Annotated in this window: 39 protein-coding genes, 2 tRNA genes and 1 pseudogene (1 of these 42 running past the window's edge); 22 read left to right on the top strand and 20 right to left on the bottom strand. The window is 73.7% G+C overall.

Annotated elements, in window-relative coordinates; translation table 11 throughout:
- Positions 1 to 107: pseudogene (locus AC07D6_RS20235) on the top strand (IS5/IS1182 family transposase); the annotation flags it as partial.
- Between the two features lie 25 nt (positions 108 to 132).
- A complete protein-coding gene (locus AC07D6_RS20230; RefSeq protein WP_479046183.1) occupies positions 133 to 696 on the top strand; it encodes a hypothetical protein in 564 nt (187 codons plus the stop codon).
- A gap of 107 nt (positions 697 to 803) precedes the next feature.
- Here the strand turns inward: AC07D6_RS20230 and AC07D6_RS20225 are convergent.
- The 4 genes from AC07D6_RS20225 to AC07D6_RS20210 all read right to left on the bottom strand — a co-directional run bounded on the left by AC07D6_RS20225 (position 804) and on the right by AC07D6_RS20210 (position 4,931).
- Positions 804 to 876 (bottom strand) — tRNA-Arg (locus AC07D6_RS20225).
- Between the two features lie 52 nt (positions 877 to 928).
- The gene (locus AC07D6_RS20220; RefSeq protein WP_479046180.1) at positions 929 to 2,293 is read right to left on the bottom strand and encodes an FAD-binding oxidoreductase; all 1,365 of its coding nucleotides are present in this window, start codon (positions 2,291 to 2,293) and stop codon (positions 929 to 931) included.
- 145 nt (positions 2,294 to 2,438) lie between these two features.
- The gene (locus AC07D6_RS20215) at positions 2,439 to 3,350 is read right to left on the bottom strand and encodes a LysR family transcriptional regulator (protein ID WP_479046178.1); all 912 of its coding nucleotides are present in this window, start codon (positions 3,348 to 3,350) and stop codon (positions 2,439 to 2,441) included.
- A gap of 270 nt (positions 3,351 to 3,620) precedes the next feature.
- Positions 3,621 to 4,931 (bottom strand): M6 family metalloprotease domain-containing protein, encoded by a 1,311-nt coding sequence (locus tag AC07D6_RS20210; RefSeq protein ID WP_479046175.1) that lies wholly within the window; start codon positions 4,929 to 4,931, stop codon positions 3,621 to 3,623.
- 200 nt (positions 4,932 to 5,131) lie between these two features.
- Between AC07D6_RS20210 and AC07D6_RS20205 the strand changes: the two genes are divergently transcribed.
- Both AC07D6_RS20205 and AC07D6_RS20200 read left to right on the top strand, forming a co-directional pair.
- Positions 5,132 to 5,863 carry a TetR/AcrR family transcriptional regulator gene (locus AC07D6_RS20205; RefSeq protein WP_479046172.1) on the top strand — a complete coding sequence of 244 codons (732 nt, stop codon included), beginning with the start codon at positions 5,132 to 5,134 and terminating at the stop codon, positions 5,861 to 5,863.
- 245 nt (positions 5,864 to 6,108) lie between these two features.
- Positions 6,109 to 7,641, top strand: coding sequence for an MFS transporter (locus AC07D6_RS20200; RefSeq protein WP_479046170.1), 1,533 nt, complete (start codon positions 6,109 to 6,111; stop codon positions 7,639 to 7,641).
- A gap of 43 nt (positions 7,642 to 7,684) precedes the next feature.
- Here the strand turns inward: AC07D6_RS20200 and AC07D6_RS20195 are convergent, their stop codons facing one another.
- Positions 7,685 to 8,227 (bottom strand): MarR family winged helix-turn-helix transcriptional regulator, encoded by a 543-nt coding sequence (locus AC07D6_RS20195; protein WP_315880375.1) that lies wholly within the window; start codon positions 8,225 to 8,227, stop codon positions 7,685 to 7,687.
- Positions 8,228 to 8,335: 108 nt separating this feature from the next.
- On the opposite strand from AC07D6_RS20195, the gene AC07D6_RS20190 reads away from it, so the two are divergent.
- A complete protein-coding gene (locus tag AC07D6_RS20190; protein ID WP_479046167.1) occupies positions 8,336 to 9,118 on the top strand; it encodes a dioxygenase family protein in 783 nt (260 codons plus the stop codon).
- A 151-nt stretch (positions 9,119 to 9,269) separates the two neighbouring features.
- On the opposite strand, the gene AC07D6_RS20185 is transcribed toward AC07D6_RS20190, so the two are convergent.
- Positions 9,270 to 10,361, bottom strand: a complete 1,092-nt coding sequence (locus AC07D6_RS20185; RefSeq protein ID WP_479046165.1) for a questin oxidase family protein — start codon at positions 10,359 to 10,361, stop codon at positions 9,270 to 9,272.
- Positions 10,362 to 10,905: 544 nt separating this feature from the next.
- Here AC07D6_RS20185 and AC07D6_RS20180 point away from each other — a divergent pair.
- Positions 10,906 to 11,904, top strand: coding sequence for a sigma-70 family RNA polymerase sigma factor (locus AC07D6_RS20180; protein WP_315880378.1), 999 nt, complete (start codon positions 10,906 to 10,908; stop codon positions 11,902 to 11,904).
- Positions 11,905 to 12,297: 393 nt separating this feature from the next.
- Here AC07D6_RS20180 and AC07D6_RS20175 read toward each other — a convergent pair whose 3' ends face one another.
- The gene (locus tag AC07D6_RS20175; RefSeq protein ID WP_479046162.1) at positions 12,298 to 13,293 is read right to left on the bottom strand and encodes a helix-turn-helix transcriptional regulator; all 996 of its coding nucleotides are present in this window, start codon (positions 13,291 to 13,293) and stop codon (positions 12,298 to 12,300) included.
- A gap of 63 nt (positions 13,294 to 13,356) precedes the next feature.
- Here AC07D6_RS20175 and AC07D6_RS20170 point away from each other — a divergent pair, with 63 nt between their 5' ends.
- The 4 genes from AC07D6_RS20170 to AC07D6_RS20155 all read left to right on the top strand — a co-directional run bounded on the left by AC07D6_RS20170 (position 13,357) and on the right by AC07D6_RS20155 (position 19,242).
- On the top strand, positions 13,357 to 14,889 hold the full coding sequence (locus AC07D6_RS20170; RefSeq protein WP_479046159.1) for an MFS transporter: 1,533 nt from the start codon (positions 13,357 to 13,359) through the stop codon (positions 14,887 to 14,889).
- Positions 14,890 to 15,221: 332 nt separating this feature from the next.
- Positions 15,222 to 15,983 carry a DeoR/GlpR family DNA-binding transcription regulator gene (locus AC07D6_RS20165; protein WP_315880381.1) on the top strand — a complete coding sequence of 254 codons (762 nt, stop codon included), beginning with the start codon at positions 15,222 to 15,224 and terminating at the stop codon, positions 15,981 to 15,983.
- Entirely contained in the window at positions 15,980 to 16,918 is a 939-nt protein-coding gene (pfkB, locus tag AC07D6_RS20160; protein ID WP_479046155.1) for a 1-phosphofructokinase, read from the top strand. The genes AC07D6_RS20165 and pfkB overlap by 4 nt, the downstream gene beginning before the upstream one ends.
- 20 nt (positions 16,919 to 16,938) lie before the next feature.
- Positions 16,939 to 19,242: a PTS fructose transporter subunit IIABC gene (locus tag AC07D6_RS20155; RefSeq protein ID WP_479046152.1), complete on the top strand. Its 2,304-nt coding sequence runs from the start codon at positions 16,939 to 16,941 to the stop codon at positions 19,240 to 19,242.
- A gap of 265 nt (positions 19,243 to 19,507) precedes the next feature.
- Here the strand turns inward: AC07D6_RS20155 and AC07D6_RS20150 are convergent, their stop codons facing one another.
- Both AC07D6_RS20150 and AC07D6_RS20145 read right to left on the bottom strand, forming a co-directional pair.
- The gene (locus AC07D6_RS20150; protein ID WP_479046149.1) at positions 19,508 to 20,287 is read right to left on the bottom strand and encodes a DUF6227 family protein; all 780 of its coding nucleotides are present in this window, start codon (positions 20,285 to 20,287) and stop codon (positions 19,508 to 19,510) included.
- Between the two features lie 280 nt (positions 20,288 to 20,567).
- Positions 20,568 to 21,056, bottom strand: a complete 489-nt coding sequence (locus AC07D6_RS20145) for a hypothetical protein (protein WP_479046147.1) — start codon at positions 21,054 to 21,056, stop codon at positions 20,568 to 20,570.
- Positions 21,057 to 22,047: 991 nt separating this feature from the next.
- Between AC07D6_RS20145 and AC07D6_RS20140 the strand changes: the two genes are divergently transcribed.
- Positions 22,048 to 22,257, top strand: a complete 210-nt coding sequence (locus AC07D6_RS20140; protein ID WP_479046144.1) for a hypothetical protein — start codon at positions 22,048 to 22,050, stop codon at positions 22,255 to 22,257.
- A 19-nt stretch (positions 22,258 to 22,276) separates the two neighbouring features.
- On the opposite strand, the gene mscL is transcribed toward AC07D6_RS20140, so the two are convergent.
- The 6 genes from mscL to AC07D6_RS20110 form a co-directional block, all read right to left on the bottom strand.
- Positions 22,277 to 22,765 (bottom strand): large conductance mechanosensitive channel protein MscL, encoded by a 489-nt coding sequence (mscL, locus tag AC07D6_RS20135; protein ID WP_479046142.1) that lies wholly within the window; start codon positions 22,763 to 22,765, stop codon positions 22,277 to 22,279.
- 111 nt (positions 22,766 to 22,876) lie between these two features.
- Positions 22,877 to 23,455 (bottom strand): RcpC/CpaB family pilus assembly protein, encoded by a 579-nt coding sequence (locus tag AC07D6_RS20130; RefSeq protein WP_479046140.1) that lies wholly within the window; start codon positions 23,453 to 23,455, stop codon positions 22,877 to 22,879.
- A gap of 346 nt (positions 23,456 to 23,801) precedes the next feature.
- Entirely contained in the window at positions 23,802 to 24,638 is an 837-nt protein-coding gene (locus AC07D6_RS20125; RefSeq protein WP_315880775.1) for an S-methyl-5'-thioadenosine phosphorylase, read from the bottom strand.
- Between the two features lie 307 nt (positions 24,639 to 24,945).
- Entirely contained in the window at positions 24,946 to 25,275 is a 330-nt protein-coding gene (locus AC07D6_RS20120; RefSeq protein ID WP_315880774.1) for an FmdB family zinc ribbon protein, read from the bottom strand.
- A 68-nt stretch (positions 25,276 to 25,343) separates the two neighbouring features.
- Entirely contained in the window at positions 25,344 to 26,624 is a 1,281-nt protein-coding gene (locus tag AC07D6_RS20115; protein WP_479046137.1) for an MFS transporter, read from the bottom strand.
- 485 nt (positions 26,625 to 27,109) lie between these two features.
- Positions 27,110 to 28,642 carry a potassium/proton antiporter gene (locus tag AC07D6_RS20110; protein ID WP_479046215.1) on the bottom strand — a complete coding sequence of 511 codons (1,533 nt, stop codon included), beginning with the start codon at positions 28,640 to 28,642 and terminating at the stop codon, positions 27,110 to 27,112.
- Positions 28,643 to 28,955: 313 nt separating this feature from the next.
- Between AC07D6_RS20110 and AC07D6_RS20105 the strand changes: the two genes are divergently transcribed.
- Positions 28,956 to 31,754, top strand: a complete 2,799-nt coding sequence (locus AC07D6_RS20105) for a penicillin acylase family protein (protein ID WP_315880772.1) — start codon at positions 28,956 to 28,958, stop codon at positions 31,752 to 31,754.
- On the opposite strand, the gene AC07D6_RS20100 is transcribed toward AC07D6_RS20105, so the two are convergent.
- On the bottom strand, positions 31,755 to 32,348 hold the full coding sequence (locus AC07D6_RS20100) for a 5-formyltetrahydrofolate cyclo-ligase (protein ID WP_315880771.1): 594 nt from the start codon (positions 32,346 to 32,348) through the stop codon (positions 31,755 to 31,757).
- Between the two features lie 200 nt (positions 32,349 to 32,548).
- Between AC07D6_RS20100 and galU the strand changes: the two genes are divergently transcribed.
- The 8 genes from galU (at position 32,549) to AC07D6_RS20060 (ending at position 38,753) form a co-directional block, all read left to right on the top strand.
- Positions 32,549 to 33,451 carry a UTP--glucose-1-phosphate uridylyltransferase GalU gene (gene galU / locus AC07D6_RS20095; RefSeq protein ID WP_315880770.1) on the top strand — a complete coding sequence of 301 codons (903 nt, stop codon included), beginning with the start codon at positions 32,549 to 32,551 and terminating at the stop codon, positions 33,449 to 33,451.
- 14 nt (positions 33,452 to 33,465) lie between these two features.
- A complete protein-coding gene (gene glp, locus AC07D6_RS20090) occupies positions 33,466 to 34,773 on the top strand; it encodes a molybdotransferase-like divisome protein Glp (protein ID WP_479046213.1) in 1,308 nt (435 codons plus the stop codon).
- Positions 34,774 to 34,864: 91 nt separating this feature from the next.
- Complete coding sequence (gene moaC / locus AC07D6_RS20085; RefSeq protein ID WP_479046134.1) at positions 34,865 to 35,344, top strand: cyclic pyranopterin monophosphate synthase MoaC; 480 nt, start codon at positions 34,865 to 34,867, stop codon at positions 35,342 to 35,344.
- Complete coding sequence (locus AC07D6_RS20080) at positions 35,341 to 35,829, top strand: MogA/MoaB family molybdenum cofactor biosynthesis protein (RefSeq protein WP_315880768.1); 489 nt, start codon at positions 35,341 to 35,343, stop codon at positions 35,827 to 35,829. Before moaC ends, AC07D6_RS20080 begins: the two co-directional genes overlap by 4 nt.
- Positions 35,826 to 36,449, top strand: a complete 624-nt coding sequence (locus AC07D6_RS20075; RefSeq protein ID WP_479046130.1) for a GNAT family N-acetyltransferase — start codon at positions 35,826 to 35,828, stop codon at positions 36,447 to 36,449. Before AC07D6_RS20080 ends, AC07D6_RS20075 begins: the two co-directional genes overlap by 4 nt.
- A gap of 140 nt (positions 36,450 to 36,589) precedes the next feature.
- Complete coding sequence (gene sepX, locus AC07D6_RS20070) at positions 36,590 to 37,699, top strand: divisome protein SepX/GlpR (RefSeq protein ID WP_479046127.1); 1,110 nt, start codon at positions 36,590 to 36,592, stop codon at positions 37,697 to 37,699.
- Positions 37,700 to 37,783: 84 nt separating this feature from the next.
- A tRNA-Ala gene (locus AC07D6_RS20065) sits at positions 37,784 to 37,857 on the top strand.
- A gap of 539 nt (positions 37,858 to 38,396) precedes the next feature.
- Positions 38,397 to 38,753: a hypothetical protein gene (locus tag AC07D6_RS20060; protein ID WP_479046125.1), complete on the top strand. Its 357-nt coding sequence runs from the start codon at positions 38,397 to 38,399 to the stop codon at positions 38,751 to 38,753.
- Between the two features lie 3 nt (positions 38,754 to 38,756).
- Here the strand turns inward: AC07D6_RS20060 and AC07D6_RS20055 are convergent, their stop codons facing one another.
- Entirely contained in the window at positions 38,757 to 39,212 is a 456-nt protein-coding gene (locus tag AC07D6_RS20055; protein WP_315880764.1) for an Lrp/AsnC family transcriptional regulator, read from the bottom strand.
- A 124-nt stretch (positions 39,213 to 39,336) separates the two neighbouring features.
- Between AC07D6_RS20055 and AC07D6_RS20050 the strand changes: the two genes are divergently transcribed.
- Entirely contained in the window at positions 39,337 to 40,344 is a 1,008-nt protein-coding gene (locus tag AC07D6_RS20050; RefSeq protein ID WP_479046122.1) for an asparaginase, read from the top strand.
- 367 nt (positions 40,345 to 40,711) lie between these two features.
- On the opposite strand, the gene AC07D6_RS20045 is transcribed toward AC07D6_RS20050, so the two are convergent.
- The gene (locus AC07D6_RS20045) at positions 40,712 to 41,755 is read right to left on the bottom strand and encodes a trypsin-like serine peptidase (protein ID WP_479046119.1); all 1,044 of its coding nucleotides are present in this window, start codon (positions 41,753 to 41,755) and stop codon (positions 40,712 to 40,714) included.
- A gap of 160 nt (positions 41,756 to 41,915) precedes the next feature.
- Positions 41,916 to 42,401: a GNAT family N-acetyltransferase gene (locus AC07D6_RS20040; RefSeq protein WP_315880761.1), complete on the bottom strand. Its 486-nt coding sequence runs from the start codon at positions 42,399 to 42,401 to the stop codon at positions 41,916 to 41,918.
- Between the two features lie 69 nt (positions 42,402 to 42,470).
- On the opposite strand from AC07D6_RS20040, the gene AC07D6_RS20035 reads away from it, so the two are divergent.
- The gene (locus tag AC07D6_RS20035; RefSeq protein WP_315880760.1) at positions 42,471 to 43,268 is read left to right on the top strand and encodes an exodeoxyribonuclease III; all 798 of its coding nucleotides are present in this window, start codon (positions 42,471 to 42,473) and stop codon (positions 43,266 to 43,268) included.
- Between the two features lie 452 nt (positions 43,269 to 43,720).
- On the opposite strand, the gene AC07D6_RS20030 is transcribed toward AC07D6_RS20035, so the two are convergent.
- Positions 43,721 to 44,410 carry the 3' portion of a helix-turn-helix domain-containing protein gene (locus tag AC07D6_RS20030; protein WP_479046114.1) on the bottom strand. Its footprint extends 525 nt past the window's final position, so only the last 690 of its 1,215 coding nucleotides appear in the window; its start codon lies off the right edge, out of view; its stop codon occupies positions 43,721 to 43,723.

Raw genomic sequence — 44,410 nt, 5'->3', positions numbered from 1 at the left:
GCATGAAGAGCTGGAAGATCCTGCGCGACTGCCGACTCAGAGGCGACGGCGTCCACCACACCATGCTCGGCGTCGCCCGCCTGTACAACCTCACCTTCGCCGGATGACAGGTGAATGAGCAGGTCATCCGGCATGTCCAAGAGAATTTACGGGACACCGTCTAGCTGGTTCGGAAGCGTCGCCGGTGCGGCAGCGCTTGGTTTTACAGCCTTCACTGTGCGTCAACAGACCAAGCAGCTGAGGGCTCAGCAGGAGCTCAACGAGGAACAGCTCAAGAATCTGCGGCTGGAGCAGAAAACCCTCGCTGCTGAAGTTCATGACCGGCACACCGCCCAAGCACGAAGAGTGCGGTTCAGTCTTCAGGTAACACCAGGTCAGGACTTTCCTGATGGGCCGGAGAGCTGCTGGTATTCCACCGAAGTCACGAACCAGTCGGACGAAGCCGTCACCGATGTGACCGTTGACTACGGAGGCTTGGAAGAGTTGATGGCGGCTCGACTACAACCTGATCACATCCTCATGGATCAGCCATGTGTCGTGGGTCCAGGGCATGTGGTCGCCTTCCCTTCCCAGCCGACTCACATCGACCGCTTGGAGGAAATCTCACCAACGTGCAAGTTCAGGGACGCCACCGGCACCAAGTGGATCTTGGATGCCGATCATCGGTTGACCGAAGATACGAGCACAGGCCCCTGATACTGCTCGGAGCGCTGGCAGACGTAGTGGCACGCGTGTGGCACGGCGCCTGGAACGACCAAGGGCCAGCCCGGGAGGAAACCCTCCTGAGCTGGCCCTTCTGTCTGTGCCCCCGGCAGGATTCGAACCTGCGACACCCGCTTTAGGAGAGCGGTGCTCTATCCCCTGAGCTACGGAGGCGGGGTGGTCCCAGACAGGGTAGCGGATCGGGGGCGGGGGTGGCGGTGAGGGGCTACCGGGGGCCGCGGAAGATGCCGGACGGGTCGTACGCGGACCTCAGGGCGGTCAGGCGACGCAGGGTCTCCGGGGTGTGCCGGCCGGTGGGGAGGTCGGTGGGCCGCCGTTCGCCGTAGACGAAGTTCAGGGACCTGCCCAGGGTCCACGGGGCGACCGCCTCGTCGAGGCGGGCGTGGGCGGCGCGGACCGCTCGCAGGCCGGGGCCCTCCGGGGAGGACAGGACGCGCAGGATGTAGCGGGCGTCGCGGAAGGAGAGCGCGTTCGGGACCTCGGGGGGACGCGACAGGGCGCCGCCGAGGTGGCGCAGGTCGACGACGCACCGGACGGGGGCGTCCCGCCCGGCCAGTTCCCGGACCGCCGTCAGGATTCGCGGGTCCAGTTCGCTCAGCAGGACGCCGTCGCCGTCGTACGCGTGGGGGAAGTCCGGCTCCCGGTAGATCGAGCCCGAGGCGCTGTACGGCAGTTCGCCCAGGTGTTCCAGGAGTGAGGGCGCCAGGTTCCGCCACGGGCGCACGAGGTCCGGGCCCGCCGCCAGGTCCGTCGTGGCGAAGCGGACGTGCACCACGTGCCTGCCGCGCAGCGGCTCCGGGAGGGCCGGGAGCGGCGGGTAGTCGACCATGCCGAGGGACGAGGTCATCGTGTCCGGTACCTCCGCCGTCCACGCGCGGAAGAAGTCGAGCACCGCCTCGGCGTGCTCGTAGGCGAAGAAGATCCCGCCGCCGTAGACGCGCTCGACCGGCTGGAGGGCGATTTCCAGGGCGGTCACCACCCCGAAGCCGTCCCGGCCGCCGCGCAGCGCCCAGAACAGGTCGGGGTCGCTTCCGGCCGTCACGTGGCGCGGTTCGCCGTCCGCGGTGACGACGTCCACCGCCCGTACGTGGTCGGCGGCGTACCCGAACTCGCGGGCCAGTAGGCCCAGCCCGCCCGCCAGTGCGTAGCCGACGACGCCCACGTGCCCCGCCGATCCGCTGGGCGGGGCGAGGCCGTACGGTTCGGCCGCCGCGACCACCTGCTCCCAGCGCACGCCCGCCTCCACCCGCGCCGACCGGGACACGGGGTCCACCGCCACGCCCCGCATCCGCCGCGTCGACACGAGCAGGCCGCCCTCGTTCCGTACGGTCACGCCGTGGCCGGTGGAGTGGACGGCGACCGCCAGGCCGCGCGCCGCGGCGAAGCGCACCGCCGCCCGCACGTCCGCGGCCGTCTCCGCGCCGACGATCACCGACGGGGCGTGGCGGTACCCGGTCTGGAAACCGCTCAGTTCCTCCTCGTAGCCCTCCTGGCCCGGGAGAAGGACGGGGCCCGCCACCTCGTCCGTCAGCTGGCGGAGCCGGCCGTGCGCGTCGTGGTCGATCGTCATCGTGGAGTCCTCGCGGTCTTCGCGGTCTTCGTGGTCCGCGGCCCTCGTGGTGCTTGCGGGGCGGTCGTCGCTTGCGCGTCCCATCCTGGGCGCGGGCGGGGCCGGAGGTCCAAGACCTGAGGGTGATGGCTGCGAGAAGCGGCGGTTATCCGTCGCCCGTTCCCGCTGTGGTTCCCGCTGCCGGCAGCGCGGTCCTGGCGTGCGCGACGAACGCACGGGCCGCCGGGCCGGCCGGGCCGTCCGACCGCCACGCGAGCGCCATGCGGCCGCGGAACCGCGGGGAGGTGACCGTGACGGCGTGGAGCTCCCCGGCGAGGGCGGCGGCGAGTGACGCGGGCACGACGGCCGGGCCGAGGCCGCGGGCCGCGAGTCGGGCGAGCACGTGCGGGTCGCTCGCCTCGAACGCGACGCGCGGCGCGAACCCGGCGTCGGCGCACGCCTGGTCGAGGCACGCCCGCATGCCCGTGCCGCGCGGCAGGCTGACCAGTGGCCGCTCGCGCAGCGCCTCGACGGGCACGGCGGTGCGGCCGGCCAGCGGGTCACCGGGGCGGACGACGACCAGCGACTCGTCGGTGATGACGTGGAGGCCGACGTCCGGCGGGGTCACGGTCGTCAGGGCGACGACCGCCGCGTCGAGTACGCCGCGGTGGAGGTCCTCCAGGAGCCGGTCGGTGTTGTCCTCGGCCAGGGTGATCTCCACGGCCGGGTGGTCCTCGTGGAAGGACGCGAGCAGTTCGGGCAGGTCGACCGACGAGCAGGAGCGGACCATCCCCACGGACACCCGGCCGCGCAGCAGCCCGGTGAACTCGTCCACGGCCAGCCGCATCCCGGTGACCCCGGCGAGCGCCCTGCGCGCGTGGGCCAGGACCTCGGCGCCCACCTCGGTGAGGCGCACGGTACGCCCCGACCGGTCCAGCAGTTGCTCCCCGAGCTCCTGCTCCAGGCGCCGGATCTGCGCGCTCACACCGGGCTGCGCCACGTACAGCCGCGCGGCGGCCCTGGTGAAGCTCCCCTCCTCGGCCACGGCGACGAAGTACTCCAACTGGCGCAGCTCCATGGCCGTCGAGGCTAGCAACGCCGCCGGTCGCGCCGGGCCGCCCCCGGCCCTGTGTCCCCGGCCCCGGTCTCGTACGCCTTCCGTACCCGCACGGCCTCCCGCGCGGTCCTCCGGAGGCCGCACCGGCCCCGGACACTCGTGCCGCCTCCTGGTGCCCGAGCCGCCTCCCTGGACCCGCACTACCTTCCCGGCGCCCCCGCCGTCTCCCGTGCCCGGTCGTCTCAGCGGCAGGCCACCCGCGCCCGCACCGCCTCCCGTGCCCGCACCGTCTCAGTGGCGGGTCACCCGTACCCGGTACGCGCCGTTCCGTTCCCGGGACAGGATCGTCACCCGCACCCCGGCCGCCTCGTCGTGGAACGTCTCGCCGGGGCCGTACGGCGCGTCGGACAGTTCGGCGTGCACGTTCGGGCGGCGGGTGCAGCCGCCGCTGTCGCGGTCGCCGTCCTCGATGGTCACGGGGCCCTGGCCCGTGTCCACGTCGGCCCGCACCCGGTAGATCAGCACGCCCGGATCGCACACCGCCTCGTCGTTGCCCTCGCGGGTGCGGACCTCCAGCACGTACCCGGCCAGCTCGCCCAACGGGACGACCGCCAGCTTCACGCCGCGCCCCGCCCGGGCCAGCGGCGTCAGCGTGTACTCGCGGGTGCCGCGCTTCGACGCGCAGCGCACCTGGTGGCCGTCGAGCCAGCCCAGCTTCCACTTGTGCCAGCCCAGCAGGTCGTTGTTGGCGCCCCAGTCCTCGGACATGATGTCCCAGTGGCCGACCGCCGCCCCGCCCTCGGCGGTGTACAGGTCGGGCAGGCCGAAGACGTGGCCGTTCTCGTGCGGCAGCACGCGGTAGCCGGTCTCGTGGAAGGAGCCGGAGCCGTCGTCCTGGCGGCTGTACACGAACGACGTGTTGGCCAGCGTCACCCCGTCCGCGCTGGGCGCCTCGCCGTTCCCGGAGAACGTGACGGACAGGACCGTGTCCAGGGCCGACGGGCCCGCGTTCGGCGTGACCAGGATGTTGACCAGGTCGTACGTGCTGAAGTCGACGTGTTCGTCGGCCGCCTCGACGATGTGCTCGACCAGTTTCCGGTACCCCGGCTCGTACGGCGCGCCGCGGTCGATGCCGTACGCGGGGAACGGCAGCGGCATCCGCAGCCAGGTCGGCACGGGCGCGTACGGGACGTACCGCAGCCGCCCGTACGAGCTGACGCGGAACCAGTCGGTGGTCTGCGGGAAGAACTCCGCGAACCGGTGCATCGCCGGGCCCTCGCCGGGCGCGTCCGGGAAGTCGATCATCAGGTTGAGGGCGCGGACCACACCGGTGGAGCGGGCGTAACCGGGCGGGGTGGGGATGCCCTCGGACATCTGCACGCCGGTCTCCGCCCGTATGCGGCACGCGGCGAGGTTCCCGGCGTCGGCGGCCTCCGCGAGCGCCCGCGCGTCCGGGTCGGAGGCACCCGCCCCCGTGGTGCCGGGGGCGGGGGAGTGGAGCGTGGAGCTCGCCGTGGCGAGGGCGGCCACGGCGAGGGCCGTGACGGTTCCGATCGCGGCCGTCCTGCGTATTCGCCTTCTCCGGCTGGTCGGCTGCTGCATGCCCACAGCCTCTTCCGGGTGGTGCGGGGGCGCTCGCCGGGTGGCCCGATCGTGGGAACGCGCCGGGAGGGTGACGCAGGTCACGTGGGGGTGGGAAATAAGCGGGGACGATCTCCCCGTTTGCAAGGGTGCCGCCGGTAAGCGGGGAGGGTTTCCCCGGTTGACGGCGGCTCCATTCGAACGGAGTGAGGAGCGCAGCCGTGACCGCCACGACCACCGCGGGTACCGCCGTCCGGGCGACGTGCGCGGCGCCCGGTGCGCCCGACGGGTCCGCGGCGGCCACCGGGTGCGGTGCCGGCGCGCGCCGCGCCGCCCGGCCCCGGGCGGACGCGCTGCGCAACCGGGAGCGGATCGTCGCGGCCGCGCGGGAGACGTTCGTCGAGTCCGGGGCGGAGGCCGCGCTCGACGAGATCGCCCGCCGCGCCGGCGTCGGCAACGCCACGCTGTACCGGCACTTCCCGGACCGCGCTGCCCTCGTCCACGAGGTCGTCGTCTGCGTCATGGCCCGCGTCACGGAGAGCGCCGAGCGGGCCGCCGCCGAGGAGGCCGACCCGTTCGCCGGGGTACGGCGCTTCGCGCACGAGGCGGCCGACGAGCGGATCGGCGCCCTGTGCCCGATGCTCTCCGGCACCTTCGACCCCGACGAGCCCGGCATCGCCGCCGCGCGCGACCGGATGGAGGGCGCCGTGCAGGGGCTGTTCGAGCGGGCCCAGGCGGCGGGGCGACTGCGTCCCGACGTCGCCGTGGGGGACCTGCTGGTCGCCCTGTCGCAGCTCACCCGGCCGCTGCCGGGCACCGCGTGTCCGGTCAACGACCAGTTCGTCCACCGTCATCTCCAGCTCCTGCTCGACGGCTTGGAGGCCCCCGGCCGCTCCGAGCTGCCCGGCGCCCCGGCGACCCTGGAGGGCCTCCGGCAGCAGAGCCGCCCCTGACCCCCACCGGCCGCCGCCCCGACGCGGGACCCTGACGCGAGGCCCCGGCGCGCGACCCCCGGCACCACCGGGTCCGGGGCCGCGCCCCCGCTCCGGTGCCGGCCGCCGCCGGCCCCCCAACCCACCGACCGCCTACCGCCTGCCGTCCGCTGTTTGCCGTCCGCCGTACGGCATCCCTTTGCCTTCCTGACCTCCACTTTTCGTGCCCTCGTACTTTTCTGACGACCTATTAGGTGGCTACGCCCATGTCGAAAACGCCCGAAGCAGCCGGAGTGCTGCCCGATCCGAACCGCTGGAAAGCGCTCGTCTTCATCGCCCTGGCCCAGCTCATGGTGGTCCTCGACGCGACCATCGTGAACATCGCGCTGCCCTCCGCCCAGCAGGACCTGGGCATCTCGGACGGCAACCGCCAGTGGGTCATCACCGCGTACGCCCTCGCCTTCGGCGGGCTGCTGCTGTTCGGCGGGCGGATAGCCGACCTGTGGGGCCGCAAGCGGACGTTCACCGTCGGCCTGCTCGGCTTCGCCGCCGCGTCCGCGCTGGGCGGGGCCGCGACCGGTGAGGCGATGCTGCTCGGCTCCCGTGCCCTGCAGGGCGTGTTCGGCGCGCTCCTGGCGCCCGCCGCGCTCTCCCTGCTCGCCGTGACGTTCACCGAGGGCCGCGAGCGCGCCAAGGCGTTCGGCATCTACGGCGCCATCGCGGGCGGCGGCGGCGCGGTCGGCCTGATCCTGGGCGGCCTCCTCACCGAGTACCTGGACTGGCGCTGGACGTTCTACGTCAACATCCCGTTCGCGATCGTCGCCGCGGCCGGCGCGTACTTCGTGATCCGCGAGCCCGCCGGCGGCCGGAACCGCTCGCCGCTCGACCTCCCCGGCGTCGTCCTGTCCACGCTGGGCCTGGTCGCGCTCGTGTACGGCTTCACGCGCGCGGAGTCGGAGGGCTGGACCGAGGCCGGGACGCTGGGGGTCTTCGTCGCCTCCGCGGTGCTGCTGGCCTCGTTCGTCGCCGTCGAGTCGCGGGTGAAGCACCCGCTGCTGCCGCTGCGCGTGATGACCGAGCGCAACCGCGGCGGCGTCTACCTCTCCCTGGGACTCGCGGTCATCGCGATGTTCGGCCTGTTCCTCTTCCTCACCTACTACCTCCAGGTGGTGAAGGGCTACTCGCCGCTGAAGACCGGCTTCGCGTTCCTGCCGATGGTCGTCGGCATGATCACCGGTTCCACCCAGATCGGCACGCGGCTGATGACCCGCGTCCCGCCGCGGCTGCTGATGGGCCCCGGCTTCCTGACGGCCGCCGTCGGCATGCTGCTGCTGACCCGGCTGGAGATCGACACCTCGTACGCGGGCCTGATCCTGCCCGCGCAGCTCCTGCTCGGCCTGGGCATGGGCACGGCGTTCATGCCGGCGATGTCCCTGTCGACGCACGGCGTCCAGCCGCGTGACGCGGGGGTGGCCTCCGCGATGGTGAACACCTCGCAGCAGGTCGGCGGCGCCATCGGCACGGCCCTGCTCAACACGATCGCCGCCTCCGCGACCACCGCGTACCTCACCGCCCACGCGGCGTCGGCCACCTCGCCGCAGGCGCAGCGGCTGGTGCGGCTGGAGGCCATGGTGGAGGGCTACACGTCGGCCATCTGGTGGGCGGTCGGCATCCTCGTCGTCGCCGCCTCGATCGCGCTGACGCTGGTCAACACCGGCCGGCCGGACCTCGCCCCGCGCGGCGCGGCGAAGGACGGCGCGCCCGGCGACGAGGTCCAGGTGCCGGTCCTGGCCCACTGAGCCCGAACCGCCCCCCGGCGGCCCCTGCCCTGGTCCCGCGCCCTCAGCGGAGCCAGGGCAGGTCCGCGTTCGGGTCCGACGGCTCCAGCGCCTCGGCCACCACGCGCATGATCGCGCCGAGCTGGTCGACCTGCTCGGGCGTGAGCCGGTCGAACATCGCCTGCCGCACGGCCTCGACGTGGCCGGGCGCGCTGCGGCGCAGCACCTCGAAGCCCTCGTCCGTCAGGTACGCGTTCTGGCCGCGCTTGTCGGAGGGGCAGTCCTCGCGGCGCACCCAGCCGTTCTTCTCCAGGCGTGCCACGGCGTGGGAGAGCCGGGAGCGGGTGATCTTCGCGCCCTTCGCCAGCTCCGTCATCCGCATCCGGCGGCGGGGCGCCTGGGAGAGCTGGACGAGCAGCCCGTAGTAGACGTGCGGCATCCCGGCGTCGCGCTGGAGCTGCCGGTCGAGGTGGTCCTCCAGGAGCGTGGTGGCGTGGACGTACGACCGCCAGACGCGCTGCTCGCGGTCGGACAGCCAGCGCGGCTCCGCCTGGGCGCCCGGCGCCGTCCCGGACGCGCCATCCTCATTGATGGATGCGGTGTTCATGCATCCACTCTACTTCTCGTTGAAGTTTCAAGTAGAGGGCGCTACCGTGGGGTCATACGAGCTTGAAACTTCAAGCAACTGGCTCTCGCGATGCGAAGGGGACCCGCCATGACCGACACCGCCGCGCGGATGCCCGCCCTCTACCTCTCCCACGGCGCCCCGCCGCTCGCCGACGACCCCGTCTGGCCCGGCCAGCTCGCCGCGTGGGCCGCCGTCCTGCCCCGGCCGACCGCGATCCTCGTCGTCTCCGCCCACTGGGAGGAGGCCCCGCTCGCCCTCGGCGCCACCGGGACCCTGCCGCTCGTGTACGACTTCTGGGGCTTCCCCGAGCACTACTACCGCGTCCGGTACCCGGCCCCCGGCGCACCGGCGCTCGCCGAGTCGGTCCGCAAGCTGCTGCGCGCCCCCGGTACGCCCGTGCAGGACATCCCCGACCGGGGCCTCGACCACGGCGCGTACGTGCCGCTCGTCGAGATGTTCCCGAACGCCGACGTCCCCGTCCTCCAGGTGTCCCTCCCGACCCTCGACCCGGCCCGGCTGATGGAGCTGGGCCGCAGGCTGGCACCGCTGCGCGACGAGGGCGTGCTCATCGTCGGCAGCGGCTTCTTCACCCACAACCTCGCCGCGCTGCGGCAGGGCGGCGTCCCCGCCTGGTCGGCCGAGTTCGACGACTGGGGCCGCCGCGCCCTGGCCGAGCGGGACGTGGACGCCCTGCTGGACTTCGCGCACGCGTCCCCGGCCGGGCGGCTCGCCCACCCGCGCACGGAGCACTTCGCGCCGCTGTTCGTGACCCTCGGCGCCGCGGACGCGGCGGGCGACCTGGACACGGGCCGCAGCGTGATCGACGGGTTCTGGATGGGACTGGCCAAGCGGTCCGTGCAGTTCGGCTGAGGTCCGGTCGGTCGGGGCTCGGTTGGTTGAGGTCCGGTCGGTCGGGGCTCGGTCTGCTGAGGTTTGGTTGGTTGGGGTCCGGTTGGTTGGGGTTCGGTCGGTCAGAGCCCGGTCGGTTGGGCTCAGTCGGGCAGGGCCCGGTCGGTTGGGCTCAGTCGAACTCCGGGGCGATCAGCTCGACCGACCGCAGGGCGGCGGCCAGGGCGGCCGGGCCGCCCACGTCGAGCGCGGTGTCGGCGAACTTGATGGTGTGGTCGCCGCCGTGGAGGGCGGCCCGCTCGAAGACCTCCTCCGCCGTCGGGACGGCCGCCGTCCCCCGTGGCGCGGGCGCCGCCGGCGCGTACGCGGCCGTGACCGCCGCGCTCGCCGCCCACGCCGCGCCGACGCTGGGCGCCCACAGCTCCCGGGGCAGGGCCGGCAGGGCGCGCAGCACGGCGTTGGGCGCGGTCGCGGCGTGGACCAGCATGACCGGCTCGCCGTGCGCGTGCGTGGCGTACCGGTGGGTGGCGGCGGCGACGAGCTCGGTGAGGCGCTCGCGCGCGGTGTCCGGGTCGCCGGGCGCGGTGCCCCACTGCGGCAGGGCGGTGAGCTGCGCCAGCCGGTGCCGGATGCCCCCGGCCTGGTCCGGAACGGCCGGTACGGCGTCCAGGGCGGCGGCCGCGGTGGGCGCCGGGGCCAGGGCGGTGAGCGGCGGCAGGGGCTGGTGGCGGGCGGCCCAGTAGCCGAGGGCGTGCGCGAGTTCGGTGACGCGCGGGGCGGTCTCCTCGGTGGTGAGCAGGGTCCGTACGGCGTGGCCGACGCGGATCACCGGGTGCGTGGCCCCGCCCGCGATGCCGGGCAGCAGGCGCGGCCACCACTCGGCGAGGACCTCGCGCCACGGCCGCTCGGCGGTCTCCCGCTCGAAGTGCCCGGCCCAGTCCGCGATCCTGGCCGGGTCGCCCAGCGCCTCGCGCCAGTTCTCCCGCGTCACGCGCGCGGAGGGGGCCGGCATGTCCTCCAGCCGGGTCCGGTACGCGTCGAGCCAGCGGTGCACGCGCGGCGCCTGGCCGCGCCGTACGAGCGCCTCGACCGCCATCGGCGCGTGGTTGCTGAGCCATCCCTGCCGCTCGGGGCCGGAGGCGTGCAGCCGCTCCAGCGCCTCGTCGAGGACGCCGGTGGTGTCGGGGGCGCCGGGCGTGCCGGCCGTGCCGGTGGTACCGGCGGAGTCGGGGAGCGGGGTCTTCCTGCTGGTGGTGTCCTCCATGCCCGGACCCTAGGCGGGCGCCGTCCCCCGGCGGAACGGGCGATGGGCCTAGTCCCGGGGCCCGAGCGGCCTCCCCCGCGGTCCTGGTCCCGTACGAGACGATCCGGGTACGAGGCGATCTGGATACGAGGCGATCCCGGCCGGAAGGTTCCGGGCACCCGTGTCGTTGTTCCGGGCAACCGGGACGCGGCGACCGCCGTCTTCCCGGTCGGAGGGCGACGGTTCCCGGCCAAGGGCGCTGGCCGGCCAGGGGTGGCCGGGGCGAGGCCGTCCGGGGAGGGCGCTGTACCACATGTGACGGCCGTCTCACGCGCGGGGTCCGTACGGCTCCGCGCGAGTCGGCGGACCGGCCTCCGTCCCCGCTCCGACCTGCGCTTCTGCCCGGTCGACCGCCGGGTGTCCCGCCTCCCGGGCGGCACAGGGTACTGCATGATCGGCGAAATCGATGGGCGGCATGGGAATTCTGTCCCGATTCCAGTCGTTGTTTCCGTCGGATGCAGGGCACCCGGAAGGGTGTCGCGACCTACTCAGTAAGGGAGCTCGCATGGCAACCCGTGCCGTCGCCCGTCCGGAGACCGCCACCACCGGGACCGATCGGGCCAACAGCGTTCGCGCCGTGGGCGGGGAGATCGCCGACCGCGACCTGGTCGGCATGTACCTCGACGAGATCGCGCGCACGCCGCTGCTCGACGCCGCCAAGGAGGTCGAGCTGTCCCAGATCATCGAAGCGGGCGTGTACGCCCAGCAGATCCTGGACGGCGAGGTGGAGACCGAGGCCGGTGGCGCGACCCGGGAGGAGCTGGAGCGCCTGGTCGCCGAGGGCGAGCGCGCGAAGGACGTCTTCATCCGCTCCAACCTGCGTCTGGTGGTCGCCGTGGCCCGGCGCTACCCGCGCAGCGGGCTGCCCCTGCTGGACCTGATCCAGGAGGGCAACGCCGGCCTGGTGCGCGCCGTGGAGAAGTTCGACTACACGAAGGGCTTCAAGTTCTCGACGTACGCGACGTGGTGGATCCGCCAGGCCATCACGCGGTCCATCGCGGACCAGTCGCGCACGATCCGGCTCCCCGTCCACCTCGTGGAGGAGCTGGGCCGCATCCGCCGCGTGCAGCGCGAGTTCAACCGCGAGCACGGCCGTGAGCCGGAGCCCACCGAGATCGCCGCGGAGCTCGACTCCACCCCGGAGCGGATCTCCGACGTGCTCGACTGGGCCCGCGACCCGGTGTCGCTGAACATGCCGGTGGACGACGCCGGGGAGACCCAGTTCGGCGACCTGCTGGAGGACACGTCGGCGGTGTCGCCGGAGCAGTCGGTGCTCACGCTGCTGCGCAGCGAGGAGCTGGAGGACCTGATCGGCCGCCTCGACCACCGCACGGCGTCCATCATCCGCATGCGGTACGGCATCGAGGACGGCCGTGAGCGGACGCTCACGGAGGTCGGCAAGGAACACGGCCTGACCCGCGAGCGCATTCGTCAGATCGAGAAGCACGCCCTGCTGGAGCTGAAGCGCATGGCCCGCGACACGGGCTTCGACGCGGCGGCGTGACCCTGTGCCCCGATGACCCGGTGGTCCACGACCCGGTGACCCGGTGATCCCCCAGACCCGCCGTCCCGCCCGGATCCCCCCAGGGACGGGACGGCGGCCGGACCCGCAGCCCCCCGCCTCCCCCCCCGGCGAGGGGCTGCGGTCTGTCCGGCGCCCCGGCGTCCCGCTGTTCCCTGGTGTCTCACCGTCCCCCGGCGTCCCGAGCTCGGTGCCCTGCGCCACCCGGCCCCGGTGCCCCGCTCCCTGGCTCCACGGCGTCTGGCGTCCCGCCCCCGGTGCCCCGCTTCCCCGCCCCTGCCCGCTCAGCCGTGCCCCGCCCCGGCGCCCCGCTCCACGGCGTCTGGCGTCCCGCCCCCGGTGCCCCGCTCCCCGCCCCTGCCCGGCCCCGCCCGCTCAGCCGTGCCCCGCGGCCCCGCCGCCCACCGCGCGCTCCAGTCGGGAGGCCAGCGACGCGACGTACGCGGCGAGTTCCGGCGGGCCGTGCACGGTGAAGTCGGCGTCCACCAGGGCCAGCCGGACCGCCAGCCACTCCACCGAGTCCGTCGCCCGCGCCCGGACGCGGCAGGTGTCCCCGCCCGTGGCCTCGGGGGCCAGGTACGCGGGGAGGCGCGCCGCCACGAACGACGCGGGCGCCGCGAACGACACGTCCACATCCGGGCTCTCCGGACTCTCCCGGTCCTCCCGGCCCCGCCGCAGCGAACGCCCCACCAGCGCCGCCGCGTCCCCGCCCGGCACCTCCCGGGGCGTGAACCGCGCGCCCGTCGCGAACGGCTCGTCCACCCGGTCCACCCGGAACGTCCGCCAGTCCTCCCGCCCCAGGTCGTACGCGACCAGGTACCAGCGGTGCCCCGTCGACACCAGCCGGTACGGCTCCACCTGCCGCCGCGACTCCGTCCCGTCGCCCGCCCGGTACCCGAACCGCACCCGCTCCCGCCCCGTGACCGCCGCCGCCAGCGCGGTCAGCGTCCGCGACGAGACGGTCGCCCCGTCCCCCCGGGCCAGCGGGATCGTCGCGCTCTGCAACGTCGACACCCGGTGCCGCAGCCGCGACGGCAGGACCTGCTCCAGCTTCGCCAGCGCCCGTACGGACGCCTCCTCCACGCCCTCGACGGCGTGGCCCGCCCCCGCCCGCAGGCCGACGGCGATCGCCACGGCCTCCTCGTCCTCCAGCACCAGCGGCGGCATCGCCTTCCCCGCGACCAGCCGGTACCCGCCGACCGCGCCCCTCGTCGCCTCCACCGGATAACCGAGGCCGCGCAGCCGGTCGACGTCCCGGCGGATCGTCCGGGGACTCACGCCGAGCCGCGCGGCCAGCTCGCTGCCCGGCCACTCGCGCGGCGTCTGCAACAGGGAGAGCAGGGTCAGGAGGCGTCCCGGGGTGTCCGTCATGGCGCCCAGCATGCCCGTGATCTAGGACGTGTTCCGACCTGTACGGCCCCTACGTTCTCCGCCATGACCTCGCAGAACCCGACCCCCAGCCCCGCCGGGGCGGCGCCCGCGGCGGACCGCCGCCGCTGGATCGCCCTCGCCGTCGTCATGACCGCGGCCTTCATGGACCTGGTCGACGTCACGATCGTCCACATCGCCCTCCCGTCGATCCAACGGGACCTCGGCGCAGACTTCGGCGCCGTCCAGTGGATCACCGCCGGGTACGCGCTCGCCTTCGCCGCCGGCCTGATCACCGGCGGCCGGCTCGGCGACATCCACGGCCGCAGGCGCCTGTTCCTCGTCGGCGTCGCCGGCTTCACCCTCGCGTCGGCGCTCTGCGGCTTCGCCACCGGCCCCGAGATGCTGGTCGCCTCCCGCATCCTCCAGGGCGGGACGGCGGCGCTGATGGTCCCGCAGGTCCTGTCGATCGTGCACGCCACGTTCCCCGCGCACGAGCGCGGCAAGGTCTTCGGCCTGTTCGGCGCGATCGTCGGGCTCGGTTCCGTGTCCGGGCCGCTGCTGGGCGCGCTGCTCACGCAGGGGGACCTGTTCGGCCTGGGCTGGCGGCCGATCTTCCTGATCAACCTGCCCGTCGGCATCGCCGCGCTGCTCCTCGGCCGTGCGTTCATCGCCGAGTCGAAGACCCCGAAGGCGCTGCGGCTCGACCTGCCGGGCGTCGTCGTCGCGATCGCCGCGATGCTGCTGCTGATGTACCCGCTGACGCGCGGCGCCGAGCTGGACTGGCCGGTCTGGTGCTTCGCCATGATGGCCGGCAGCGTCCCGGTGGCGGTGGCCTTCGTCGCGTACGAGAGGCGCAGGGGGCGGCGGGACGGCTCGCCGCTGGTCGAACTGTCGCTGTTCCGGGTCAAGAGCTTCGCGGCGGGGGTCGCCGTGCAACTGGCCTTCGGGATCGGGCTGGGCGTCTTCTTCCTGACCTGGACGCTGTACATGCAGGTCGGGTTGGGCTGGGGCGCGCTGCGGGCCGGTCTGACCGGGGTGCCGTTCTCGGTGGCGGTGTCGGTCGCGGCGGGCGTGTCGGTGCAGAAGCTGGTGCCGAGGTTCGGCCGGAAGGTGCTCCAGGCGGGCGCGCTGACGATGATCGCGGGCGTCGGGCTGTACCGGTGGGAGGCGGACCGGTACGGCATGGGGATCGAGCCGTGGCAGATGGCGGTGCCGCTGGTGGTGCTCGGCGTGGGCATGGGCCTGGTCGTGGCGCCGCTGACGGACGCGGTGCTGTCGGACGTGCCGCGCGAGCACGCCGGGTCGGCGTCCGGGATCGTCAACTCCGTGATGCAGTTGGGCAACGCGCTGGGCCTCGGGCTCGTGTCGGTCGTGTTCGTACCGGGCGGGCCGGGCCCGGCGGTGGCCGGCGCCTTCACCGGGGCGCTCGGGTGGGTCGCGGCGGTGCTGGGCGTGGTGTTCCTGGTGATGTTCGCCCTGCCGGCCCGGCCCCGGCAGCACCTGGAGGGCGGCGGGGACGGGGCGGCGCCGGACGGCGGGGGCCCTGCGGGGGCCGCACGGGGAGCGGAGTCGGTGCCGGTGGCGGCGGGACGCTGAGCCCGTACGCCCGTACGCCCGTACGCCCGTATGCCCGTGCGTCTGTACGTCTGTACGTCTGTACGTCTGTGCGCCCCTACCTCTGTACGTCTGTGCTTCTGGGCGTCCGTGCGCCAGTACGTCCGTGCTTCCGTCCGCACGCCCTCCGCGCGGACGGACGGGGCCCGGCCGGGACGCACCCCGGCCGGGCCCCGGCACGCCTCCGGCACGCACGCGCCCTCCCCATGCCCGAATGTGCCCGATTTCCTGCCCGAGTCTGTTTACTTCCCGGACTTCCTTCCATACTGTGCTGTAAGAACCACAGGTTCGGTCAGGAACGGATGTGAACGGACATGTACGCACCGGAGCGCCAGCAGGCGATCCTCCGCCTCGCCCGCGAGGACGGTCGCGTCGACGTGCTCTCCCTCGCGGACGCGTTCCAGGTCACCGCCGAGACCATCCGGCGCGACCTGAAGGCCCTCGACCGGGCCGGTCTCGTACGCCGCGTGCACGGTGGCGCCATCCCGGCGGGCCGCCTCGACTTCGAGCCCGACCTCGCGGAGCGCGAGTCGACCGCCGCCGACGAGAAGGACCGCATCGCGCGGGCCGCCCTCGCGGAGCTGCCCCAGGAGGGCAGCGTCATCCTCGACGCCGGTTCCACGGTCGGGCGGATCGCCGCCGGGCTCCCGCCGGAGTGCTCCCTCACCGTCGTCACCCATGCCCTCACCACCGCCGCCCGGCTCGCCGACCACCCCGGCATCGCCCTCCACCTCGTCGGCGGCCGCGTCCGGCACCGCACCCGCGCCGCCGTCGACGCGTGGGCGCTCCGCTCGTACGGGGAGGTCCGCGCCGACGTCGTCTTCGTCGGCGCCAACGGCTTCTCCCTCGCCCACGGGCTCACCACCCCCGACCTCGCGGAAGCCGCCGTGAAGCGGGCCGTCGTCGCCGCCGCGCGCCGCGTCGTCCTCCTCGCGGACTCCGCCAAGCACGGGCAGGACCACTTCGCCCGCTTCGGGGGCCTGGCCGACGTCGACCTGCTCATCACCGACACGGGGCTCGACCCCCAGGACGCGGCCGCCATCGAGGCCGCGGGAACGGAAGTCGTACGCGCATGATCCTCACCGTCACCCCCAACCCGTCCCTGGACCGGACCTACGAGGTACCGGCCCTGGAGCGGGGCGAGGTGCTGCGCGCGACCGGGGAGCGCGTGGACCCGGGCGGCAAGGGCGTCAACGTCTCGCGGGCCGTCGCGGCAGCCGGGCACCGCACCCTCGCCGTCGCCCCCCTCGGCGGCGCGCCCGGCGCGCTCGTCGCGGAACTGCTCGCCGGGCAGGGCATCGACGTCGCCCCCGTGCCGATCGGCGGGCACACCCGCTCCAACATCGCCGTCGCCGAACCCGACGGCACCCTCACCAAGATCAACGCGCCGGGTCCGCACCTCACGCCGGGCGAGTCCGAGGCCCTCCTCGCGGCCGTCGGCGCGCACGCCGCCGGTGCCGACTGGGTCGCCTGCTGCGGCAGCCTCCCCGGGGGCCTCGCCCCCACCTGGTACGCCGACCTCGTCACCCGCGCCCACGGGCACGGCTCCCGCACCGCCCTCGACACGTCCGGGCCGTCCCTGCTGGTCGCCCTGCGCGGCCGGCCCGACGTGGTGAAGCCCAACGCCCGGGAGCTCGCGGAGGCGGTCGGCCGGCCCCTGGCGACCGTGGGCGACGCCGTGGAGGCCGCCGAGGAGCTGCGCGCCGCCGGAGCCGGAGCCGTACTGGCCAGCCTCGGCGCGGACGGCCAGCTCCTCGTGTCGGCGGACGGCGTCTGGTACGGCAACGCCGCCGTCGCCTCCGTGCGCAGCGACGTCGGCGCGGGCGACGCCTCCCTCGCCGGTTTCCTCGCGGCGGGGGGCGAGGGGCCGGCCGCCCTGGCCGCCGCCGTCGCGCACGGCGCGGCCGCCGTCCAACTGCCCGGCAGCCAGATGCCGACGCCCGCCCACCTGAACCCGTCGGCGGTCACCGTGACCACCGACGTCCCCCTCGACCGCGCACTCACCGAGTGACGAGCCCCTGGGAAGCCGCGATGAACGACATGATCACCGCGGACCTGGTCGATCTCGACCTGGCCGCACAGACGAAGCAGGAAGCGGCCCGTTCGCTCGCCGAGCGCATGGTGGCCCTGGGCCGCGTCACCGACCTGGACGGCTTCCTCGCCGACGTGGCGGCGCGCGAGGCCCAGATGCCGACGGGCCTGGACGGCGGCATAGGGATCCCGCACTGCCGCAGCGCCCACGTCACGGAGCCGACGTTGGCGTTCGGCCGTGCGGCGCACGGCGTCGACTTCGGCGCCCCGGACGGTCCGGCGGACCTGATCTTCCTGATCGCCGCCCCGGCGGGCGCGGACGACGCCCACCTGACGATCCTGTCGTCCCTGGCCCGCAGCCTGATGGACCGGGACTTCACGACGGCGTTGCGGGCGACGGCGTCCCCGGTGGAGGCAGCGGCGCTGCTGCGGGGCGAGGCGCCGCCGACCCCGGGCGGAACACCCCCGGACACCGGGCCCGGTGCGGCGGACACTGGGGCGGGCACGGCGGACAACGGGGCCGGTGCGGCAGGCGCCGGGGCCGGTGCAACGAATTCCGGGACCGGTGGGGCGGGCACCGGAACCGGTGAAGCAGTGTCCGGGACCGGTACGGCGGATTCCGGGGTCGGTACGGCGGTGTCTGGAGCCGGTACGGCGGACCCCGAGGCCGCTACGGCGAGCGCCGCGGGCGCTACGGCAGGCGCTGGGGCCGGTGCTACGGGTGCCGCCCCCGAGGTAGGCGCCCCGGCCAGAGACGGAGCACCCGATCGGAAGGAGCCCTTCCGTATCGTCGCGGTCACCTCCTGCCCCACCGGCATCGCCCATACCTACATGGCGGCCGAGGCGCTGGAGCAGGCCGGGCGGGGCGCCGGAGTCGAGGTGACCGTCGAGACGCAGGGGTCGGCCGGCTTCACCCGGCTCGACGCGGCAACCGTCGCCGCCGCCGACGGCGTGATCTTCGCCCATGACGTCGCCGTACGCGACAAGGAGCGGTTCGCCGGGAAACCGACCGTCGACGTCGGGGTGAAGGCCGGCATCAACCGCGCCGCCGAGCTGATAGCCGAGGTCCGCGCGAAGGCCGCGCGGGGCGAGACGACGGCCCCCGCGACTCCCGCCGCCTCCCGTGCTTCCGGTGCGGTCCCCGTCGCCTCCGGTGCCACACCCGTCGAACGGAAGGGCAAGCCCGGTGAGGGCTACGGCACACGGCTCCGCGAGTGGCTGATGTCCGGTGTCGGCTACATGGTCCCGTTCGTCGCCGCGGGCGGCCTGCTCATCGCCCTCGGTTTCGCCATCGGCGGCTGGGAGATCGACAAGGCGCCGTCCGTCGCGGAGCACTTCGCCTGGGGCCGGGCGGACAGCTGGGCCGCGCTCATGTTCCAGATCGGCGGCCTGGCGTTCGGCTTCCTGGTCCCCGTACTGGCGGGCTACATCGCGTACGGCATGGCGGACCGTCCCGGCCTCGTCCCCGGCTTCGTGGGCGGCGCCGTGGCGCTCACCATCGACGCGGGTTTCCTCGGCGGCCTGGCGGCCGGTCTGCTCGCGGGCGGGGTGGTGATGGCCGTCCAGCGGCTGAGGGTCCCGTCCGTACTGCGCGGGATCATGCCGGTCGTGGTCATCCCTCTCGTCGCGTCGGCGGTGGTCGGCTTCCTGATGTTCCTGGTGGTCGGCAAGCCGATCGCCTCGCTGCAGAAGGCGCTCACCGACTGGCTGTCCGGCCTGACCGGCGCGAACGCCGTCGTCCTCGGTGTGATCCTCGGCCTGATGATGTCCTTCGACCTCGGCGGGCCGGTCAACAAGGTGGCCTACGCCTTCGCGGTGGGCGGCCTCGCCACCCCCAACGAGGGCTCCCTGAAGGTCATGGCCGCCGTGATGGCCGCCGGCATGGTGCCGTCGCTCGCCATGGCCCTGGCCACGACCGTACGCGGCCGTCTGTTCACCAGGGCCGAGCGGGAGAACGGCAAGGCGGCGTGGGTGCTGGGCGCGTCGTTCATCTCCGAGGGCGCGATCCCGTTCGCGGCGGCCGACCCGCTGCGGGTCATCCCGTCGGCGATGGCGGGCGGCGCGGTCACGGGCGCGCTGTCGATGGCGTTCGAGGCGACGCTGCGGGCACCGCACGGCGGCATCTTCGTGGTGCCGCTGATCGGCAACCCGTTCCCGTACCTCTTGGCGGTCCTCGCCGGCACGCTCGTCAGCGCGGCGCTCGTCGTCGCCCTCAAGAGCGCCCGCAAGTCCCCCACGAACGGCGACGAGTCCTCGCCCGGCCCGGACCCGGACCCGGACCGGAAGGCCACCGTCGCGGCCTGAGCCGCCACGGCCGAGCCGTTACGGCCCGAGCTGTCACGACCCGAGCCGTTACGACCCGAGCTGTGATGACCTGAGCCGTTACGGCCTGAGCCGTCATGACCTGAGCCGTCACGACCCGAGCCGTCACGGCCGAGCGGCGGAGCGGGGCGGGGGAGCCGGGTGGTGGGGCCGGGTGGTGGGGCCGATCTCGATCGGTCCCACCACCCGGCCCTTCCGCTCCGGGCGCCCGGCCCCGCACGTCCGGCTACGGCGACGCGCGCCGGGTTCACCACGCCCGTTCCGCGCGTACCTCCATCGCGGCCCGCGCCATGTGCTCGTTCTCGTACACCTCGCACATGTGGCGGCCGTCCGGCGTCGCCGTGTGCTCGACCTCCCAGACGCTCATCTCCGTCCCGTCCATCAGCAGGAACGCGTGCTCGTACAGCGAGAACCCCGCGTCCCTGCCGCCCGCCACCCCGCACTGCCGGCCGAACACCTGCTGGATGTGGTGGGCGAACGCCCCGCGCAGCCGCGCGGCGACCGCCTCGCCCGGTCGGTCGGCGTTCTCCGCGCGGCGCAGCACCCGGCGCGCGTGGTCCGCCGAGTCGTCCGGCACGTACATGCGCGGCGCGGGCGCCAGCGGGCGCACGAGCAGCGCGCTCAGCAGCTCCAGGTCCGCGTCCAGGTCGTCGTCCAGCGGATCGGCCCGCCCCACGGTGTCGGGGAGGCCGAACGACGCCGACAGGCGCGCCGCCGCCAGCCGCACCTCCGCCTCGTCCACGTACAGCTCGTGGTGGTCCCGGTCATCTTCGCCCGTGTGGTGCACCAGCTCCCACAGCGTCAGGGACGCGCCGTCCGCCAGCAGATACGTGTGCCGGTACGTCGCGCGGTGCAGGGCCGCGCTGTGGTGCGAGGAGTGCAGCGCGCTCGCGTGCGCCAGCGCCGAACGCAGCCGCTCGACCAGGGCATCGGGCAGATCGAAGGAGTTGAGCGCCCGGCCCAGAAGCCGCTCGACATGCAGCTCTGTGGTCTCGTACGGATCGTTCCGATCGATCGGATCGTTCAAGATGGGTCTCCAGGCGGTCGCCGCGTGTTACTCGATGCTTGCTCAAGGTAGTGCCTTGGTACGACAACGCGACCGGCTTCCGGAAAACGAAGGGCGCGTGAGGCGATTTCCCGCGCGCCCCCCCGCCGGAACGGTCAACAGCCCGGGCCGTACCGCCCGTTCAGCCACTTCGGTCCGTCCGGCCCGTCACCGCCCCGGAGTCCGCCCAGCCCGGGCGGCGTCCCGTACCGGCCGTGGTATGACGGAAAGTCGCCACCCGGCCCTGACACGGGCCGCGCGGTCAGCACGGCCCGTACGATGGCTCGTGCCACGACGTCCGCCGCAGCCCCCGGCAAGGCGTCCGGCGCGAGCGGTTCGCGCCCCCGGATGAGCGGTCGTGCGCCGGTCGCCAGGGCGAAGCCGGTTTCCCCTCCTTCAGCCGGTGGGTGGGCCGTACGGCGCGCGCGACGCCGTCGTGCACCACCCCCGCGACCTTCTGACCCTGCGCGCGGGTCGGCTCCCCGTCCGTACCCGCCACCGCGAACCTCGTGCTCATCGGCGGCATGGCACCGCGCCCCGGCGCCTCCACCAGCCGCAGCGCCACTTCCACGTGCGCTTCCGCCGCGTGCACCTCCGGTGCCGGGAGCGCGGGCCGGTCCGCTACGCCCTCCGCCGCGAAGGCCGGACCGCCGTACGCCCCGTACCGGGCGCCCGTCGACGAGCCGATCGGCGGGTCCACCACGTTCACCACCATCAGCGCCGTCACCGCCACCCCCGAACCCTCCAGCACCCTTCCGGCGTTCCGCCCCGCCGCACAGCCCGCCGCACAGCCCGCCGCACAGCCCGCCGCACAGCCCGCCGCACAGCCCGCCGCACAGCCCGCCGCACAGCCCGCCGCACAGCCCGCCGACGACCCCGCCCGTGCCGATGGCGCCCACACACCCGGACCGATGGCACCCACACACCCGGACTCCACCGCCACACCCTCCACCATCACCGCGCGGCCCACCGACGGCCCCGCCCGTACCGGCGGCACCCGTACATCCGCACTCCACCACCGCGCCCTTCACCACCACCGCCATCACGCCCGCCGCCGAGGACCGTGCCCGCACCGGCGCCCACGCGCCCGCGCTCCACTGCCGAGCCCGTCGCCGAGAACCGCGCCCGCAGCGGCGCCCCGCACCCGCACCCCACCACGGTCCGGCCCGGTCGGTCGGCGCCCCGCCTCGCCCCGGGCCTGCCGGTCGCCACCCCGCACGTCTACTGCGGCGATGGTGCCGCCCTCCGGCGAGTGCGACCGTCGTTCCGCTCAGCGCCCGCTCACCGGGCACCCGTGCGTGCTTCACCCACAGCCGGGCCGCATCCGTCGGCCCGCCCGCCAACCCCCAGGAGTCCACGCCTCCTACCTAGCACGCACGCCTTCAAGACCGGCACCCCGCCTGTTCATATCCCGCCGCCCGCCCGCGGACGCCCGGGGGACCCTCCCCCCACCGCCGTCACCGCTGTCACGAGGGGTCGGCCACCGGACCGTCGCCACAGCACGCCACAGGTCGAACGCGACACAGGACGACGAGGAACGGGAGCCAAGAGGAACGGGAAGGGGCCGTGGCGCGGTGCTTCCGGGAGAGGTCGTGTGGCGTCCGTGCCCGCAGGGCCGCGCGCTCGGCGCCCAGCGCCCGGGTCCTGCGTCAGGCCGCGGCGCGACAGAGGGCACGGCGGCGACCGGCACGGCATGCCGGGTGACGGGGTGACGCCCGTACCGTGCGGCGTACGCTGAACGTATGAGTACCGCCCCCACCCCCGGACCGCGCGCTGCGGAGAACCGGCCCGAGCCCGAGAAGAAGAAGCCCGCGCTGGTCTTCGACGATCCGCTGGACCAGCAGTCCGCGGACGATACGGACCGTGGATGGGGCGAGCGGGCTCCGGGTGGTGACGGCGCGGCCGACGACCTGGCCCGCTTCCTCGACGAGAAGCCGCCGCACCACCTCTGAGCCGTCGCCGCGGCGCGGGTTACGGAACACGGGCCCCCGAACCGGCGGTCTCGTCGCCCCGCTGGTGGACGAGCGCGTCGCGGATGTCCTTCAGCACGTCCAGCTCGGTGACCTCCACGCTCTCCTGGCCGCCGTGCAGCGCCTTCTCCCGGGCGGCCTTCCGCGCCAGGTACTTGGCCATCGGCAGCACCATCAGGAAGTACACCACCGTGGCCGTGATCAGGAAGGTGAGCGTGGCGCTGAGCACCGAACCCCACAGGATGGCCACACCGCTGGTGACCTCGCCGCCCTCCACCACACACGGGCCCTTGAGGCAGGACCGGTAGCCGTCCAGGCTCTTCGTGCCGAAGGCGCCGACGATCGGGCTGATGACACCCCTCACGATGGCGTTGACGATATTGGTGAACGCGGCGCCGATGACGACGGCCACCGCGAGATCCACCACGTTCCCCCGCATCAGGAACGCCTTGAAGCCTTCCAGGAGACTCGTCCTGCTTTCCTGGCTCACCTAGATGCCTTTCGTCGCGTGTGCAGTGGGCGCAGCCATTACGCCGCGCGGGGCACGAGGCCGTCCAATCGGTGTACCCGGACCGGTGCGGGCACTGCCCGTGCGGGTGAGTCAGCACAGGACCACCGCCAGTCGCGCCGTGGCGGACGCGGCGACGAGGTCCGCGGCGGCTGCGCGCGGCACGGCCAGCACGAGTAGCGCGCCGTCACCCCGTTCCGCCCCGGCGGGCCCGCCCAGACCGTCCGGAGGAGCGCCCTCCTCTTCTCCCTCCCCGCGGGGCACGGCCGTCACCCGGGCCCCGGACGCCACGATCCGAGCCTGCGGGCCGTCGTCCTCCGCCGACGTGCCGGCCGGGGTCGCCGGGGCGGCGATCACGTCCACCCGGTCGCCGGGCCGCAGCAGCCGTACGGTCTCCCCGTCCGCGATCCGCACGGGCGCGGACACCAGGTCCCGCTTCCTTTGCCCCGCCGGTGCCGCCGACAGGCCGGGCGGCCCGGTCCGCACCGCGGCCGCGCGGTCCGCCCGCCGCGCCTCCGGCCCGGCCTCGGCCGAGGGCTCGCGGAAACCCGACGCCGCCATCGCGGCGGCCGCCATCGCCAGCGCCGCCGCCATCGCCCGCCGCCTGCGCCGCACGGCCCACCACAGCCCGTACCGCCCGCCGCGTACCCGCAGCGGCGCGAACAGCGGCACCGCGCACGTCTCCGGTACGAACGGCGCCGGGGGAGGGACGGAGGAGAAGGGGGACGGAGGGGCCGGAAGCGGGGACACGGAGGGGGACGCGGAAGAGGGGACGGCGGGGGACGCGGAGAAGGACGCGGAAGAGGACGGGGAGGAAGACGCGGAGGAAGAAGACGCGGAGAAGGACGCGGACTGGTACGTGCGGGATGTCATGGCGCACCGCCTGTCGTGGGAGGACCGTCGCCGGCGGAGCGCCGACGTCCCTCACCATCCCGCGTTCCCCCCGCCCCCGCTCGGGCCTGTGCACAGCCGGCCCCTCTGTGGAAAACCGGCTCACCCCCAGGGGTGAGCCGCGGTCCTACGGCAGCTCGATCCCCAGGTTCCACCCGTCGTGGGCGTGGGTGCACAGGCACGACCGGTTCTCGGTCTCCGGCAGCGCCCCCACCGCGTCGAACAGCACGGCGCGCAGTCGCTCGACGTTCTCCCCGAACACCCGCAGCACCTCCGTGTGCGACACGCCCTCGCCCGTTTCGGCGCCCGCGTCCAAGTCCGTGACCAGGGCCAACGACGTGTAGCAGAGGCCCAGCTCACGGGCGAGGACCGCCTCGGGGTGGCCGGTCATCCCGACGACGGACCAGCCCATCGCGGCGTGCCAGCGCGACTCGGCGCGCGTCGAGAAGCGCGGCCCCTCGACGACGACCATCGTGCCACCGTCCACGGCGTCCCACCTCCGGCCCTGCGCGGCCCTCAGCGCCGCCTTCCGCCCGTCCGGGCAGTACGGGTCGGCGAACGTGGTGTGGACGACGTTCGGCACCGTGCCGTCCGGCAGCGGCTCCCCGTCGAAGAAGGTCTGGACGCGCGACTTCGTACGGTCGACGAGCTGGTCCGGTACGAGGAGCGTGCCCGGCCCGTACTCGGCGCGCAGCCCGCCCACGGCGCACGGCCCCAGGACCTGGCGGACGCCGACCGAACGCAGCGCCCACAGGTTGGCCCGGTAGTTGATGCGGTGCGGCGGCAGCCGGTGGTCGCGGCCGTGCCGGGGCAGGAAGGCGACCCTGCGTCCGGCCACCTCCCCGACGAACAGGGAGTCGCTGGGCTTGCCGTACGGGGTGGTGACCTCGACCTCGGTCACGTCCTCCAGGAAGGAGTAGAAGCCGGAACCGCCGATCACGCCGATCTCTGCATGCGTCGCCATGCGCCTCACCCTAGACGCGGCCCATCCGGCCCCTGGACGCCCCCCGGCCCCTCCGGACGCCCGGCATCCGGAAACCCCCGGCCCGTCCGGGTGCCCCCGGCCCCTCCGGGCGCCCCACCCCACACCGGCGCTCCCGACCTCGGGCCGCCCCCGCCCCGTACCGGTGCCCCCGCTCCGTACCGGCCCCTGGATGCCTCGTCCTGTACCAGCGCCCCACCCCGGCCTGCGCAGGCCCGCCCCGCCGCCGGGTACGCCGAAGGCCCCGCCGTACGGAACGGCAGGGCCCTGGGACGTGTCGGTGCCTCGGTCAGGCGGCGGAGCTGGTGCCGCTGCCCGTGCTCGACGCCGCGGGCTTCGCGTCCGAGGAGGACGAGCCGGACGAGGACGAGGACGAGTCGGACGACGACGCCGAGGACGACGACGAGCCGGACTTCGCCGCGGGGGAGCTGCTCGAGGAGGCGCCACGGCTGTCGTTGCGGTAGAAGCCGGAGCCCTTGAAGACGATACCGACCGCCGAGAACACCTTCTTCAGGCGTCCCTTGCAGCTCGGGCACTCGGTCAGGGCGTCATCGGTGAACTTCTGCACCGCCTCGAGGCCCTCGCCGCACTCGGTGCACTGGTACTGGTACGTCGGCACTTGTCTTCCTCCTGGCACTCTCACTCGATGAGTGCTAACGACGAACAATAGTGACGCATTCCTTCGCTTCAGTCCACCGCCACCGGCACGCGGTGACCGATGCCACGTGCGGCGGCGCGGTCCTGGGGCGCCCGGGGCGCCAGCCGCGACCGGAGCGCGAGCAGGGTGACCAGCGCCAGCGCCGTGCCGCCCAGCGGCACCAGGAACCCGGCGGCCGAGCCGTGCGCGTCCGCGAGGCGTCCGGCGACCGTCACGGCGGCCGCCTGGCCCAGTGCGACGGCGCCGGTCAGCCAGGTGAACGCCTCCGTGCGCGCGGAGGCCGGCACCAGGGGCTCGACGAGCGTGTACCCGCTGATCAGCGCGGGCGCGATGCACAGGCCGACCACCAGGCCGAGCGCGCCCAGCAGCAGCACCGACTGCGCGGACCACAGCAGCGAGGCGGCCACGGTCAGCGCCGCGTACCCGACGATCAGGCGGCGCCGGGGCCCGGACTTCCAGGCGATGGCGCCGACGGCGATGCCGGCCAGCATGTTGCCCGCGGCGAAGAGGCCGTACAGCAGGCCGTTGACCCCGGGGTCGCCGATCTCCTCGGTGAACGCGGTCAGCGAGACCTGCATGCCGCCGAAGACGGAGCCGATCCCCAGGAACGCCACCGCCAGCACGCGTACGCCCGGCACGGACAGCGCCGACGCGCGCGGTCGCGCCCCGGCGTCGGAGTGGGCCCCGTGGGCCGGCTGGGTGCGCTTCTGGGCGGCGAACAGGAGGCCGCCGACCAGGGTCAGGGACGCCTCGGCGACCAGGCCGGCCGCCGGGTGCACGCCGGTGCACAGCGCCGTCGCCAGGACGGGGCCCACGACGAACGTGAACTCGTCCGTCACGGACTCGAACGCCGCCGCCGTCGACATGAGCGGCGAGCCCTCCAGCCGGGCCGCCCAGCGGGCCCGCACCATGGGGCCCACCTGCGGGACGGAGGCGCCGCTCGGCACCGCCGCCGCGAACAGCGCCCACAGGGGCGCGTCGGCCAGGGCGAGCACCGTCAGCAGGGAGACCGACGCGGCGTGCACGAGGACGCCGGGGACCAGGACGGCGCGCTGCCCGAAGCGGTCCGCGAGCTTCCCGCTCTGCGGGGCGAACAGCGCCATGGACACGCCGGTCACCGCGGCGACGGCGCCCGCGCTGCCGTACGAGCCGGTGGTGTGCTGAACCAGCAGGACGATGCCGATGGTGAGCATCGCGAACGGCTGCCGCGCCGCGAATCCGGGCAGCAGAAACGTCCAGGCCCCGGGGGTGCGCAGGAGCTGCCCGTATCCGGGACGCTTCACAGCGTCGGAGGTGACCGTGGATGCCACGGCCCGTGCCTTTCTGCCGCCTGGTAGCGCTCGCCGGGGTGCCGGGAGCCGCCGAGGGCTGTCCTCTTGCGCGGAAGCGCGGTAGATACCGGAGCCCCGCGGAGGGGGACTCGGCCGCCATGCGGTCGCGCCAGCCCTGCATCAGGCAGAGTTGGTTCGATCAATGCGCCTTCATGGTACAGGGGGCGAGCGGAGTGGCTCCTGTGAAAAGTGCCATGTGCCCCTTCCCTACCTGCGGAAAGTGCCAAGATCCGCTTCCCTGCCTGCGAAAAGCGCTACGTGCCACTCCGCCGCCCGCGGAAAGCGCCACGCGACCCCCTCCGCCCGGGAAGCCGCGAGCCACCCCCGCACTGCCCCCGGTCGCCGGACCAGCCCCCGGTCCCCGGTCGGCGCACCTGCTCCGCCCCTCCGCCCCCGGCCGCTGGAGGGCCGGCCTCCCGTCCCCGGCCGGCGCACCCGCCCCGTACCGCCCCCGACTGCCGGGATCAGCCTCCCGTCCCCAGCCAGCCCGCCAGTTTGCCGCCCCGGCCGACGGCCCGCAGCCGCCGCTCCGCCGCGTCCCGCACCGGGTCCGTCGCCACGACCAGCAGTTCGTCGCCGCGCCGCAGCACCGTCGTCGGCGACGGCACGAAACTCGTGCCGTCCCGGACGACGAGGGTGACCGCCGCGCCGGGCGGCAGCCGCAGCTCCGCGACCTCCACGCCGTGCATCTTCGACCGGTCCGGGATCGACAGGGACAGCAGGTGGCCGCGGAGCCGCTCCAGGGGCGCCGACTCGACCCCCAGGTCCGTGGCCTCCGTCCCGGCGCCCAGCCGCAGCGCCTTCGCCAGCCAGGGCAGCGTCGGCCCCTGCACCAGCGTGTAGACGACGACCAGGACGAAGACGATGTTGAAGACCTTCCGGCTGCCCTCGATCCCCGACACCATCGGGATCGTCGCCAGGATGATCGGCACCGCGCCCCGCAGCCCGGCCCACGACATCAGGGCCTGCTCCTGCCACGGGATGCGGAACGGCGTCAGGCTCAGCAGGACCGACACCGGGCGCGCCACGGCCGTCAGGGCCAGGCCGATCGCCACCGCCGGCCAGAAGTCCCGCAGCAGTTCGTGCGGGGTCACCAGCAGGCCGAGCAGGACGAACATCCCGATCTGGGCGATCCAGCCGAGGCCCTCGGCGAAGCCGCGGTTGGCCGGCTGGTGCGGCAACTTCGCGTTGCCGAGCACCACGGAGGCCAGGTACACCGCGAGGAAGCCGCTGCCGTGGGCGAGGGCGCCCGCCGCGTACGCGGTGACGGCGATGGCCATCACGGCGATCGGGTACAGGCCGGAGGCCGGCAGGGCGACCCGCTTCAGCCCGTACGCGCCGAGGAGGCCGACCGCCAGGCCGACGCCCGCGCCGATGGCGAGCTCCAGCGCGATCGTGCCGACCAGGACGTACCAGCTGTCCACGGGGCCCGTCGTCGAGAAGGCGACCACCAGGATCACGACGGGCGCGTCGTTGAACCCCGACTCGGCCTCCAGGGTGCCGGTCACCCGCGAGGGCAGGGGCACCTTGCGCAGCACGGAGAAGACGGCCGCGGCGTCCGTGGAGGAGACGACGGCGCCGATGAGCAGCGCCTGCCGCCACTCCAGGCCGACGAGGTAGTGCGCCGCGGCGGCCGTGATGCCCACGCTCACCGCGACGCCGACGGTCGCGAGGACGGTCGCGGCGGGCAGGGCGGGCCTGATCTCCTTCCACTTGGTGCCCAGGCCGCCCTCGGCGAGGATCACGACGAGCGCGCCGTAGCCGATGACCTGGGTGAGCTCGGCGTTGTCGAAGGCGACGTTGCCGATGCCGTCCTGCCCCATGGCGACGCCGATGCCGAGGTACAGGAGCAGGCTGGGGAGGCCGCTGCGTGAGGACAGGCGCACCGCGACGACGGCGACGAGCAGGACGAGCGAGCCGATGAGCAGGAGTTCGTTGAGCTGGTGGACAGTCAGGGGCCGAACCTTCCCGGGAGATGCGTGGGCGGACCTCTTCAGTTGTGCGCGGGCGTCCGCGTCCGGTCTTCCGACCCGGCTACGCGCGCGTGGGCGCCGTTCCCACCGCCCGGGCGGATTCGTACAGTTGCCGGTTTTCGGCGAAGGCGGGGTTATGCCGGGTATGTCCGGCCGTGCGGAGGGTCTGCGACGGCCGGTACTTCGTTACCTTACCTAATCTTTAACGTTTCCCTGACGCCGGTGCCGCCTTCCGCGGCGGGCCCCCTTTACCGGCACCGCGTCCGGGGCGGTCGATCGCTGCGCCTATGGTTGCTCCCAGCACTCCTGGACCCAGCCTGCGCCTCGAAGGACAGCGATGCCCGCCAACACCACCGTCTCTTCCCCCAAGAAGAAGGGGCGACGTGCCCGCTTGCTCGTGATCGCCCTGGTGCTGGCGCTCGTCGCGGGCGTCGGCTACGGCGCCTACTGGAGCGTCAGCACCGTGCGCGCGCCCTTCCCGCAGACCACCGGCACGCTCCAGCTCGCCGGTCTCTCCGGGCCGGTCGACGTCAAGCGCGACGGCTACGGCGTCCCGCAGATCTACGCCTCCACGGACGAGGACCTGTTCCGCGCCCAGGGGTACGTCCAGGCACAGGACCGCTTCTGGGAGATGGACGTCCGCCGCCACATGACCGCGGGCCGCCTCTCCGAGATGCTCGGCAAGGACATGGTCGACACGGACGCGTTCCTCCGCACGCTCGGCTGGCACCGGGTGGCGAAGGAGGAGTACGACGAGGTCCTGTCGGAGGAGACGAAGAAGAACCTCCGGGCGTACGCGGACGGCGTCAACGCCTACCTGAAGGACAAGGCGCCCCGGGACGTCTCCGTCGAGTACTCCGCGCTCGCCTTCTCGCACGACTACGCGATCGAGCCCTGGACCCCGGTCGACTCGATCGCCTGGCTGAAGGCCATGGCCTGGGACCTGCGCGGCAACATGCAGGACGAGATCGACCGCTCGCTCATGACGAGCCGGCTCACCGACGAGCAGATCGAGGACCTGTACCCGGCCTACCCGTACAAGACCCACCGCCCCGTCGTCGAGGACTTCAAGGCGTCCGGTGACGGCGAGGACGGCGACGGCACGGGTGACGGCACGGGCACGGGCGACGGCGGCGGCTTCCAGGGCGGCGTCCAGGGCTCCGGCACCGGCCAGACCGACCAGGGCGCCGGCGGCTTCCAGAGCGGCGCCCAGGGCGACCTCCAGGGCGGCCTCCAGTCGCAGCTCGCGGCCCTCTCCGAGGCGCTCGACTCCGTTCCCGCCCTGCTCGGCCCGAACGGCGACGGCATCGGCTCCAACTCGTGGGTCGTCTCCGGCGAGCACACGACCACCGGCAAGCCGCTCCTGGCCAACGACCCGCACCTCGCCCCGCAGCTGCCGTCCGTCTGGTACCAGATGGGCCTGCACTGCCGCGCCGTCTCCGACAAGTGCCGCTACGACGTCGCCGGCTACACCTTCGCCGGGATGCCGGGTGTCGTCATCGGCCACAACCAGGACATCGCCTGGGGCTTCACCAACCTCGGTGCCGACGTCACCGACCTGTACCTGCAGAAGGTCACCGACCGCGGCTACCTGCGCGGCACCAAGGAGGTGCCGTTCGAGACCCGCGACGAGGTGATCAGGATCGCCGGTGGCGGCAGCCGCACCATCACCGTCCGCACCACCAACAACGGCCCGCTGATCTCCGACCGCAGCGGCGAGCTGGAGAAGGTCGGCCAGAAGGCCCCCATCGCCGACCCCGCGCCCGACCGCGGCGACGGCTACGCGGTCTCCCTGCGCTGGACCGCCCTCACCCCGGGCAAGTCCATGGACGCCGTGTTCAAGCTGAACCGCGCCCGCGACTTCAAGGGGTTCCGGGACGCCGCCCGCGACTTCGAGGTGCCGTCGCAGAACCTGGTCTACGCCGACGCCAAGGGCGCCAAGGGCCACATCGGCTACCAGGCCCCCGGCAAGATCCCCGTCCGCGCCGAGAAGCACGACGGCACGCTCCCGGCGCCCGGCTGGGACCCCGCGTACGACTGGAAGAAGTACATCCCGTTCGACGAGCTGCCGTACGAGGAGAACCCGGAGCGCGGCTACATCGTCACCGCCAACCAGGCCGTCGTGAACGACGAGTACCCGCACCACCTCACCGCCGACTGGGGCTACGGCTCCCGCAGCCAGCGCATCAACGACCTCATCGAGTCGAAGATCAAGGACGGCGGCAAGATCTCCACCGACGACATGCGCACCATGCAGACGGACAACCAGAGCGAGATAGCCAAGCTGCTGACCCCGCTCCTGCTGAAGGTCGACATCGCGGACCCGTACGTCCGGGAGGCGCAGAAGCTGCTGGAGGGCTGGGACTACACGCAGGAGGCCGACTCCCCGGCCGCCGCGTACTTCAACGCGGTCTGGCGCAACGTCCTGAAGCTGGCGTTCGGCGACAAGCTCCCCAAGGAGCTGCGCGTCAAGGGCGAGTGCCTCAACGTCCCGCCCGCCGACCCCACCGTCCCGGACGACCAGCGCGACCGGCTCGTCCGCGAGTGCGGCCAGCGCGACGCGGACAAGGCGCAGCCGGACGGCGGCGACCGCTGGTACGAGGTGGTCCGCCCGCTCCTGGAGGACGAGGACAACGCCTGGTGGCGCACGCCGGGGAACCGCCTCGACGACGCCACCGAGACCCGCGACCAACTGCTCGCCCGCGCCATGAAGGACGCCCGCTGGGAGCTGACCGCGCAGCTCGGCAAGGACATCTCCACCTGGAGCTGGGGCCGGCTGCACCAGCTGAACCTGCGCAACCAGACGCTGGGCACGGGCGGACCGGACGTCGTGAAGTTCCTGCTGAACCGCGGCCCGTGGAACCTGGCGGGCGGCGAGGCGGCCGTCAACGCCACCGGCTGGAACGCGGCGGGCGGCTACGGCGTCGTCTGGGTGCCGTCCATGCGGATGGTCGTCAACGTCGGCGACTGGGACAAGTCCCGCTGGATCAACCTGACCGGCGCCTCCGGCCACGCCTACCACCCGCACTACACGGACCAGACCGACGCGTGGGCCAGGGGCGAACTGCTGGACTGGCCGTTCAGCGACGAGGCGGTCGACGCGGCGAAGGCCGACCACCTGGTCCTGAAGCCCTGATCAGCCCGGCCGGGGTGCGGTGAAGCGCCGCACCCCGTCGGGGGTCACCACCGCGTGCACGGGGTGGTCGTGCGGTTCCTCCGGGACCCGGGCGACCACCTCGTGCGCGTAGAGGAGCACCACGAGCGCCGGATCGGCCCCCACGCGCGCGAGACGGGCCAGTACCCGGTCGTACGAGCCGCCGCCCCGGCCCAGCCGCATGCCCCGCGCGTCCACCGCGAGCCCCGGCAGCAGCACCGCGCCCGCCTCCGCGACCGCCTCCGGACCGAGCCGGGGCCCCGAGGGCTCCAGCAGCCCCCGCCGCGCCCCGGCGAGCCCGGCGGCGCCCTCGTAGACCGCCCAGTCCAGGTCGTTGTCGGCCATCAGGACGGGCAGCAGCACCCGCACGCCCCGCGCGCGCAGCGCCTCGATCAGCGTCCGCGTGCCCGGCTCCCGGCCCACGGAGACGTACGCGGCGACCGTGCCGGCCCCCGCCAGCTCGGGCAGCTCCAGCGCCGCGGCGGCGAGGGCCCCGGCGGCCCGCTCGACGTCCTCGGTGGTCAGCAGGGTGCGGGCGGCGAGCAACCGGCTCCGCAGCCCCGCCTTGTCCGGCACCCTGTCCGGCGCCCCCCGCGGGACCCCCGCGTCCGGCCCGGCAGCGGTCCCCCGCTCCCCGCGATCCGCCGTACCGCCGTTCGCCGGAACAGTTTTCTCGGGCACGTCTCCCCATCAATCTTCTTGTATGTGCTTATACGTGGAGAAAGGTAACCGAACCTGAATCTTCCCTCATATGTTGAACAGATATGGTGCTCGGCATGACTGAGTCACATTCCATGATCCGCAAGGCCGTCATCCCCGCCGCGGGCCTCGGCACCCGCTTCCTGCCCGCCACGAAGGCCACCCCCAAGGAGATGCTGCCCGTCGTCGACAAGCCTGCCATCCAGTACGTGGTGGAGGAGGCGGTGGCCGCCGGTCTGAACGACGTACTGATGATCACCGGTCGGAACAAGCGGCCCCTGGAGGACCACTTCGACCGGAACTACGAGCTCGAAGAAGCGCTCTACCGCAAGGGCGACCAGGAGAGACTGGAGCGCGTCAAGGCGTCGAACGAGCTGGCGACCATGCACTACGTCCGCCAGGGCGACCCGCGCGGCCTCGGCCACGCCGTCCTGTGCGCCGCCCCGCACGTCGGCGACCAGCCGTTCGCCGTGCTCCTCGGCGACGACCTGATCGACCCCCGCGACCCGCTGCTGTCCCGCATGGTGGAGGTCCAGGAGAGCCAGGGCGGCAGCGTCGTGGCCCTCATGGAGGTCGACCCGTCCCAGATCCACCTCTACGGCTGCGCCGCCGTCGAGCCCACCAACGAGGCCGACGTGGTCAGGGTCACCGACCTCGTGGAGAAGCCGGACCCCGCCGACGCCCCCAGCAACTACGCGATCATCGGCCGGTACGTCCTGGACCCGGCGATCTTCGGGATACTGCGCGAGACCGAGCCCGGCCGGGGCGGCGAGATCCAGCTGACCGACGCCCTCCACAAGCTCGCCACCGACGAGAAGGCCGGCGGCCCCGTCCACGGCGTCGTCTTCAAGGGCCGCCGCTACGACACCGGCGACCGCGGCGACTATCTGCGGGCGATTGTCAGACTCGCGTGCGAACGTGAAGATCTGGGACCGGAGTTCCGTTCCTGGCTCCGCCGTTACGTCACCGAGGAGATGTAGGCCCTGTGAGCTCAGTGAGCCCGGAGAGAACCGTCTGGACGGTGGACGAGCACCTGGAGGACATCCTCACGGCCGTCCACCCGCTGGACCCCATCGAGCTGCAGCTGCCCGACGCCCAGGGCTGCGTGCTGGTCGAGGACGTCACGGTGCCCGTCGCCCTGCCGCCCTTCGACAACAGCTCCATGGACGGCTACGCCGTGCGCGTCGCCGACGTCGCCGGGGCGAGCGAGGAGTTCCCCGCGGTCCTCACCGTCGTCGGGGACGTGGCGGCCGGCGGCGACGGCCTGCCCGAGGTCGGCCCCGGCCAGGCCGCGCGGATCATGACCGGCGCGCCCCTCCCGCCCGGCGCCGAGGCGGTCGTCCCCGTCGAGTGGACCGACGGCGGTACGGGCGGCGGCGCCGCCACGGGCATGCGCGCGGCCAGCGTGGCCCCGGAGGGCGCGAGCGGCGAGGTCCGCGTCCACCGGCCCGCCGAGGCCCGCGCCCACGTACGCGCGCGCGGCAGCGACGTGGCCGCCGGCGACCTGGCCCTCGCGGCGGGCACGGTCCTCGGGCCGCCCCAGATCGGCCTCCTCGCCGCCATCGGCCGCGGCTCGGTCCGGGTCCGCCCCCGCCCCCGCGTGGTCGTCCTCTCCACGGGCAGCGAGCTCGTCCAGCCGGGCGCCGAGCTGGGCCCCGGCCAGATCTACGACTCCAACAGCTTCGCCCTGGCCGCCGCCGCCCGCGACGCCGGCGCCATCGCCTACCGGGTCGGCGCCGTCACGGACGACGCGGACACGCTCCGCGCCACCATCGAGGACCAGCTGGTCCGTGCGGACCTCCTGGTGACCACGGGCGGCGTCAGCGTCGGCGCGTACGACGTGGTCAAGGAGGCCCTGTCGGCGGCGTCCGACGCCGACGAGCCGGGCGGCGGCGTCGAGTTCCGCGCGCTCGCCATGCAGCCGGGCAAGCCCCAGGGCTTCGGCTCCATCGGCCCCGAGCACACCCCGCTGCTCGCCCTGCCGGGCAATCCGGTCTCCTCGTACGTCTCCTTCGAGCTGTTCGTCCGGCCCGCGATCCGCGCCCTCATGGGGCTGCCGGACCTCCACCGCCCGCGCGCGCGTGCCGTGCTGTCCGCCGCCGGGCCGCTGCCGTCGCCCGCCGGGAAGCGTCAGTTCCTGCGCGGGACGTACGACGCCCAGGCGGGTACCGTCGCTCCTGTGGGCGGTGCCGGGTCGCACCTGGTCGCCGCCCTCGCCCAGGCCGACGCGCTCATCGTCGTACCGGAGGAGACCACGCGCGTGGAGCCGGGGACCGAGCTGGAGGTCGTTCTCATCGGCTGAACCGGCGGGCCCCGCGGGGCGGCCTGGCGGTACGGTGTCTGCCGCCGTGCCGGACAAGACGACCGGCGCCAGGATCGCGAGGCGGAGTGAGTTGAGTACGCAAGGCAGCCTGACCCACATCGACGAGGCGGGCGCGGCCCGCATGGTGGACGTCTCCGCGAAGGACGTCACCGCCCGCACCGCGCGCGCGAGCGGCCGGGTCCTCGTGTCGCCACGGGTGGTGGAGCTGCTGCGCGGCGAGGGCGTCCCGAAGGGCGACGCGCTCGCCACGGCCCGGATCGCCGGGATCATGGGGGCCAAGCGCACCCCCGACCTGATCCCGCTGTGCCACCCCCTCGCCGTCTCCGGGGTGAAGGTCGACCTGGAGGTCGCCGACGACGCGGTCGAGATCACCGCGACCGTGCGGACCGCGGACCGCACGGGCGTCGAGATGGAGGCCCTCACGGCGGTGTCCGTGGCCGCCCTGACCGTCGTCGACATGGTCAAGGCGGTCGACAAGGCCGCCGTCATCACCGACGTGCGGGTGGAGGAGAAGACGGGCGGCAAGTCCGGGGACTGGAGCCGGCCGTGACGTACCGCGCGCTGGTGGTCACCGCATCGAACCGCGCCGCGGCCGGCGTGTACGAGGACAGGGGCGGCCCCCTCCTCGCCGAGGGCCTGGCGGCGCTCGGCTTCGCCGTCGACGGCCCGCGGGTCGTCCCGGACGGCGACCCCGTCGAGGCCGCCCTGCGCGCGGGGGTGCGCGACGGGTACGACGTGATCCTCACGACCGGTGGCACGGGCGTCTCGCCCACCGACGCCACGCCCGAGGCCACCCGCCGCGTCCTCGACCACGAGGTGCCCGGCATCCCGGAGGCCATCCGCGCGTACGGCCGGGGGAAGGTCCCCACGGCGGCCCTCTCCCGCGGCCTGGCCGGCGTCGCGGGCCGCACCCTGATCGTCAACCTGCCCGGCTCCACCGGCGGCGTACGCGACGGCCTCGCCGTCCTGGAGCCGCTCCTCGTCCACGCGGTGGACCAGCTACGCGGCGGCGACCACCCGAGACCGGCCTCATGAACCCCGCCTGGCCCGTGACGCTGGCCGACGGCGACGTGGTGCTGCGCCCGATAAAGGCCCGCGACCACAAGGCGTGGCGGGAGGTCAACGGGCGCAACCGCGACTGGCTGCGCCCCTGGGAGGCCACCGTCCCGCCGCCCGCTCCCGGAGCGCCCCCCCTCCAGCGCCCCACGTACCGGCAGATGGTCCGCCACCTGCGCGCGGAGGCCAACGCCGGCCGAATGCTGCCGTTCGTCATCGAGTACCAGGGCCGGCTCGTCGGCCAGCTCACCGTCGCCGGGATCACCTGGGGCTCGATGTGCTCCGGGCACGTCGGCTACTGGGTCGACCGGGACGTCGCGGGCCGCGGCGTCATGCCCACGGCGGTCGCGCTCGCCGTCGACCACTGCTTCCGGGCGGTCGGGCTGCACCGGATCGAGGTGTGCATCCGCCCCGAGAACGGGCCGAGCCGCCGCGTCGTGGAGAAATTGGGATTCCGCGAGGAGGGGCTGCGTCCGCGGTACCTCCATATCGACGGCGCCTGGCGGGACCACCTCGTCTTCGCGCTGACCGCGGAGGAGGTCCCCGAGGGCCTGGTGCGGCGCTGGCACAGGTCGCGCCGGGAACACCAAAGTAAATAATTCATGTGTTCGAATTAAGCGCTTGCGTGCACGCAAACGATCCGAACAATCACAAAAATGTCAGTGATATCAGCCAGATCGTGCGACACACCGGCCCAATTGGCAGATGGCCTCATGCGAACACCTCTACCGTGTGAGGCGTGAGCAGCAGCGGCCTCATCTACGCAGTCATCGTCGGAGCCTGGGCCGCCTATCTGGTGCCGATGTGGCTCCGCAGGCAGGACGAGCTGAACGAAGCACGCCCGACCGAACGCTTCAGCACCGCCATCCGGCTCCTGTCCGGACGGGCGGGGATGGAGCGCCGGTACGCCAAGGAGCTGCGCGCCCGCGGCGCCGACGAGGACTGGCGGGTGCCCGACGTGGACCCGGACGCCGAGACCGAGCAGATCGACTCGGTCGACGTCCGGGCCTTCGCCGCGCCCCCGTCCCACACGGAGGCGCGCCTGGAACTCCCGGAGGCCCCCGCTCCCGCCTCCGCCGCCGTCCCCGCTCCCGCCTCCGCTTCCGCGGCGCGCAGGGCGGCCCCCGACGCCCACCCCCGCCCCGCCGTGTCGCGGGCGGCCGCCGAGCGCGCCCGCCGCTCCCGCGTCCTGGCCCGCCGCCGCCGTACGACGGTGCTCCTCTTCCTCGCGTTCACCGTGGGCGCGGTCGTCGCGGCCGTGGGCGGCCTCGCGTTCCTGTGGGCGCCGGGCCTCCCGGCGGTCCTGCTCAGCGCGTACATCGTGTACCTGCGCCGCCAGGAGCGCCGCCGCTTCGTGTACGTGATGGACCGGCGCCGCGCGGAGGCCGCGGCCCAGCGCCTCCGCGAGAACCGCCCCCGCCGAGGCCGCCCGGCACCCCCCCTCCAGGACGAGGCGGCCCCGGCGCACCCGGAACCGGCCACACCGCCGGTGTCCCCGGCGGAGGCCGACCGCCGCGCGCTCGTCGAGCAGACCGACCACGCCGAGTGGGTCGACCAGCAGCGCGACCGCGGCCCGGCGAGGGGCGACAGTTGGGACCCCGTCCCGGTACCGCTCCCCACCTACGTCACCGCCCCGGTCGCCCCCCGCGCCACGGGCGGCGTCGACGTCACCGACCCGGAGACGTGGAGCGCCGCCCGCTCCTCCCCGGCGGAGCCCACCCCGCCCCCGCCCACCCGCAAGAACCCGAACCCCTCGGCCACGCCCCCGCGCCGCTCCCGCGACCACGGCCGCACCCCGCTGTTCGACCAGTACGCCGACGACGACCGCCCCCGCGCGGCCAACGAATGACCAGGTGACCCACCTCTCGGCGCCCGACCCGGCAACGGATTTCCGAGCACCCCGATCGGGATGCTAATGTTTCACACGTCGCAAGGGCCTGTGGCGCAGACTGGTAGCGCACCTCGTTCGCATCGAGGGGGTCAGGGGTTCAAATCCCCTCAGGTCCACAGACATCAAAGCCCCCGCCGGGTTCTCCGGGCGGGGGCTTTGTCTTGCCGTACGGCAGCGAAGTACGGCAACTGTGTCGGACCTGCCGACCCAGGTGCTTTGCGAGCTTCGCAGGGCCTTGCGGGTCGCCTCGGACGGCACGTGCGTGTACACCTCCATCGTGACGGTGATCTTGCCGTGCCAGGGTCCCGATCGTGCAGGCGGACAGCGCGCAACCGGCTCCCATCGTGGTGAAGACGCCCAGCACCTGACGTCTGCTGGACACCCGTCCCGAGGGCCGTGACATCACGGCTCCCTTCCACTCCACTGAGCCCGACCCGGCCGCCGCCCGGATGGCCCCGGTGGTACGGCCGTGGCCTGGACGGTCACCGCGGGACGGGCCGTGACGGGGTGCGGTCCTTGGTCGGCCGGGGTCGGCTCTGGACTTGAACGTGTTCAATAATGGGGTCCGGCGGCCCCTCGGTCCCTTCGTGGAGGCGCAGGTCCGTCGCGTGCCCGAACCGGCCCGGCCGCCCTCCAGAGAGACGGAAAGCCCCTGATGACACAGACGGACCCCGCGCGCCGCCGGGGCAAGGCCCCCCTCGTGGCGGCCGGTTACACCGGGCTCGTCGCCGCGTTCGCGCTCGCCTACGGCGTCGCCGGGAGCCCCGAGGGGTGGGGCGGGTGCCTGGCCCTGGTCGCCTTCCCCGGTTCGACCCTGGTCGTCGTCGCCTTCATCGCCGCCCACCTGCTGTTCTCGTCTCCCGGCGAGGTGGACCTCTCGGACGAGACCGCGGGGCCCTTCGACCCCTTGGTGCAGTACGCGGGCGGCGCGCTGGTGAACGTGCTGCTCGCGTGGGGCGTCCTCGCGTTCGTACGGCACTTCGTGCGCGAGGCCCGGCGCAGCCGCCGCTGACGGTCAGGGGGCGACGGGCAGGCCCGTCGGTTCCTTCACGCGCTTCATGATGATCTGGGAGTTGACCTCCGTGACCCCCGTCAGGGCGGTCAGCTTCTCGATCCACAGCCGCTCGTACGCGCGCAGGTCCGCGACCGCGATCCGCAGCAGGCACCCCGGGCTGCCGAACAGCCGGTACGCCTCGATGACGTCCGGGATGTCCTGGAGCGCCGCCTCGAACGCCTCCACCACCTCGCGGTCCCGCTCCACCTCGATGGAGACCAGCACCTCGAAGCCCCGGTTCACCGCCTCCGGGTCGATCACCGCCCGGTAGCCCTGGATCACGCCGTCCTGCTCCAACTGGCGCACCCGGCGCATGCAGGGGGACGGGGTCAGGCCGACCCGCGCGGCCAGCTCCTGGTTGCTCAGCCGGCCGTCCTTCTGGAGCTCGCGCAAGATAGCGCGGTCGATCGCGTCCATGGCGCAATTATCCACCACAGGGGCGGGGGTAGGTGGAGAAATGAGCGATCTTATTGCGTTCGTACTCTCCTATCATTGCTCTTTCGGGTGTTTTGCGTGAGACGTGAGGAGAGGGCGGGACAGCGTGGGACGGATCGTCGTGATCAGCACCGGCGGGACGATAGCGAGCCGCTGGCAGGGGTCCGGGTTCGCCGCCGAGGCGCACGGGCGGGAGGTCATGGCGACCGCCGCCGTGCCGGAGGGCGTCATCGTCGAGGTCGTCGACCTGTTCAGCGTCAACAGCCCCCGCCTCACCACCGTCCACCAGCTCACCCTGCTGCGCACGGTGCACGAGGTCCTGGCGGACCCCGGCGTCGACGGCGTCGTCGTCACCCACGGCACCGACACGCTGGAGGAGTCGGCGTTCCTCGTCGACCTCCACCACCACGACCCGCGCCCCGTCGTGTTCACCGGCGCCCAGCTCCCCCTCGACTCCGAGGACGGCGACGGGCCGCGCAACCTCCACGACGCCCTGCTCACCGCCGCGCGCTGCCGCGGACTGGGCGTCCTGATCGCCTTCGACGGCAAGCTCCACGCCGCGCGCGGCACGGTCAAGGCGCACACGCTCGACGCCGACGCCTTCGCGGACCCCTCCGGCATCCGCCTCGGCAACATCGGCTTCGGCAAGGTCTCCGTCCTGCGCCGCCCCGAGCGGCCCGCCCCGCTGCCCCTGCCCGACCTGCCCGGCACGCCGCCGCGCGTCGACATGGTGATGCACCACGCCGACGGTGACCCGGTGCTGCTGAACGCCGCCGTCGACGCCGGCGCGCAGGGCCTCGTCCTCGTCGCCACCGGCGCCGGCAACGCCACGCCCGAGATCGTCTCCGCCGTCGCCGGGGCCACCGCGCGGGGCGTCCTGGTCGCCCTCACCACGCGCGTGCCGGCCGGGCCCGTCTCCCAGATCTACACGCACGGCGGTGCCGTCGACCTCGTCGCCGCGGGCGCCGTCCCCACCGGGACGCTGCGCGCCGGGCAGGCCCGCATCGCCGTCCTCGCCGCCCTCCTCGCGACCCCCGACGCCGTCGAGCGCGTGCGGCTCCTGCGGCACGTCCTCGACGACGCCGTACCGGCCGCGGACCCGGCCCGGGCGTGACGCCCGGCCGGGTTCAGAGGTGACGCCCGGCCGAATTCGGACATGAGGCCCGGCCGGGTCCGGGCGTGTCACCCGGCCGGACTTGGGCGTGTCGCCCGATCAGATGCGGGCCTGTCACCCGGTCAGGTGTGGACGTGTCACCCGGTCCGGTCCGGAAGCGGCACCCGGTTCGAGAGTGACACCCAGTTCGGAAGTGACACCCGGTCCGGAAGTGACACCGGCCGGGTCCCGCCCTGTGGCCGGGACCGCCCAGTGACCAGGGCCGACCTCCGACCGGGGGGCCGTGCGGTCCCGGAGGCGGGAGTGGCCCGTTCCCCCGGTCGGGAACGGGCCACGGGTCACACGGGCCGTGACCGGCCCTCGTGCGTCAGGAGGTCTGCGCCGTGTTGTACAGCGCCTGCGCCTCGTTGCCGAAGTACGGACCGAACATGCGGTTCGGCATGAACGTGTACCCGAAGCTGTTCACCGAGACCTGGAGTCCGGTCCCGGTCGCCTCGCTGAAGCCGGTGAACCAGGGGCCGCCGCTGGATCCGCCGGTCATGTTGCAGGCGAGGCTGTGGTCCTGCGTGAAGAGGAAGTCCCTGGAGGAGTTCCCGCTGCAGTAGATCAGCCTGGACCCGTCGTACGGGGCGGCCGCCGGGTAGCCGAAGGCGTACATCGGCTTGTTGTAGCCGCTGTTGAACTGGATGCCCTGCGCGCCGGTGACGGCCGTCAGCCTCTGGCCGTTCAGCGGGGCGACGACGGCGGCGCCGATGTCGTAGTTGAGGTCCTCGCTCGCCTCCCACTGCGGCGTGGTGAGCGTCTTGGTCGCGGGCCACTGCCCGTAGGGGGCCTGCCCGTTGTCGTACCCGGGGACGAAGACCCAGTCGGTGTGCCAGCTTCCCTGGTACTTCACGCAGTGCCCGGCCGTCATGACGGTGGACTGGTTCTGGCTGGTCACGGCGTTGCCGGAGCAGGACGCGGCATTGCCCTGGAAGGTGAAGAACACCCGTCCGACCGTCTTCACGACCGCGCCGCCGCCCGTCCAGGGGGCACCGGCCTGCGGGAACGCGAGGGGGCCGACGGCCCCTTCGGAAGCGGTGGCCGGGGCGGCGGTCGGGGCGACGGTCGTCGGTTTGCCGCCCGGCTCGGGCGCCTTGGCCCCGTCCAGTTGGGCGGGGGTGGGGCGCAGGTCGAGCGGGGTGGCGCCGCGCATCCGCTCGGCGGTCCAGAACTCGGCCGCGCCCTGCCGCTCGGCGGCCGGTACGTCCCGGACGGCGGCCTGGGCGGTGGCCGCCGTGCCGGTGTCGTCGGGGGGACCGGGCGCGGCGACCGCCGGAGCGGCGGCGGTCAGGGCGCCGGCCAGGAGGGCGCCGGTGAGGAGGGCTGCCGTGCTGAGCAGGGCGGCAACGGGCGAGCGATGGCGTCTCACACATGTCTCCTTCTGCCGTGCCCGGGCGGTCGCTGACGGCCACCCGGGCAGGGGGTGGTGGGGGGACGAAGGGATGGGTGCGGATCGCGGTACCGGTCGAGCCGCTTCTGGTGGAGTGCCACGGCCCTGACGGGAAGGTCAGCAGCGCGTCACTATCTCTTTACTGACCCATCAACAGTTTCGCGAAACAGCGGCTGTCCTCGTGATGGCGGTACAGGCCGAACCTCTCGCAGGGCTCGTAGCCGCTGGACAGGTACAGTGCGATGGCCTCCGGCTGCTTGGTCCCCGTCTCCAGGACCATCCGCCGTCGCCCCGCCGCGCGGGCGTCCTCCTCCAAACGGGCCAGGACGCGCCGGGCCAGGCCCTGGCCGCGCGCCTCGCGGACGACGTACATCCGCTTCAGCTCGGCGTCGCCGTCCGCGTACCCCTCGCCGTTCTCGTCCATCGAGCGCCAGCCGCCCGTCGCGACCGGGCGCTCCCGCTCGTCGTACGCCAACAGGTAGAGGCCGCGCGGCGGCCGGAACATGGACGGGTCGAGGGGGGTCTCGTCACCGTCGCCGTCGTACCGCTCGGCGTATTCGAGCTGCACTTCGTCGTTGAGCTTGACGGCGTCGGGGTGGTCGAACGGCCTGGGTCGTATAATCATGCGGAGTATCGTACTTCTATGCGTGGTGGGGCGGCGGGCCGCGTATCGGGACTGTCGTATTGTGCCGGGATGCTCACTGTGACGACCGTCAATGTCAACGGCCTCCGCGCCGCCGCCAAGAAGGGGTTCGTGGAGTGGCTGGCCGGGACGGCCGCCGACGTGCTCTGCCTCCAGGAGGTACGGGCCGAGGAGACCCAGCTCCCCGAGGAGGTCCGGGCGCCCGAGGGCTGGTACGCGTTCCACGCGCCGGCCGCCGCCAAGGGCCGCGCGGGCGTGTCCCTCTACACGCGGCGCGAGCCGGACGCGGTGCGGGTCGGCTTCGGGGTGGAAGAGTTCGACGCGTCCGGCCGGTACCTGGAGGCCGACCTGCCGGGCCTCACGGTCGCCAGCCTCTACCTGCCGTCCGGTGAGGTCGGCACGGAGCGCCAGGACGAGAAGGTCCGCTTCATGGACGCCTTCCTGCCGTACCTGAAGGAGCTGAGGGAGCGCGCGGCGGCGGACGGCCGCGAGGTCCTCGTGTGCGGCGACTGGAACATCGCCCACCAGGAGGCCGACCTGAAGAACTGGCGGGCCAACCGCAAGAACTCCGGGTTCCTCCCCGAGGAGCGGGCCTGGTTCGGCCGCGTCCTCGACGAGGTGGCGTACGTCGACGTGGTCCGCGCCCTCCACCCCGACCAGGAGGGCCCGTACTCGTGGTGGTCCTACCGGGGCCGTGCCTTCGACAACGACGCGGGCTGGCGCATCGACTACCACATCGCCACCCCGGGCCTGGCGTCCCGCGCGCTGAAGGCCCGGGTGGAGCGTGCCGAGGTCCATGCGGCCCGTTGGTCGGACCATGCGCCGGTGACGGTGGTCTACGGTCCGTGACCTGCTTTTTCGGTGGGGCCGTCCGGTGTGCACCGGGGGCAGGTGCAGGGGGGCCATACGGAGGACGGGAGTGGGGTGAGGTCTTCGCGGCTGTGGATGACCGTGCGGTCGTCCCAGGTGCGTCCGCCGTCGCGTGACACCCGGAGGGTCAGCAGGGGGCGTTCGTCGGCGGCGGGGTCGCTGTCGGTTGTCGGGTGGGTCATGGGTGTGCGTCCCGGTGCCGTCGGAGGAGGACGTTGCAGTCGGTGACGGCCGACATGTCCCCCCGGTCGCGCGCCCGGGCCCGTGCGGCAGCGAGCCCGGCACACCGGGCGCACCCCGCAACCGGGGCCGGGTCCGGCCACACGGGTGGTTCAACCGGTCGGGGGTCGTCACGCGTCGGTTCGGTCATGTCAGCAGCGTGCCGCCGACACCCTCCCCGTCCCAGGGACGGAACGTCCTACTTTCGCACGCTACTCGGCGATCCCCAGATGCTCGGCGAGTCTGCGAAGGCCGGGTGGCCGGGCAGGGCCGTCCCACAAGTCGCTGACGATTGCGATGGCCAGGGTGTGGTGCCGCATCCACCCCGGGGCCACGCGGCGCAGCCGCTCCAGTGTCCGCACGGCCCCGGAGGCGTCACCCAGGTCGGTGTGGGCGCGCGCCAGGTCCAGCAGCAGCCAGGTCCGCCATGACGGGGGAGTGTCGCTGCTGATTCTCATGCCCCTGGCCAGGGTCAACGCCTCCTCGGGCCGCTCGTGCTGCACTGCGAGGCGCACCCGTTCGATGCGGACCGACGAGCGGCTGAAGACCGACACGAGTCTGCCGTCCTCGGGCGGGGGAAGCGTCGACAGGCGACCGGCGGCCCTCTCTGCCTCCACCATCAGGTCGTTGGCCGTCGCGTAGTCGTCGCCGCGCGCGTAGGACGTGGCGGCCGACATGAGGAGGCCGCCCCAGACGCGGATGCCCTCCGCCGTGCCCGGCTGCTCACGGGCCACGCCGTCGGCGCTGTGCACGGCGACGTGGCGCGCGTCGTCCAGCCGCGCCTGCCGCTGGTACGCCCAGGCGACGGAGTTGGCGATCATCGGGGCGAGCAGCGGGTCCGACGACTGCCCGGCGGCGGAGTGGGCGCGTTCCAGGGCGGACAGGGCGAGATCGGTCTTGCC

The sequence above is a fragment of the Streptomyces sp. NPDC045287 genome, from assembly GCF_056432325.1.
The sequence above is the reverse complement of the archived record's forward strand: the minus strand, read 5'-3'. Positions and strand labels throughout refer to the sequence as shown.

Excerpts from the sequence above, each read along its gene's own strand:
- AC07D6_RS20040 (WP_315880761.1), bottom strand. The coding sequence starts at position 42,401 with ATGATTATACGACCCAGGCCGTTCGACCACCCCGACGCCGTCAAGCTC.
- AC07D6_RS20140 (WP_479046144.1), top strand. The coding sequence starts at position 22,048 with ATGAGTACCGCCCCCACCCCCGGACCGCGCGCTGCGGAGAACCGGCCC.
- AC07D6_RS20230 (WP_479046183.1), top strand. The coding sequence starts at position 133 with ATGTCCAAGAGAATTTACGGGACACCGTCTAGCTGGTTCGGAAGCGTC.
- AC07D6_RS20055 (WP_315880764.1), bottom strand. The coding sequence starts at position 39,212 with ATGGACGCGATCGACCGCGCTATCTTGCGCGAGCTCCAGAAGGACGGC.
- AC07D6_RS20195 (WP_315880375.1), bottom strand. The coding sequence starts at position 8,227 with ATGAACACCGCATCCATCAATGAGGATGGCGCGTCCGGGACGGCGCCG.
- AC07D6_RS20200 (WP_479046170.1), top strand. The coding sequence starts at position 6,109 with ATGTCGAAAACGCCCGAAGCAGCCGGAGTGCTGCCCGATCCGAACCGC.
- AC07D6_RS20060 (WP_479046125.1), top strand. The coding sequence starts at position 38,397 with ATGACACAGACGGACCCCGCGCGCCGCCGGGGCAAGGCCCCCCTCGTG.
- AC07D6_RS20220 (WP_479046180.1), bottom strand. The coding sequence starts at position 2,293 with ATGACGATCGACCACGACGCGCACGGCCGGCTCCGCCAGCTGACGGAC.
- AC07D6_RS20155 (WP_479046152.1), top strand. The coding sequence starts at position 16,939 with ATGAACGACATGATCACCGCGGACCTGGTCGATCTCGACCTGGCCGCA.
- AC07D6_RS20170 (WP_479046159.1), top strand. The coding sequence starts at position 13,357 with ATGACCTCGCAGAACCCGACCCCCAGCCCCGCCGGGGCGGCGCCCGCG.
- AC07D6_RS20215 (WP_479046178.1), bottom strand. The coding sequence starts at position 3,350 with ATGGAGCTGCGCCAGTTGGAGTACTTCGTCGCCGTGGCCGAGGAGGGG.
- AC07D6_RS20075 (WP_479046130.1), top strand. The coding sequence starts at position 35,826 with ATGAACCCCGCCTGGCCCGTGACGCTGGCCGACGGCGACGTGGTGCTG.
- AC07D6_RS20180 (WP_315880378.1), top strand. The coding sequence starts at position 10,906 with ATGGCAACCCGTGCCGTCGCCCGTCCGGAGACCGCCACCACCGGGACC.
- AC07D6_RS20210 (WP_479046175.1), bottom strand. The coding sequence starts at position 4,931 with ATGCAGCAGCCGACCAGCCGGAGAAGGCGAATACGCAGGACGGCCGCG.
- AC07D6_RS20105 (WP_315880772.1), top strand. The coding sequence starts at position 28,956 with ATGCCCGCCAACACCACCGTCTCTTCCCCCAAGAAGAAGGGGCGACGT.
- AC07D6_RS20125 (WP_315880775.1), bottom strand. The coding sequence starts at position 24,638 with ATGGCGACGCATGCAGAGATCGGCGTGATCGGCGGTTCCGGCTTCTAC.
- AC07D6_RS20035 (WP_315880760.1), top strand. The coding sequence starts at position 42,471 with ATGCTCACTGTGACGACCGTCAATGTCAACGGCCTCCGCGCCGCCGCC.
- AC07D6_RS20185 (WP_479046165.1), bottom strand. The coding sequence starts at position 10,361 with ATGGAGGACACCACCAGCAGGAAGACCCCGCTCCCCGACTCCGCCGGT.
- AC07D6_RS20190 (WP_479046167.1), top strand. The coding sequence starts at position 8,336 with ATGACCGACACCGCCGCGCGGATGCCCGCCCTCTACCTCTCCCACGGC.
- AC07D6_RS20175 (WP_479046162.1), bottom strand. The coding sequence starts at position 13,293 with ATGACGGACACCCCGGGACGCCTCCTGACCCTGCTCTCCCTGTTGCAG.
- AC07D6_RS20165 (WP_315880381.1), top strand. The coding sequence starts at position 15,222 with ATGTACGCACCGGAGCGCCAGCAGGCGATCCTCCGCCTCGCCCGCGAG.
- pfkB (WP_479046155.1), top strand. The coding sequence starts at position 15,980 with ATGATCCTCACCGTCACCCCCAACCCGTCCCTGGACCGGACCTACGAG.
- galU (WP_315880770.1), top strand. The coding sequence starts at position 32,549 with ATGACTGAGTCACATTCCATGATCCGCAAGGCCGTCATCCCCGCCGCG.